This is a genomic window from Candidatus Thiodiazotropha sp. AKAK3 (genome assembly GCF_058244645.1).
This window is the reverse complement of the sequence record NZ_JBSYOQ010000057.1, coordinates 1-56,197: the sequence shown is the minus strand read 5'-3', so window position 1 is coordinate 56,197 and position 56,197 is coordinate 1. Positions and strand designations below refer to the sequence as shown.

Genomic DNA, 56,197 nt, shown 5'->3' with positions numbered 1-56,197 from the left:
CTATATTTAACGTTTAGTTCGAGACTGTTCTGGCTATCGCCCAGACTGTTATTTTATCGGCTCCCGCCCGGTTTAGAGCCATGCTCATCTCTTTGATGGTGGATCCTGTGGTTACCACATCATCCAGTATAGCCACTTTGACTCCCTTTAAGCTGCCATAGACCCGAAAAGCGTTACGCAGGTTTCTTCGCCGTTCAAGTTCGCTCAGATCCGATTGAGCAGAGGTTTCCCTGGTGCGTTTTACCAGTCGACTATCCAGGGGAATGCCATAGTGCTTCGCCACTACCCGCCCGAGTTCCTGGGCCTGATTAAAACCGCGTTCACGCAAGCGACGTGGATGAAGGGGAACCGGCAACAGTAATTCCGGCAGATGGGCAGGCTCAGCCAGTCGATGGATTAATAGTCTCGCCAACGGGGCTGTGAGATGAAGATGTTGTCTAAATTTGAGGTTACTGATCAGGCGGCTCAAAGGGGGTTCATAGAGTACCGCTGTGCTGCATGAGTCGAATGGAAGCTGTTGCTGAATGCAGGCGCCGCAGCGGGTTCCTTTAGCCACACCTGTAGGCAGAGGGAGGGCACAGCAGGGACAGGCATGGTTGTTATAAGGTAGGGATTCATAACAAGTCTGGCAGAAGCGGGTTTCAAAATCAGCGCGAGAGCCGCAGAGAAGGCAGCTCTGGGGGTAGAGATGGAGCTGTATAGATTTTATCCAGTTGTAAACCATGTAAACCTTCCTTGGTTGACTGTTGCTGCTCAATGCTTACCATAGGCAGCCCATGCATAGCAGATTGATATTTTAGCGAGTGATTACCATGACCGAAAGCCAGATACGCCACGATTGGAGTCTGGATGAGATCGAAAAGCTGCTTGATCTGCCATTCAATGACCTGCTATTTCGTGCCCAGTCTATTCACCGCGAGAAATTTGACCCCAATCAGATTCAGATGAGCAGTCTGTTGAGTATCAAGACCGGTGCCTGTGCAGAAGATTGTGGCTACTGCTCTCAGAGTGCAAAAAACGATTCTGGGCTGGAAGCGGAAAAGCTGATGCCATTGGAAGATGTCATCAAGGCAGCAGAGGCTGCCAAAGAGAAGGGTGCCAATCGATTCTGTATGGGGGCAGCCTGGCGCAATCCTACTGATAAAAACCTGGCACGTGTCGTCGAGATGGTCGAAGCGGTCAATGGCCTGGGCATGGAGACCTGTCTGACTCTGGGAATGTTGACTGAGACACAGGCAGAGCGTCTGCGATCCGCAGGTCTCGACTACTACAATCACAACCTGGATACCTCGCCGGAGTTTTATGGGAACGTCATAACCACCCGGACCTTTGACGACCGATTAAAGACCCTCTCACATGTGCGGGATGCAGGCATCAACGTCTGCTCCGGCGGCATTCTTGGTATGGGTGAATCGAGACGGGATCGTGCCAGCATGTTGCGCGAGCTGGTGAACCTTCCCAAGCATCCAGAATCGGTACCGATCAACATGCTGGTCAAGATCGAAGGGACCCCGCTCTCCAAGGTTGAAGATTTGGATCCCCTTGAATTTGTGCGAACCATTGCCGTTGCACGGATTCTGATGCCGAACTCATATGTCAGACTCTCTGCAGGTCGGGGAGAGATGAGTGACGAGATGCAGGCGCTCTGCTTTCTCGCTGGTGCGAATTCGATCTTCTACGGCGAGCGTCTGCTGACAACGGACAATCCAGAAGCGGATCATGATAGGGCATTGTTGCAACGTCTCGGTATGAAGACAGAGACTTTGGTGGAGACTGAGGTCAAAGCTGCCAAAGTGCCCTGCAAGAAAGCTCAGGCAGTTTGAGACTGAATCTCGTCCTTTGGCGAGGCCTGAGTAGAGTGATATGAACAGATTGTCAGAAGAGCTTTCGCGTCGGCGCGATGCCCGACTCTATCGAGAGCGTAAAGTTGTCTCATCGCCTCAGCAGACAGAGATGGTCGTCGACGGTCGACCCATGTTGGTGTTTTGCAGTAACGACTATCTTGGTCTGGCAAACCATCCTGAGTTGATCAGTGCACTACAGCAGGCAGCGAGTGAATATGGTGTTGGTAGTGGTGCTGCCCATTTGATCAACGGTCATACAGCTATCCATCATGCTCTGGAAGAGGAGCTGGCAGAATTTACCGGTCGTCCAAGAGCCTTGCTGTTCTCAACAGGTTATATGGCAAATTTGGGTGTGATCACCGCGCTGTTGGGACGAGGTGATTGTCTTCTGGAGGATCGTCTGAATCACGCCTCTCTGGTGGACGCAGGCCAGCTCAGTCAGGCGAAGGTAAAGCGCTTTCAGCATGCTGATTCCGAGAGTCTTGAACGCCAGATCAAGCTCTGTGAAGCAGAGCATCGACTGATTGCTACAGATGGTGTGTTCAGCATGGATGGGGATCTGGCGCCACTGCCTGAGCTGGCGAGAATTGCCCGGCATCATAATAGCTGGTTGATGGTTGATGATGCCCACGGATTAGGTGTGTTGGGGGAGCAGGGTAGAGGTACCTTGAGTCACTTTGGCCTGAGTATCGACGAAGCACCTATCCTGATGGGGACTCTGGGTAAAGGTTTTGGCACTTTCGGAGCCTTCGTTGCTGGTAGTGATGATTTGATTGAAACACTGATACAACAATCACGCAGCTATATCTATACCACTGCGATGCCGTCGGCCATTGCAGAGGCGACCCGTGTCAGTCTGCGTATCGCCCAACAAGAGAACTGGAGACGCGAGAGACTGGTAAAACTGGTGGCGCGTTTCAGACTGGCAGCCGAGCAGATTGGTTTGCCGCTGATGGCATCGGATACACCGATTCAACCGATCCTGGCTGGTAGTGCAGATCAGGCTTTAAGTTGGAGCATGGCGCTGCAGGAAAAGGGCATTTTAGTCAGTGCAATTCGTCCACCTACTGTACCTGAGGGGCGTGCAAGACTGCGCCTTACTTTCAGTGCCAACCATACTGAGCGTCAGCTCGATAGATTGCTGGATGCCTTGGACAACTTATCGATGAAGCAGAGATGAAGCTGGGGGTAGAAACATTCGGTAGCGGTGATACGCTGGTGATGCTGCATGGGTGGGGTATGAACTCCGTTGTATGGCATGATTTTGCCCGGCATCTGGGCCGTAGTTACCGTGTGACATTGATCGACCTGCCTGGACATGGATTAAGCCCCTATGACGGTCAGCAGAGTATAGATGCCTGGGCGAATGCCTGCCTGGAGGTTGCACCGGACAGGGCTGCCTGGATTGGCTGGTCTCTCGGCTCTATGGTGACTTTGCAGGCGGTTCTTAATGCCCCAGAGAGGGTCAGGGGGGCTGTGCTTATTGCTGGCATGCCGAAATTCGTTAAGAGTGAAGAGTGGCCCCATGCAATGGCACTGAGAACCCTGAATCAATTCATTGAGTTGATGGGGGATGATATGACTCGGGCACTGGAACGTTTTCTGGCCTTGCAAATGTTGGGCAGTGATCTTGCTGTGGAGGTGCTGCGAGGACTCAAGTTGAAATTACAGGAGCGTCCAGATCCCAATCCGCAAGCACTACACGCTGGGCTTGAGTTGCTAAAACAGTGCGATCTTCGACAGCGACTCGTGGAAATTACCTGTCCGATGAGCTGGATCTATGGTGGGAGGGACAGTCTCGCGCCCGCCAAAGCCTCTGAGATCCTGCAGCAATGGCTGCCAAATGCGGCGATACATATTATCGAAAAGGCTGCCCATACACCTTTTCTGTCCCACCCCGGAGAGACAGAAAAACTGGTACTTGATAGCCTGGAGGCTATGGCGTGACCACTGCTGCATCCTCAAGGATAGACAAACGTCAGGCCCGTGCCGCATTCTCCCGTGCCGCTTCACATTATGATGAGGTCGCTGAATTGCAGCGGGAGATTGCCAGCAGAATGATAGAGCGTCTCAGCTATATTCGTCATCAACCTGAGCTGGTTGTTGATGTGGGGGCGGGGACTGGTGATGCAACTCAAGCGCTCGGCAAACACTACAATAAAGCTCAGATCATTGCTCTAGATTTTGCTTTTCCAATGCTGCAGCAGGCGCGCAAACGAGGACGTTGGTTTCGCCGTCCCCGATGTATTTGTGGTGATGCTGAACAGCTACCCCTGGCCAACCAGTCGGTCGATATGATCTTCTCGAATGTCGCCCTGCAATGGTGTAACGATCTACAGGGAACCATGGCGGAGTTTCTGCGCGTGCTACGACCGAACGGGATGTTGCTTTTTTCAACTTTTGGCCCCGGTACGCTGAAAGAGCTGCGGGCGAGTTGGTCTGCCGTAGATGGAAATAGTCATGTTTCACCATTCACAGATATGCATGATGTTGGGGATGCCATGGTTCAGGTAGGCTTTGCGGAACCAGTAGTGGATGTAGATCGAATCTGTCTGAGTTATGATGACGTGCCCTCACTGATGCGCGATCTGAAAACGCTCGGCGCACATAATGTGACTGCTCAACGACCGAAGGGGTTGACTGGTAAGGGTCGTATGCGCGCTATGATCGAGGCTTATGAGAAGCTGCGGGTGGAGAGTAAACTACCTGCCAGCTACGAAGTGGTCTACGGTCATGCCTGGGCTCCGTCACAACCCAGGGTCGATGGGGTGACCGCCATTCCTCTGGATCAAATACAATTAGGGCCTGTTAACAGGTCCTAGGACGCAGTTAAATATGGTCGGTCTATTTATTACCGGTACAGATACCGGGTGCGGAAAAACAGAGGTGACTCTTGGGTTGATGCAAAAGCTTCAGCGACAGGGGAACATTGTATTGGGTATGAAACCAATCGCCTCAGGAGCAGATAAAACCCAGGATGGGTTGCGTAATGAAGATGCCTTGCGAATTCAGGCACAATCAAGTCTCGAGCTACCCTATGAGAGCGTCAATCCCTTTGCATACCAGCCTCCCATAGCCCCCCATCTGGCTGCATCACAAGCGGCAAATCCTATCGATCTCGAAGTGATCCTAGAGGGGTATCGAGCTCTGCAGAATCGGGCTGATCGTGTAGTGGTTGAGGGCGTTGGGGGGTGGCATGTACCCTTAGGGGAGCAGGATACCCTTGCTGACCTTGCCCGGGGGTTGGCGCTACCGGTAGTAATGGTCGTCGGGATGCGTCTGGGGTGTCTTAATCATGCACTGATGACAGCAGAGTGTATGCTCAATGCGGGGGTGACTTTTGCTGGCTGGGTGGCGAATCAAGTTGATCCAGAGATGTCCGCATTGGATGAGAATCTGGCGACGCTGAGAGCCTGGTTACCTGCGCCATGTCTTGGTGAAATTCCCTATCTTTCCAATCCGCAAGCAGAGGCGATAGCCAAGTACCTCAGTGATGATCTGTATGCCATGCCCGGCACCACCACAAACGCACACTTCACTCTGTCCAACTTTTAGGATAATCTTTTGAGGCAGATCACCTGCCGTTGACCTTCTTTAACAGAGTAGCCACTTCATCTGCTGTGACTGGTGGGCTGAAGAGGGTTCCCTGAATCTCATCACATTCGTGTTGTTCCAGAAAATTGCGCTGAGCCTCAGTTTCAACGCCTTCCGCCACTATTTTCAGATCAAGGCTCTTTGCCATTGAAATGATAGCGGCGACTATGGTTTGCGTTTGTTTGTTGGGGAGTGTGTTATTTAGAAAAGTCCGATCGATCTTAATGGTCCTGATCGGAAGATTCTGAAGATAGTTCAATGAAGAGAATCCTTTACCAAAATCATCGAGCGCAAAATTTATACCGGCATCGTGCAGATCGGACATTACGCTCTGGCTGTGTTCAAAGTTCTTTATCAGGGTGCTTTCTGTAATTTCAAGTTCGATTTTTGATGGGGGGATTTTTCGTTTCTCGCAGACCCGCAGAAATTTTTCTGCCAGGGCATCGTCGCGCAGCTGCACGGCGGATAAATTGACGCTGAGAGAGAGATCCTCAAACCCCATTTTGTGCCAGCGACGCATATCGGTACAGGCTTTCTTGAATGCCCAGAGTCCTAATTTGTTGATCCTTCCGGTCTGTTCCGCAATAGGAATAAACTCATCCGGAGGAATGTAACCAACTTTTGGATGGGGCCAGCGGGCGAGAGCCTCAATGCCGACGATGCGTCCAGTAAGTATGTTGATTTTTGGCTGATAGACCAACTCGAACTGCTGATGAAAGATCGCTTTGTTCAGCTGGGTTTCAAGCCAGATGCTATGAAAGGCTTTGCGGTTTATCTCCCTTGAGAAGAAGCGAACAGGGTTGCTACCAGCATCACTTTTGGCTGCACGTCTGGCGGTAGCCGCCTTATGCAGCAATTCATCCGGTGTCTCGTCATCATGAGGATAGAGTGCAACCCCCATACTGAATGAGATGAATAGTTCCTGATCATCTACATGCATTGGTTTTTTGAGCTGGCTCAAGATGCGATGGGCTACCCAGGTAACCGATTTCACATCCTCAACATCACTGAGAACCAGGGCAAACTCATCTTTGTTGATACGAGAAATATTGGGTAAGTCGTACTCACTCTGCTCATCGACCACGGCAATGGTGTCAGTCTTTCTGAGGGAGATAATGAGACGCTCGGCTGTCAGTTTAAGAATCTGATCGCCGGTTGAGACGCCCAGTGCTTCATTGATTCGTGAAAAACTGTCGATATCAATGGATATGATGGCGGTCAACTTGTGGTTACGTTCACTCCGGGCCAGTTCCTGACCTATCCTGTCGTTGAATATGTATCGGTTAGGCAGTCCGGTGAGTTCATCCCTGCCTTCCCTTCGTTTCATCTCCTGCCGGTTAAATTCGAGTTCAGATTCGAGATGGCCTATTACATCCTCAAGTCGAAGTATTTCGGTTCTCAGATGGCGCTCAGATTCATCCATCTCCCGCCATTCGGAGTCGGAAACTATATTGGCTGGGTTATCCTTGCTCTTATGTGCTGAGTGTCTGAGTTCGGGATTCCACTGGATAATACAGTTGCGGCCCTGCTGTTTGGCCTCATAGAGTGCACAATCAGCATTGTTGATCAACAACATGGAGTCCTCTACTTCCTCTTCCAGTCCAGCCAACCCAATACTGGTAGTGACGGTTTGGGGGTTGGTAAACAAGGTGTGGCACTTTTGCTGAATGTCCATTCTCAAACGTTCGGCTATAGCGAGGGCTTCATCCATCAATGCATCTGGGAGGACAAGCGCAAATTCATCTCCACCGTATCGGCCGACAACATCCTCGGGTCGCGAATTTGTACTTAGAATTTCTGAGACGTATTTGATTACTTTATCGCCGTTGGCATGTCCGTAGTGGTCGTTTATGAATTTAAAACGATCAATATCCACCATTATAAAAACGAGGGATCTGTTTTGGGTTTTGGCAATAGAGAAAAGGTGATCGAATTTTTTAAAGAACGCTCTTCTGTTGAGGCAACCTGTGAGAGAGTCTCTGGTCGCCAGAAATTCCAGCTCAACTGTTTTATTTCGCAACGCCTTCTCAGAGACGCGTAGTTTCAAAAGAGCCGACTTGAGTTGCCGATAGGACTTCTCCAACTCAGTCATGTCATCGAAGGTGGTGAGTGCTCCCTTGATCTGTCCATTGTGGTCAAAGATCGGCGCGCTGTTTACTGAAAAAGCTCTTTCGCTTCCGTCATTCAGCGCAAGGCGTATCGGGACCCCTGTGACCCGTTCACAATTATTCAGACTGATATGCCAGGGGAGGTTCCTTGGGTTATCTGTTCCCTCCCTGTGTTTCCATGGCAATAGGTCAGCGTCGATATCAGCCAGGGCTTTTAAATTTCGATCAACTTTTTGGCAGAAAGAGTCGTTGGCAAGAATGATTCTGTGTCGTTCATCAAGAATCAGTAGCCCTTCAGAGAGGGCATTGAAAGCAGCTCGCACCCGTTCAGGGATGATTGATCTTGCTGTGAGTCCCTGCCTTTGGCTTTCGGTGTAAGCGAGCAACAGGATCAGTGAAGCCAGAAGAACCCACAGGCTTAAAATAGATATCTCTATAAACGACCAAGCCTCTTCAGTTGTGCCATCTAAAAACTCTATTGATAGTGTTCCGGCGACTTTGCTACCGAAACCAATCGGCACATGCAGCGCGTGAGATGAATCCGGGATTGAAAAGTCAGGCTGACGATTATGTTTGGGTGCCTTAAACTCAAGCTTCTCTCCAGTTAGGGTTTCTACCGTTGCGGAAATTGCTTGAGGATTATCTGCCAGAGCGTTGCTAAGGATCCTGGTCAGTGTTGAATGGTTATTTGATGATACGGATGGGTATAGTTTGACTGCAAGTGATTCAGAGTAGTGTTGCCACGCTCTCTCCTCTGCAAATTCAGCATCTTCGAACACACCAGACATCTCTGCTATGGTCAATGCAACCAGACAGAACATAACCGAGGCGGTGATCAGTTTTAGCGGGGAATTCAGGTAAGAGAACATAAGTGTAAGGCAAATCCGTATTTTGCTTTCGATTGCTTCTCCTTGGCCAACATGGTTAGCGTATGTGTTGAAAGGTTACAGCAAGGTGGGCTGTGAATCTCGTTCTAATTGTAAACTCTTTAAATTCCATTGCGCCCTGCGTAATTTCCCAGGAATCTATGTCCTGAATGGTCTTCCGGCAGCGGTATTTTATATTGGGAGTTAGCCACCAGACCGTTTAAAAAAGTCAGGGAATTCCATCGGCATTATAGTCAGACAATAGGTAACCCCTGACTGCATATGTCGGCCAGGGGTGAGGTAGCTTTAGAAGTGTGTGGGAATGAGAGGACTTTTATGCAGTCAGTTCAGCTTGAAGAGCTAATTTAACTAGCTTGGCTGGCAAGTTGCAGCTTCAGCTTTTTCATTGCACTTTTCTCTATTTGGCGTATTCGTTCAGCTGAAACCTGAAACTCTTCTGCCAATTCATGCAGAGTCGATTTCTGCTCTCCTAACCATCGTGCCTCTAAAATCTGACGACTTCTCTGATCCAGATCCTGCAACGCTGACATCAGGCTCTTTTTCATCTGAGTCTCACTGTCCGCAGTTTCCAGCACGGATGCTGGTTCCATGCGCATATCGCTAAGATATCCTGCGGGGGCGGGGGTGATCTGTTCTTCGTCGTCCTGGGAGGGGCCGTCGAAAGCGATATCCTGACCTGAAAGTCTTGATTCCATTTCCATGACGGTCTCAGGTTTGACCCCGAGATCCTGGGCGACGTTGTCGACCTCTTCCTTGGAAAACCAACCCAAGCGCTTTTTCGAGCTGCGAAGATTGAAAAAGAGTTTTCGCTGGGCCTTGGTGGTTGCTACTTTGACGATACGCCAGTTCTTCAGGATGTACTCATGAATTTCTGCCTTGATCCAATGTACGGCAAAGGAGACCAGGCGTACGCCCATGTCGGGGTCAAAGCGCTTGACCGCCTTCATCAACCCGACTGTGCCCTCTTGAATCAAGTCGGGCAGAGCCAGTCCGTAGCCACTGTAATTTCTGGCGACACGTACTACAAAGCGAATGTGGGAGGTGATCAGAGCTTGAGCCGCTTTCAGGTCCTTTTGGTCACGCAGTCTTACTGCGAGACTGTGTTCCTCTTCGGCACTCAGCATCGGCAACTGAAAGGCTGCGCTGATATAAGTATCCATACTACCAGTTGGCATGGTGGCCAGTGCGATCTCTTTACTCATGCAAAATTACCCCAGATTTCTTCTATAGTGAATATTAGCACTCTCGTGTGAGGAGTGCCAACTGTAGTTTCTGACCAGTGAGCAGAGGGAAAGTTCAATAGGAAAAAAGTGGTTTATTATTACTGATATCAGTGTGTTAGCTGGGTTCGATTGCGCTCAAATGACGCCCTACAGCTAACCAGGAGCCGGCTAAGCCAAGCAGGGAGCTGCCACTCAAGAGCACGAGCACGGTCATAAAATCCAGCGAACTCAGATCGAACGAACTCTGATAGAGCTGAGCCAGTTTGGCGATTGGGCCACTCAGCAGAATGATTGCCAGGGCCACCAGTATCCAGGCGATCAAACCACCGAACAGTCCATACCAGAACCCGGTATAGAGAAATGGACGACGGATGAAGGCGTTGGTTGCACCAATCAGCTTGGTTATCTCAATCTCGGTTCTACGGTTTTGAATCTCCAGCCGGATGGTATTTCCTACAATCAGCAGCACCGCCATGCTGAGTAGCCCAGCGAGTACAACCACAGCGCGTTGCGCTATGACTGTAATGGCCTGTAACCGCCTAACCCACTGCAGGTCGAGTTGCACTATGTCAGCCTCTGGTAACAAGCGTAGCTCCTGAACCAGTTGTTGTGCGGTCTCTGCTGTGGTGTATTTCGCTTGCGGTTGAATTACCAGCAGATTGGGTAGTGGATTGCTGTCGAGCGCTTCCAACGCGTCTGCATAGCCGCTGAGACTCTGAAACTCTTCCAGTGCAGATCCTCGGCTGATCATTTCAACCTGCTCAATGCGTCCATGCTGGCGAAGTTTCTCAGCCAGTGAAATTGCCTGAGTGTCTGTAATATTTTGTTTCAGAAACAGAGATATGCTTGCTCCGCTATCCCATCCACCACTGATTCCCTGCAGATTACTCAGCATCACATGCAGACCGACAGGCAAGGCGAGCGCAATACCAATAACGGCACAGGTCATCAATGTGGAGACACGGTTAGCGAACAGTCGACCAAGGCTGAATAGGGAGACCTGGGCGTGTCTCTGTAACCAGATTCCAGGGAGTGCGAGCAGTCTGCTAAGTGACATCCCTGAACTCCTGCTTGGTGTCGTTACTCAACGCGCCGTTGGTCAGGGTCAGCATGCGTTTATTCATGCCACTGATCAATGCCAGATCATGAGAGGCGATCAACAGGGTCACACCGACCTGGTTGAATTGCATAAACAGATCCATGATCTCTCTGGAGAGGTCTGGGTCCAGATTACCTGTGGGCTCATCCGCCAACACCAGGGGGGGTTTACTGACTACGGCTCTTGCTATGCCAACACGCTGCTGCTCTCCACCGGAGAGTGTTACAGGGGCATTTTTCTCTTTATGCAGTAAGCCGACCTTATCCAGGGCAGCACGAACCCTCCTGCCGATCTCTTTATGTCCCAAACCAGCAACCACCAGGGGTAGAGCTACATTGTCAAATACAGTACGGTCATGCAGCAGGCGATGATCCTGGAAAATCATCCCCACCTCCCGTCGGTGAAAGGGGATCTGGCGATTCTTGAGTCGGGTCAAATTGCGGCCATTGACATGGACCTGCCCACCACTTGAGCGTTCCAGTAGACCAATCAGTTTCAGTAAGGTGCTTTTACCGGCACCTGAATGTCCAGTCAGAAAGACCACCTCTTCTGCTTCAATACGCAGATTGATATTGCTTAACCCGGTGTGGCCACCAGGGTAGCGCTTGCTGACATTGTCGAAATGGATCAACTTGTAGCGTCTCTCTCAAACAGAGCGTCGACAAACTCCTTTGGCTCAAATTCCCGCAGGTCTTCAATAGACTCGCCGACGCCGATAAACCTTATCGGAACCTTGACCTTATCTGCTATGGCGAAGACCACACCGCCTTTGGCGGTTCCGTCCAGTTTGGTAATGACCAGCCCGGTCAGTCCCACTGATTCATTGAAATGCATCGCCTGATTGACTGCATTTTGTCCTGTGCCGGCATCCACCACAAGCAGTACTTCATGGGGGGCGTCCGGGTCTATTTTCTTCATCACGCGTGTGATTTTAGCCAACTCCTCCATGAGGTTGGCTTTAGTATGCAGGCGACCCGCTGTATCCGCAATCAGCACATCGATTTGTCGTGCAGTGGCTGCCTGTAGGGCATCAAAGACTACCGAGGCGGCATCGGCACCGGTATGTTGGGCGATAACCTGAATCTCATTGCGCTCACCCCAGGTTTGCAACTGTTCCACGGCAGCTGCCCGAAAAGTGTCGCCGGCAGCAAGCATTACGGTCTCCCCGTCGAGTTGGAATTTTCGAGCCAGTTTGCCGATGGTCGTGGTTTTCCCCGCACCGTTAATCCCCACCATGATCATCACCAAAGGCTTGCCATTCTGGTGCTCTTTGACTGGTGTATCGCAACTCTGCAGAATCTCCAGCAGATGTTGTTTGAGGATCTGGGTCAGGGCTTCAGGGTCGTTCAGGGATTTTCGTTTTACCCGATCAGTCAGGTCATCTATGATTCTGCTGGTTGCCTCTACTCCAACGTCGGCGGTAATCAGCAGGGTCTCCAACTCTTCCAGCAATGACTCATCAATGGTCTTGCGACCCATCACCAGATTTGCCAGCCCATCGGTTAAATTGTGACGGGTACGGGTCAGTCTCTCCTGCAGACGGGAGAAGAGGCCACGTTTTTCTTCAACTGCGGGCTTCTCTGCTGGCGCTTCTGACGCTGACTTCTTTCGTTTACCAAAACCGAACATATTGGGGATTACCAAGAGGGTGATTGGAACTCTGCTCTGATCCCAGGTTCATAGTTTTACCTGGAGCTTTTTGGACAATCCTCAGAGCCTCTGAAACAATGCCATCGGATTGTCGCCGGCGCTATTCTACAGCGCCTCTGGGCCATTGATAAAGTGCCAGTATTTCTCGCTCTGTTCCAGTTACGGGATTGAGACAGGAATATGTAAAGCTCCAGCTGAATCGTGAACGATAAAAAAGGAAGATCTTGATGCAAAGATTGATGACGGTAATGACCCTGTTTCTGTTTGCCTTGGGCACTGCCCAGGCCGAAGTTGTGGAACACCAGCTGGAAAATGGAATGAAGGTGATTGTGAAGCAGGATAGACGAGCACCGATTGCGGTATCCCAGGTGTGGTACAAGGTTGGCTCAAGCTATGAGCATGGTGGCATTACCGGCGTCTCGCATGTTCTTGAGCATATGATGTTCAAAGGCACTGAGAATCATCCCCCTGGACAGTTTTCCCGCATCGTTGCAGCGAATGGTGGGGATGAGAATGCCTTTACCGGCAGGGACTACACAGCTTATTACCAGACCATGGCGAGTGATCGGCTGGAAGTCTCCTTCGAGCTGGAGGCCGACCGGATGAGGAACCTGTTACTGCCAGCAGAAGAGTTTAAAAAAGAGGTTGAGGTGGTCAAAGAAGAGCGCCGTATGCGTACTGAAGACAAGCCTCAGTCTCTGACCTACGAACTTTTTCTTACTGGTGCCTACCAGGCATCCCCTTATCGCATCCCAGTAATCGGATGGATGTCTGATCTGGATGCATTGCAGGTGGAAGATCTACAGGTTTGGTACCGTAAATGGTATGCACCCAACAATGCGACACTGGTGGTGGTCGGGGATGTGGATCCCGATCAGGTGATTAAATTGGCTGAGCAATATTTCGGTGTGCTCAAGCCTGAGCCGATCTCCATGACCAAACCACGAGATGAACCAGTCCAGCGAGGGGTAAAACGATTAGCACTGAAGGTGCCAGCCCGACAACCCTATATGGTGATGGGATTTAAAACGCCAGTAATTGGTAAAGCCGAGCAGGAGTGGGAACCCTATGCGCTTGAGATGTTGACCTACATTCTCGATGGTGGAGCCAGCGCACGACTGGCGAGCAATCTGATACGGGGCAGTCAATTGGCGGTCTCGGTGGATACCCGCTACAGCGCTTTTTCGCGACTTCCAAGCATGCTTATCCTTGATGCAGTTCCTAAGACAGGTGTTTCAGTTGAGACGGTTGAAACAGCAATCATCAAAGAGCTTGATCGGTTCAAGAGAGAGTTGGTCACCGAGGAGGAGATGGCCAGAGTGCGCAATCAGATCATAGCCTCCAAGGTTTTCGAGAAGGACTCGGTCTTCTACCAGGCCATGCTGATCGGCCAACTTGAGACTGTCGGGCTTGATTGGCGATTGGCCGATGAGTATGTCGATCATCTGAAGGCTGTAACCGCCGAACAGGTCAAGCAGGTCGCTGAAAAGTATCTGGTTGATGATAATTTAACTGTTGCAGTGCTTGAGCCTCTGCCAATGGATGAGAGTGATATGAAGCAGTCTATAGCAGGAGGCCGCCATGCCCACTAAATCAGTGATTCGTCTTTTTATTCTATCTGCATTGACGCTGTTTTCAGGGCTGCTTGCGGCTTCTCCCAATATCGAGACATGGGAGACCTCGAATGGTGCAAAGGTACTCTATGTTCATGCACCTGAAATACCCATGGTTGATATCAGGGTGGTATTCGATGCCGGCAGCGCAAGAGATGGGGATAAACCGGGAATAACCTCTTTCACCAATACGCTTTTGACAGAAGGAGCAGGAGATTGGAGTGCCCAGCAGATAGCTGAGCGCCTGGAAGGGGTGGGTTCACAACTGGAATCAGGCTCATTAAGGGATATGGCTTGGGTCTCTGTGAGGTCTTTGACTGATCCTGAAGTGCTCGATCTGACCCTCGAAACCCTGTCTGCAATACTGGTCAAACCCCGATTTTCAGCAGATGACATTGCCCGAGAGCGCCAATCAATACTGGCTGGGTTGATCAGGGATGAGCAGTCTCCGGGGAGTATTGGTAAAAAGCAGCTCTACCAGCTGGTGTATGGTGACCACCCCTATGCTGCAGATCCATCGGGCACTAAAGCATCGGTTGAATCGATAACCCGTGAAGATATTCAGCAGACACATCGACGACTCTATGTGGCTCGAAACGGACTGATTGCGATTGTTGGGGCAGTGGAACGGGATCTTGCGGCTGTGCTTGCAGAAGAGGTGATGCGTGGTCTGCCGGCTGGAGAACACACTCCCCCGCTTCCCCCGGTAAAATCAATGGAAAAGGAGATTGTTAAACAGATACCCTTTCCATCTACTCAATCCCACCTCTATCTAGGTCAGCCTGGTTTGAAACGGGGTGATAAGGACTACTTCTCCCTCTATGTCGGTAATCACATTCTCGGCGGCAGCGGTTTGGTCTCACTACTGAGTGAAGAGGTGAGGGAGAAACGTGGGCTGAGCTATAGTGTATACAGCTACTTCCTGCCAATGCGTCAGCTCGGTCTCTTCCAGCTCGGTCTGCAGACGAAAAATGAACAGGCTGAGGAAGCATTGGAAGTGGCGAAAAATACCCTGTCGCGTTATATCTCAGAAGGGCCGACAGAAGAGGAGTTGAAAGCGGCTAAACAGAATATCACCGGTGGATTCCCTTTGCGAATAGCCTCCAACGGAAAGATTGTGGAGTATCTTGCTGTAATCGGTTTCTACGAACTACCTTTGGACTATCTCGATGTTTTTGTTGAACAGATTAGAGCCGTCACCAAAGAACAGATTCGTGATGCCTTCCAACGCCGTGTTGACCCTGAGCGTCTGGTACGGGTGCAGGTGGGTAGATTCTCTAATCCATTGGCTCAGGCTGATGGTAAGCCCTAGCCCGCTCTATTGAGTGTGCTCAACAGTGGTTGAACAAGAAATGATTAGAGAAGAGTAGATGTCCAATCAAGTAGCAAGCCAAGTTCGCATAATCGGTGGTGAACACAGGGGAAGGAGGCTTCCCTTTGCGGATCTTCCTGGTCTTAGGCCGACGGGGGACCGAGTTAGAGAGACGTTGTTCAATTGGCTGCAACCAAGAATCGTGGGATCGAGATGTCTGGATCTGTTTGCCGGAAGTGGTTCCTTGGGAATGGAAGCCGCCTCAAGAGGTGCCAGTCAGGTTGTGATGCTGGATACGGCCTCTGCGGTGGTTAGACAATTGGAGGAGAACCGGCGGAATTTAAAGTTAAATCAAGTCACTGTGGTGAGAGCTGATGCGCTTCAATGGTTGGAACAGGAGCCTGCACCCTTCGATGTGGTTTTTCTTGATCCCCCCTTCTCTGCTAATCTACTTGGTCCCCTGTGTCAGAAACTGGCTCAGGGATGGCTGGCTGCCGATGCCCGGATCTATCTTGAAGACGAGACCTCCAGGACATTACCGGTTCTACCTGAAGGTTGGCAGCTATTGAAGGAAAAGGTGGCAGGGCAAGTCCGATATGGCTTGGCCAGTGCGCCACTGCCTGGATGAGGTTTGCAGTCAGGGTTGATAGGCCCGGTTTAACTGAAACCCCATGGCTGATGTGATAATTGTCATTCAATACTCAAGCTTCTGCTACTATGATAATTCCGTTTAATTGCTAGTGAAATATGATTAAAGCCGTATACCCTGGAACTTTTGACCCCATTACCAACGGACATAGCGACCTTGTAAGAAGGGCGTCGGAACTGTTCGATCATGTCATATTGGCAGTGGCTAAAAATCCGGGGAAAAACCCCGCATTTGATCTGGAACAGCGTCTTGCCCTGGCACAAACTGTACTGGGGGGGATCGAAAATGTTGAGATTCTTGCTTTCGACACGCTGCTGGTGGATTTTGTGCATGAGTGTCAGGCAAACGTAATTCTTAGAGGGTTACGTGCTGTTTCAGACTTCGAGTATGAATTTCAATTGGCAGGTATGAATCGCCGTTTGGCACCGGATATTGAGACTTTATTTCTAACCCCGGCCGAACAATTTGCATTCATATCATCCGGATTGGTCAGAGAGATTGCCGCCTTGGGGGGCGATGTTTCTGAATTTGTGCATGCCAATGTACAAAATGCATTGAGTCAACGCTATAGCTAGCCTAAAATTCGGCGCCGTGACTCTGACAGTGTTATCTAGGACGCTGATTTGGAGTTAACAAGCCTTGGGAAATAGTCTAAACATCCGAACGAGTAGGAGAGAACCGAATGGCATTATTAATCACCGATGAATGCATCAATTGTGATGTCTGTGAACCCGAATGTCCCAATGGGGCGATCACACAGGGTGATGAAATCTATGAAATTGACGCTGACCTTTGCACGGAATGCGTAGGTCATTATGAAACCTCACAATGTGTTGAGGTCTGCCCGGTTGACTGTATTCCTAAAGATCCTGAACATGAGGAGAGTTATGAAGTACTGTATGCCAAATACCTCAAGATCACTGGCGAATCCGAATAAAACGATGGCGCTTGCCACGGGATTGTTTAAGGCTCCTTTGCGGAGCCTTTTTATTTTGCTTTTCTGTATCAATTCGGCATGGGCATTAGAAAACCCCCAAAATGCAGCGATAGCCAGTGCTCATCCTCTCGCGACCGAGGCGGGTCACAAAATCCTTCGCCTGGGTGGCAATGCCTTCGATGCTGCAGTTACAGTGAGTGCGGTGTTGGCTGTAGTCGAACCCTATAGTTCGGGGTTGGGAGGCGGGGGATTCTGGTTACTACATCGCGCAAGCGATGGTTATCAGACCATGATAGATGGTCGGGAAAAAGCGCCATTGGCGGCTCATCGTGATCTCTATCTGGATGAAACGGGTGAAATTGTCACTTCCAAATCGATCGACGGGGCACTCGCTGCAGCTATTCCTGGGGCCCCAGCAGCCCTAGCTCATCTGGCAGAGCACTATGGAAAACTGCCACTAGAAGTTTTACTTCAACCTGCCATCGATATCGCCAGAAAAGGCTTTGAAGTCGATGACTTCTATCGGCAAATGGTGAAGTGGCGTCTGCCTGTACTACAGGCCTATCCTGCCTCCTCTGCACAATTTTTGTCCCAGGGGGAGATACCACCGGCAGGTTACCTGATAAAACAGCCAGAGCTCGCAGATACCCTGCAAAGGCTTGCAGATGAAGGGAGAGATGGTTTTTACCAGGGAGCGATGGCGCGACAGCTGGTAGAGGGGGTTAAAGCGGCAGGTGGAATCTGGAGTCTGGAGGATCTGTCCCAATATCAGGTCATCGAGCGTAAACCGATCACCGGCTCATATCGGGGCTTGAAAATCACCAGTGCTGCACCACCCTCTTCAGGGGGGGTGGCGATCCTGACTATTCTCAATATTCTCGATCAGATGGACTATGCCGCCTTACCGGAGCCGCAAAAAAACCATCTGTTGATTGAGGCGATGCGACGGGCTTATCGCGATAGGGCTGAATATCTGGGAGACACTGACTTTGTTGAAGTACCGGTTGCGACCCTTACCCATCCCCTTTATGCAACGGGATTGAGTCGTGGGATTGATATGCAGCGTGCCACTCCAAGCGTCCTGGGTGAAAAAGCCGCACAGGGGGAGGGTCAGGACACTACCCATTTTTCCATTCTGGATCGGCAAGGGAATCGGGTATCGGCAACATTGAGCATTAATTACCCCTTTGGTTCCGGTGTGGTTGTTCCAGGCACAGGGGTTCTGTTGAATGATGAAATGGACGATTTCTCTGCCAGTCCGGGTGTGCCAAATGTTTATGGTCTTGTCGGCGGCGAGGCAAATGCGATCGAAGGTGGGAAGCGCATGCTCTCAAGCATGAGTCCTAGCTTCGTGGAAGATGACCAGCGAGTGGCCATTTTAGGTACGCCGGGGGGGAGTCGCATCATCACCATGGTGCTGCTTGGGATCCTGGAGATGGCAGAGGGAAAAGGGCCGGATAGCTGGGTCAAACGCCCCCGATTCCATCACCAGTATCTACCTGATCAGGTGCAGTTTGAATCGGATGCCTTCACCGAAGAGCAGCTGAAGCAATTAACTTCCATGGGCCACAGCTTTAAATCCCTGCAGAGAAAGTATGGCAATATGCAGGGGGTTATGTGGAACAAACAAACCGGTGAAGTAGAAGCAGCAAGTGATCCCAGAGGGGTGGGGATGGCGAGAATCGAGTAGATTAACGTTAAAAGTCGGTGATTATTTGCAAAAAAGTTCTAAAAGTTGGAATCTTGCCATTGAATTTGTTTAACTTTTGGATCAAGCTTCCGTGCCAGATGTTACTGCTCTTTACAGTCTGGGATTTGTAGATACTTGTTAAACGGTGGGGAGCCGGATTGCGCAATGTTCTACTCGATCGGGTACGCTCTAATCTTTGTTGGAGTAGACTAATCGGGCATTACAGGGCGAAGCCCTCGTTTTTGGGAGCATCCCAAATAGGCCGTTGATAGTTTTAACCCCAGGGTTGGGGTTTATCGCATGAGATACCTGGAAAGGGTCTATTTGGGAAACTCTGTATCGACAAAAACAGCTGGAAAGGTACGGAGCGTCTGCCACACAATGTAAAACTCACAAGAGAGATCGAGAGTAATTATGAAAACTACCATCAAAACTGCCGCTATGATTCTCAGTCTTGGTCTGTTCGCAGGTTGTGCTACCAATAGCAGCCTGGAAGCTGATGTAGCAAACGCTCAAGCTGCTGCAGACGCTGCCATGAAAGCTGCGAAAGAGGCTCAACTGGACGCTGCCACTGCTCAGGGTACAGCTGATGCTGCCATGAAAGCTGCGAATGCTGCCAAAGATACTGCCGAAGCTTGTAACGAGCGTTGCGGTCGTATGTCTGAGAAAGCGATGGCCAAGTAAAGGTATATCGTTAAGTCGGGCGTTTCTTTTTTGTAACGCATTGGCTATAGAAACCCCCGTTGGAAAATGTTTCCGCGGGGGTTTTTTATTGGAATCAATTGAGAATCAGGCCATTAGAGAAATAGTTTTTCTGATGGCAACGATTTTCAATGGCTATCCGCCACCTCGTTCCCTTGCAAAAGGTAGAGCGGCATAGGTAGACCTGTCTGCTGATCTGCATAGGTTTGCAGCTGTCTCCAGTCTGGGCGACGGTTATCTTCAGTCAGCTTACTGATTACAGCATCGATCAGTTCAGTTTGGTTGTGGCCGTTTTCCGCCACATATTCAACCAGGGGAGGGTGTACCTGTACATAGAGCTCACCCTTCAACCAGCCTGCCTTATAGGGCTTGTCAATGATTCGCACCGGAATACCGGTTTCAACTTCATCGAAGAATTGTTTGATATTTTCCGGATAGAGGCGAATACAGCCGTGGCTGACCCGCATCCCGACCCCAAAAGGCTTATTCGTACCATGCAGTAGATATCCACTCATGCCTAAATAGACAGCATGAGTGCCCAGAGGGTTGTCAGGGCCCGGAGGGACCACTTCCGGCAATGGGTTACCATCCGCTTCATGTTCTTTGAGAATCGACTCAGGAACCGTCCAGCTGGGGCCCTCCTTCTTGCCGATCACCTTCGTCACTCCAGTGGGTGTGCTCCAACCCTCTCGACCGATGCCGATTGGGTAGGTGATTACCACTGGTCTCTCTTTGGGGTAGTAGTAGAGGCGTAACTCGGCCAGATTGATAACAATACCCTCGCGTGGGCCAGGAGGGAGTATATATTGCTGAGGTACGACTATCTCACTGCCCTCACCAGGCAACCAGGCATCGACCTCTGGGTTGGCTGCAACCATTTGGCGATAGCCTATATCATAGACTCGGGCGATATCTGAGAAGGTGTCTTCATAGTGTGTGGTCAGTCTGAAGTGCCGACCCACAATATCGTCTCCCTCAGCAGGCAGGTCAAAAGTGACCGCCATTAAGGGACTGGCGAAAGAGGTCAAAAAAAATAACAGTAGAGGGAGCTTAAAATGCATAACAATCATATAGACAAAACAAACCTAATATAGATGAGTTTACCTCAGATGTCGGCACCATGGCTGAGAAATGTTGGGCACTTCAACAATTGTTTAATTATTAGACAATAAATTTACTGTCATGGTCCTTTTAAAGAATCAGGTGTCAGGGTCGATAGCAAATGTAGGGCCTTGTACTGTTTGATTTTTTTTGGCTCAACTATAAATTGCTGAAGGTCATATGCTGGAAATGACCCGCCAACCAAGCAAATAACTTACAGATGCTATTACCAGAGCCCTCGGCTGTGCATAGACTATTCCGGCAAAGTTATTGGTAGGCGCAATATTCAACCATGAGATATTCCGGATACGATGAAGAACAGGACAAGGCATGAGGCGAATAGCGCTTATTAACCAAAAAGGTGGGGTGGGCAAAACCACCATAACCACCAACCTGGGTCATGCCTTGGCGCTTGCCGGACATAGGGTCATGGTGATTGATCTCGATCCTCAAGGTCAACTGGCATCGAGCTATGGTCTGTTTCGTGCGCCGACCAAAGGGATTGACCGGGTGTTGATGAATGAACTTGATCTCTCTGCTGTCAGGCAGGGAATCCGGGATTTTCTAACCCTGATTCCAGCAGGGGAAAAACTCCAGGAGATAGAATATCTGCAGGATGGTGGGGCAACTCGGGCGCGATTACTGCGAGAGGGACTTGAGGATGTGACTGAGGATCAGGATTTTATCCTGTTTGACTGTCCCCCCTCTTCAGGTTTGCTTGTGGCAAATGCGATTTTTGCCGCTGATGAGGCGTTGATTCCAGTCAGTGCTGATCATATGTCACTGAATGGCCTGGTGATGATGCTGAAAACACTGAAAAAATTCGAGCCCTATCTGAAAAAGCCACTCACTCAATGGATTGCCTTGAATCGGTTTTTTCCACGCAGAAAACTCTGTAAAGAGATCGCAGAAAAATTACAAAACCACTTTGCTGATCAGTTACTGACAACACCTATACGTGAAGCGGCGGCGATTGCTGAATGTCCAGGGGTTGGGCGCACCATTTTTGAGTACAAGCCCTCGAGTCAATCGGCGAAAGAGTTCAAGGCTTTGGCGGATGAGCTATTGAATCGGGTTGACCACCTGCAACAGTAGCTCTGAGAGTTAGCAAATTTGCCCCAGGCCTACCAGGTTTCCCAAGCTGAATTGAAATTCATATGCACCGGCAGAGTACCCTTTATTTGTGTGGTTGATCCCCATCAATCGGGGGGAGAGGGCTTCAGCAAACGTGTTCTGTGTCGATATTAGCTAGTATGAAGCACCTCACTAGTGTTGAGAATATATAAGCCTTGATCAGGAGCACCCATGTCCATAATCAGCGAACTCTCTGACGATGAAAAAACAGTAACTCTGAAAATTGCCGGTCGATTTGATTTTTCCACACATCAAGATTTCATGCAGGCCTACAAAAGCTATCCAAAACGTGAAAAGTTATTCATAGTGGATCTGGCTCAGACTGATTATCTTGATAGTTCAGCAATGGGTATGTTGTTGCAATTGCGTGAGCACAGTGCTGCAGAAGAGAATAATGTCGTGCTGATAAACGGTAATGAAGCGGTGCGGGAGATCCTGCAGATCGCCAATTTCGGAAAGCTCTTTACCATTCAGTAAGCGCTCAATCTGAGTTAATCTTCAGGCCTGATACCTGGTAATGGTGCAAATTATCGGTACTTTCCGGTATGCTGGCACCTTTTTTTTCCAGGGGTAGCATTCATGGGTTTTAAATGCGGTATCGTGGGTTTGCCGAATGTTGGCAAGTCGACACTTTTTAACGCCTTGACCAAGGCGACGATTGCAGCGGAAAACTATCCCTTTTGCACTATCGACCCTAATGTCGGTGTGGTTCCCCTGCCTGATCCCCGACAGGATGTGATCGCTGGGATCGTAAAACCCCAATCGATCATCCCGACCAGTATGCAGTTTGTGGATATTGCCGGTCTGGTGGCCGGGGCCTCCAAAGGCGAAGGGCTGGGTAATAAGTTCCTGGCCAATATTCGCGAAACCGACGCCATTGCTCAGGTAGTGCGCTGCTTCGAAAATGATGATGTTGTGCATGTCTCCGGTCGGGTAGATCCTGCTGGTGATGTGGATGTGATCAACACCGAGTTGGCGCTGGCCGATCTGGAATCGGTGGAGAAGGGGCTGGACAAAACTGCCCGTCAAGCCAAAACCGGTGATAAGAAGATACTTGTGCGTAAAGCATTGCTGGAATCTGTGCGGGACCATTTGAATAGTGGTAAACCGGTTCGCAGTATGGATCTCAGCGAGGAGCAGGTCATTGAGTTACGGGATCTGTTTCTATTGACCATTAAGCCTGTGCTCTATGTTGCTAATGTGGATGAGGGTGGATTTGAAAATAACCCCCATCTCGATACGCTGGTGGCGCTGGCGACAGATGAGGGAGCCGAGGTTGTACCGGTCTGTGCTGCCATCGAAGCCGAAATCGTTGAGTTGGACGAGGAAGAGCGGGGTGAGTTCCTGGCAGACATGGGTCTGGAAGAACCTGGCCTGAATCGGGTTGTTCGTGCCGGCTATCAGTTATTAGGTCTGGAGACCTATTTTACCGCAGGGGAGAAAGAGGTTCGGGCCTGGACAATTCCTGCTGAAGCCACAGCACCCCAGGCTGCGGGGGTCATACATACCGATTTTGAGCGGGGATTTATCCGTGCAGAGGTCATTGCCTATGAGGATTTTGTCGCCTGTAATGGCGAGCAGGGTGCTCGGGAAGCAGGCAAATTGCGCTCTGAGGGCAAGGAGTATGTGGTCAAGGATGGGGATGTTATCCATTTCCGATTTAACGTCTGATATTGACACTTGGGTAAGGCATCAGTATATTCCTCGCCCTTCAACATAGCTTCTGGCAAGGTAGCTCAGTTGGTTAGAGCACAGCACTCATAATGCTGGGGTCGGCAGTTCGAATCTGCCCCTTGCTACCAAATCAAAAAGGCCTGACATTCGTCAGGCCTTTTTTTTCGTTTCAATAACTGCCTTGCCGTGAGCCAGCACACGACGGCTGAGTGTCGTAATACTTATGGTCTGATCAGTAAAGCCGAATTGACGATAGAACTCGGCTGCTTGAGGTATATTAAACCCGTTTTTAGCATGTTTTTTTGTGCAAGCTTGAAAGCTAGACTCCCCCCACTATTTATCAATATTCAATTAATCCACCGAATGCAGAATAGGCATGCATAGCATGGTCCATGTTGACTCTATCTCGTTCCTCTTACTGAACGAGTGGAAGCAGCTTGGCAGCATATGCGAAAAGTGAGAAATATGTTGTTGTTTAATAACTTATCCCCTCATTTGTCGGATATTCACTCTATTCACACCCAATTGGAAAAAATCAATGAGTGCGTTAAGAATTGCAGTATTTTCCACTTTTCTTCTTGCATCACCTGTTAAAGCTGATGACTGGCGAAATGACAGCAGCCCTGAAGAGCAGCTTGAGAATCTGCTCAGATTAGTGCCAGGGACATCCCACTGGATGTTTGAAATCGGTGAGCGCTACAAGAACCTCTACTGGGCTGCAAAACAGGCTAAATGGGAGTTCGCCCAGTACCAGGTTGAGGAGATTGAAAAGTTGATCAAAGTTGTGCAGCTTGCCAGACCGAAGCGTGCAGAGACGGCTGAGGAGTTTTTACAGACTGGATTGCCGGCCATTGCGGAAGGGGTGGCATCAAAAAACTGGGATAGCTTCAAGCAATCATTCACAAAGCTTAATCAGGCTTGTATGACCTGCCATGGCAAGAACGACCACGCCTTTATCTCACTACCACTGGAACCAGCAACGGCTGCCAGCCCTGTGTTAAACCTGCCTCGCCAGTAGACGTTTCTACCACTGGAGTTGCCGGTATATATGGTACGGTTGGCCTGTCCTTTTAATATCAGAATGTTAGGGTTAATAGTGTCAGAGAAAAGGGATTGAAATATGCCTTGGTGGAGAGGCTGAGTAGTAGGGCTGGGTTTTTTCTCTTTCCTCAAAAAACAAAAGGCCTGAACTAGTCAGGCCTTTTGTATATAAAGCTCAGTTTCTGTTTTACTGTTTGGCGGGGTTATCCCACGCAAGGTGGATCAAGGCACTGCGCCTGATCTCAGTGAGGCGGTCAGTGAACTCCTGAATGTTTTCATCAAGTAGTTCCGTCAGCTCCAATTTTGCAACACGTTCAATCATCAACTGATTTCTCTTATCAAACAGCTCTTGAATCAGATGCTTTTCACGAATTCTCGAAAGTGGAATTACCACATTCGTGGTTGGATCTGTAGTTCTGACTGTAAGCGATTTACGTCGTTGCAATAACTCCTGATCCAATTGAAGTATCTCGGCGTCGATGTTGTCGATGACTTCCAATTGCTCATCCAGCAAAGCAAACAGGTTATCCACCCCCTCTTCGACCCAGTTTTGAATCTCCTGGAGATGCTGGGTTTTAAGCAACTGCATAATCTGGATATTGTCGGGCATTGAGAGCAGGTGTTCGAAAACCTCCAGCCAGCCCTCTTCACGATAGTTGAACATCTTATGCATGTAGTGGAGAAGCAGGCCGACAGATTCACTGTAGTCGTAGCTGGTAAAGTTCTGACTGACGGAATTAAGAATATCGGCGAAGTTGACCGCAGTACTGGTGAAGGCTTTGTTGTCCTCAAGGCGTAAGCCGTGAGAATAGATCTTATTCAGGCGCTTGAGCATGCGGCCATAACCATCTGCTCTGATCTGGCTTTTGTTGGAGCGGATAAATCCTGAGACCTCGTTGAGCATTTCACGCAACTGCTCGATATCAACCACACCATCCTCTTGAGTAAGAGTTTCCTCAAGATAGTCAAAGTACTGTTTGATAATTTTGCAGGATTCATCCTGCGCTAGGATGGGTAGCTGCTCAACATTACCGATCCTGAAAGGGATGACCCGATCAGTGGTAGGTTGTGTTGATGTCTGGTTTTTCATCCAATTGTCCGTTTGCGAGCCGAGATTAGCAAAAAAACTTCACTACACGAGACACTATATTAATATTTACTTATATGGTCAAGTGTTTTTGACCATATAGGGTATGATATTGTTCATTCGCCAGCACTCAGTGGGTTTAGCGGCTATCGACCCATATACTTTAGCCGGAATTCGACTGTTTGTGAGCCTAACCTAATGATAACATTAGATTAAAGCGTTTTTTTGTAATAAATCATAAAATTTGTGGTTTTCGGTAATTCTGAGGGGGAATAATGACTCAAAGGGGTAACTATGAATAGTGCGAATACAGCTTGGATTATGACATCCACGGCTTTGGTTTTATTTATGACCCTACCAGGATTGGCCATGTTTTATGGCGGTCTGGTAAGGACAAAGAACGTTCTTTCCGTGTTGATGCAATGTTTTGCCATTGCCGGCATGGTATCAATTTTATGGCTTATCGCTGGTTACAGTCTTGCTTTTGGTGAGGGAAATGCCTGGATAGGGGACCTGAGCCGGGTGCTGATGTCAGGTGTTGGCAAGGATACCTTGTCAGGGGATATCCCTGAATCACTGTTTATGCTGTTTCAGATGACATTTGCGATCATCACCCCGGCGCTGATCGTTGGTGGATTTGCCGAGCGTATGAAGTTTTCCGCGATGCTGCTGTTCAGTGCGATCTGGTTGTTTTTAGTCTACGTGCCGATAACCCATTGGGTATGGGGCGGTGGCTGGTTGGGTAGTATGGGGTTGTATGACTTTGCCGGCGGGACTGTAGTTCATATCACTGCAGGTGTCGCAGCATTGGTAGCGGCTTTGGTCATGGGCCCCAGAAGGGGATTTGGCACCGCATCTATGATGCCCCACAACATGACCATGACAATCACCGGTGCAGGGATGTTGTGGGTTGGTTGGTTTGGCTTCAACGGCGGTAGTGCACTCGCTGCCGATGGGAGCGCATCCATGGCTATGCTGGTGACCCATATTTCTGCTGCTACCGGGGCGATGACCTGGCTGGTTCGTGAATGGATCAAATTTGGAAAACCCAGTGCTCTTGGTGCAGTAACCGGCATGGTTGCAGGCTTAGGTACCATTACCCCTGCTTCGGGTTTTGTTGGTCCTGCCGGTGCGCTGGTGATCGGTCTTTTGGCGGGCATCATCTGTTTTTCCGCAACCAATTATCTTAAACAGATCTTGAAAATCGACGACTCTCTCGATGTTTTTCCGGTTCATGGTGTCGGCGGCATTTTGGGAACTCTGCTTGCCGGGGTTTTCTGTTCAACCTCCTTGGGTGTTTTTTCAGGTTATGGCTTTGCAGATGGCATAGAGTCCATGGGCGCTCAGCTCTGGGTTCAATTAGTCGGTGTGTTGGCGACGATTGTATTTACTGCGGTGGTAACCTTCGGCATCCTCAAGCTGGTAGATATGCTGGTTGGCCTGAGAGTCAACAAGGAAGAGGAGATCGAGGGACTCGATATTGTTCTGCATGACGAGCGTGGTTACAACGAACTCAACTGACTTTAGATAAGGGGACTCTAACCCGCTTCGCCAATCAGGCGGAGCGGATATCCCCCGCACAGGTTGTGTGAGGAGGAGATCGGCTCGCAACAGATGCTGAGGTGTTGCTTAGGCTTTTCGGTAGCTCGCTAAGGCGCTGTCTGTTTCATGGAGAGAGACTTCAACTACGGGAAAGCCGCCGGCTTCAACATAGTCAAAGATCAAACGTGCGATATTTTCCGCAGTCGGGTTTACCGGCATGACATAGACTGGTTCACCCGCTTCCTGTAACAGAGGTAATACCGGATCCTCAGAGTGCAACAACATGTTGTGATCCAGATGTTGATTGATCCACCGCTTGACGTAGTCACCAATCTCCGAAAAATCACAGACCATCCCAAGCTCATCGAGCTGTTTCGATTCCAGGTGAATCACTGCAGTGGCATTATGGCCATGTAGATGACGGCATTTTCCCTTGTGATTCAATAGCCTATGGCCGTAGCAAAAATGGATCTCTTTGGTAACCGTATACATTGTCTGGGTGTCATAGATTTGATCGATCGGCAAGTATACGGGGTGGTGATTGGGTTCGCCAGTAGAGGGATTGTTCGAGCGGCTAAATAGGAGGAATAAAGGATTTAACTGCTGTGCCGTTAATTTAAAAAAGCAGTTATATGTCGGGTTGATATGAGTGATTCAGAAAATTTTGAGTTTTTAGATGCTGCTAGGGACGCTGTGGCACAACTGAAGAAGTTGTCTCGTGATTTCCCTCACCTGGCAACACAACCGGTTCGACACGCTATTGAAAACTGGAATGAGGATCTTTTTCGTCGAGGAGAGCTCATCTGGGAAGAGTATCAGCGTGTCATGGCAGAGAAGAGTGCCGTGGAGATGCGCGTCTTAGAGCTGATTGAAACACATCTTCTTGACGATACGATTGATATTATTACCAGTGAATTCGGTAAGGATTTCAGCTACTACGATCTTATCGATATTGCAGGTAGGGATCGCTATGTCGATGCGCTAACCCGGGAAGCCGCCGAATTGAAAATCAACGCCATCTCACCAGAACAGACTGCAGATCTTTGGAATGGCAGTGGAAGGCCTACACTTGGCGGTGATCGCTGGAATGCAACTGCTGTGTCGGTGCTGGTCGGGTAGATTGAGGGTTACACAGCTGATAAAAAGCATCCAGTGTAGAGGTGGCTTGAGTCAACCAGATAGCGGCCATGGAATTCAAATTCTCTGGGGAACGGGATAGCACACGATTTCGTGGGTATAAATTTAAAGCGCTTATTCTCGGTGTCGATTTCAAGAGAGACTGACTGAAATCCCAAGTGCTGGCCAAGCATCGGGTGGTAACATTTGTAGATACTCTCCTTGGCGCTGAAAATCAGCCTCTCCGGCAGTATCTCGACAGATTTCATGGTTAGGCTATCTTCTGCGGTATGAATATACTGATCGACCCCTTTTGGTAGTGGCTCTAAAGGTTCTACGTCGACTCCGAGGCCAAACATATCCTCTGATTTTGCACAAACAGCTACACAGGCATCACGACAGTGGCTGATACTACCCAGGTAACCTGGAGGCCATATCGGTTGTCGGCTCTTCTCCCGAAGTAGTGGAAGCCATGGCGCATTCAATTGCTCCAGCGCCTGATGAGCTGAATGACGTCCGGCACGAAACTCCTTTTGCCGTTTCTCAACCGCGCCTTCGATTAAGGCCTCCTCTTCTTTGCACAAAGGGGTGTTCCACATCGACGCTTCAGCCTTGACGATAATGGCATTGGGTGGGAACAGCTGTGCAAGATCATCGGTCATGAGAATATCCGGTCTAACCTGTCAGAGTGGTGGATTGTAGCAGTCATCACTATTTTCCATATACCCTTTTCAGAATCGTCAATTAGTATGACGCACCACACTAGCACAGACCATTTACAGAGAATTTATAACTCCCCTTGACCTGAAGCTTCTATCCATGCAATGCTGAGTTCATGATTCAGATCAAACCGACCAACAAGATGGTGACCATGCGCCGACTGTTCCTCTGGGCAGCAGGCGTACCATCTGTGGTTCGAAGATCAGGTTAAACGACAGTTTTTATACCAGGATTTTTTAAAAGGCCGCAGATGGAAACATCTGCGGCCTTTTTCGTTATGGAGGGAAATATCATGTCTGTACCAGCCGCCTATGTTGGGGTGTTGCTGATCTGGGGAACTACACCTTTGGCCATTCAATGGAGTGGTCAAGATGTGGGATATCTGTTTGGCGTCACTGGGCGTATGTTAATCGGTGTGACTGTGGCGTTGTTGGTTTTGCGTCTGTTTGGACTGAGTCTGGTTTGGCATAAACAGGCTCGACGCACCTATCTGGCAGCTGGTTTGGGTATATTTGTGGCGATGACTTCTGTCTATTGGTCTGCTCAGTTTATACCTTCCGGATGGATCTCTGTGATATTTGGTTTATCGCCGATCTTTACAGGATTGATGGCCCGTATATGGTTGAAGGAACAAGGTTTGAACTCGTCAAGACTGATTGCAGTGTTGGTCTCTCTGGTTGGCTTAGTGACAATTTTCACTGTCGGTATGGAAGCTGGTGTTGATTTTGTGTTTGGTCTGGCTGGTATGTTGATATCAGTCACAACCCACTCTGCAAGTGCAGTTTGGGTGAAACGGATAGATGCTCAGTTGCATGGCTTGGTGGTAACCACGGGTGGTTTGCTGGTGGCGGTACCACTATTTCTTCTGAGCTGGTTCCTGCAGGGGGAGAGCTGGCCTCAGGAGATCAGCGACAGAACCTTGTTATCGATTATCTATCTTGGGGTTATCGGTTCTGTGCTTGGGTTTGCACTCTATTTTTATATCCTGCGATATGTAGAGACCACCAAAGTGGCCTTAATTACACTGGTGACTCCGGTAATGGCGCTGTTGGCTGGCCACTGGCTTAATTCAGAACATATCGATGAACGTGTCTGGTTTGGAACCGGAATGATTCTGTTGGGGTTGTTGCTGTTTGAACTGGGTGGAAAACTCTCTGCTCAGTTTCGGTTCAACAGGGCAAGAGAGAGTGAAGGCCAGTAGGTGATGATCAATACCGCGCCAAACAGGAGTAGAAACCAGGGAAGGGTGGCGCGGTATATTTCAGTGATCGGCTTACCAAAGCGGTAGCTGGCGATGAACAGGTTCATTCCCACTGGTGGTGTGAAATAGCCAATCTGCATATTGGCCAGAAAAATAATGCCCAAATGTACTGGGTCAATACCATACTCTATAGCAACTGGCAGCAGCAGTGGCACCATCAGCACCAATGCAGAGAAGATATCCAGCATGGTGCCGAGTATCAAGAGAAAGATATTCAGCAATATAAGGAAGGTGAGTGGGTCATCTACACGCTCGTGCAACCAGCTGAATAACATTCCCGGTACATCACTATCGATCATGTAGTTGGTGGAGGCCAGAGAGAGACCGAGGATGACCAGTATGCCTCCGACCAATAGCATAGCTTCATGCATGATACGGGGGAGCTGTTTAAAAGGTATTTCTCTATGTATGAAGAGTTCCACGAACAATACATAGACCGCAGTGACTGCAGCGGCTTCTGAGATGGCAAAGTATCCACTGTAGATGCCACCCAGTAGTATGACCGGAAGCGGCAGTTCCCAAATAGCATCCCTTAAAGCAGATTTCGCTTCGCTGTAAGAGAAAGGGATGAGTTGTAAATGACGGCCGGAAAAGAGTCCCCAGGCCATCAGTATGAACAACATCAACAGACCAGGAAGAATGCCTGCTAAAAACATATCATCAACTGTAATAGAGCCGCCAATACCCAGCTGTTGTGCAACTACCGCATAAAGTATCAAGGGTAGTGCCGGTGCGAACAGAAGACCCAGACTGCCTGAAGTTGTTACTAATCCAAGACTGAAGTTTTTTCGATAGCCAGCTTCTTTTAGTGCGGGGTAGAGTAAGGCGCCAAGCGCTACGATTGTTACCCCGGAGGCTCCGGTAAATGCAGTAAACAGTGCGCATGCAATAAGTGCAACAAAGGCCATGCCACCTGGCATCCAACCGAGCAGGGCCTGGGTCAACCTTACCAGGCGACGAGGTGCATTGCCTTCACTCAGGAGATATCCTGAAAAGGTAAAAAGAGGGATCGCAAGTAATACCGGGGTTTCGGCCAATCTGAAAAATTCGATTGCCACTACAGAGAGATCAATCTCGGATTGGTAGAAGCCCCAGAGCGCTCCTGCACCAATTACTGCAAACAGTGGCGCACCGCTTAATGCCAGTAGTATCAGTCCAATTGTGACAATCATGCCGGTTTCTTGTCCATGAACTGAAGCGGGATGTTGATGGCGAATCGCAAACACATGGTGCTGAAGCCGATAGGTATGATTATTTCACCCACCCAGGCGGGTAGACTAGAAAATAGTTTCGCCCCATCCTGCCATTCTATGTAGACAAAACGTGTAGAGTGCCAGGCGATGACTCCGCAGATTAAGGCGCTGAAGAGATTATGTATGACTGAAAGCCGCGCCTTGTTGCGATTTGAAAGATAGTTAGAGAGTAGATCAATACGAATGTGCCTGTTTTCACGGGTAGCAGCGATAGCCCCTAATAATGCGACCCAAAGTACCATGATACGTAAGCTGGGGTCTGCCCAGATCAGTCCGGAATCAAACAGGTTTCGTAAAAAAATCTGGCTACCTGCCAACAGAATCATGCCGCCCAGCAAGAGTGCTGTGAGCAGTTCTTCGAACAGGAGAATATTACGTCGAATGGATTGCAGTGTGATGGCCATGAGGATCAATTATAACCGTATATCATTACAGTATATATATATGGGTTCGATCTCTTGTTTATACTCGATGGGTGAATAGTAATCTAAAAAACGGATTACTTTGCTGCAGATGATCGCCCATGAGTTGTTAAGAGTTACCTATGGCACTGAATGGATTCAACGGATATGTACTGTAAGCCATATGCAATGGGGTTGGTGACTGGTGGTTAAAACACGATGCGGGGTATTGGCTGGAATCAGTTCGCAATCACCACGATGCAGGTTGAGGAGCGCGCCGTTCATCTCGAGTTTTGCACTGCCCTGGAGGATGGTTATCCATTCATCATGAGACTGTTGGGTGATTTCGGTGATGGTGTCGGGCGGGCTTAAGATGCGTTCAATAGTGATATTCTTCTGTTGCAACAAGGTTTCCAGCGTTTCGTTTTCTCCATCAGCTATATCTGGTTTAAACAGATTCTTATCTGACATGGCTTGCTTTACCTGTGTTGTGTGTTGATCGCTTGGGGAATGTATTTTACTAACCTGGCCATTGTCGGCGAGCCGCGCCTTGATCTGAGCCACGCTTGTAGCCCTGAGTGTATTAATATCTATGGCCTGGTTAGTAAGCATAGGGGCATCTTCAATGTTCCTTAACCTGATTGTTTGAACATAGATTGCCGGACAGGCCTCCACTATCGCACGAATTGGTGTTCAATTGTAGATGGTTAGAAATAATCCCTAGTGTACCTCGTCATAGATTCTGTACCATTCAGCGAGTCTGGAAGGGGTTAGCCAAAAGGCATGCCTCGCAGGGAATGGCCCCTCCCTGACGAGGTACACTAGTGAACACTATTTGAAGTCCGTTGCAGATTGATCAGATTCTGCATCTCATCAAGCAGCTCGGTGGTGACAATACCATCTTTTTGCATCGTCTTCAGGGTTGAGTTTGCATGTATTTCCCAAGCCTCTTGCTGTTGTGTAGAGGGGCTTACGAACTCTATCCCCTGCTTTTTGAGTGCGGATAATGCGGCAATATTATCGGCACGGTTTTGTCTGTTCAGATTGACAAAGGTTGAACTCAAAGTCTGTTTGACCAACTCCTGGTCAGCAGCGCTGAGTTTACTGAAAGCCTTCTCTTTGATGACAAGAGTGGCATATAGATAGGCAAGAGGCACCTGAGTCAGGTAATTCACCCTGGTGTGCCATTGTAAGGCGATGGCGCCTATTGGTGCGCTGGCAATGGTGTCTATCAACCCAGTCTGTAATCCGGTGAGGACATCTGTCAGGGGCAGAGGAATGGGGGATATGCCCAGTTGACCAAAGATTTTTGCATTGACCTGGTCTCCTTCCGGGATCCAGATTTTCAAACCCTTCATATTGTCTGTGGTCTTGACTGGAGAGTTTGAAAGTAAGTATGCAAAGCCTCCCTCGCTGAGACCGAAACTTATGAAGCCCTCTTTTTTCAATCCATCAATAATCTGCTTGTCCATGACCTGGCGAACGGCATCCACTTCTTCCAGGTTTCGAAATTGAAAGGGGAGTGTATAGATCTGGGCATCAGGGTAAATTGTGCTCAATCCACCACCAGTTATTGCGCCACCTTGCAACTGTCCGACGCGTATTTTTCGTAACACGCTGTTGTCATTGCCCATGACGCCACCTGGGTAGAAGCGGATCTTCACCCGACCTTCTGTCTTTTCATGAATCTGCTTGGCAGCCGAGCGCATCTGCTTCATCCAACTGGTACCGTCTGGTGCCAGAGTGGCAATTTTCAAGGTGGTTTTCGCATAACCCACGGGCGTAAGCAGAAGTGTCATGACTAAAACAGCCAACAAACGGAACATGTTATCTAATCCTCGATGGTGGTATGTAGACCTGTGTGGTGTGCCATCTGAACGTTGCACCACACCAGGTGATCCAAATTACTCTAGAGTTAATACGTTTGATTGAATCAATCGGACGCAATAATTGCATATCTACGGAAATTACATGGGCGGGGCTCAGTACCCAGCAATTTATCCCTCGGATAGCAAATCGGGTGGTTGATACGATTTTGGGGGGTAATGGCAGTTTTCCGGTAGAAGTCGGTTAGTTCCCGCTAACCTATTATAAAAACTCAGTTGTTACAAGTGGTTGCGGTTTGGTTAATATTAAAAATAGTCATCCTGTATCAATAATTTAGCTTGCTGTTGGGCAATGATGTTGCTGAGGGTAAAGCCCTCAGTTACTGGATCGGCCTGCAACACTTCATTCAGTAGCCTATCGTGTAGTGTTTTATCAAAAACCAGGCGTGCATAGTGTCGAGCGTATTCCAGTTTGGCCATCAGATCCCGGTTATCTGAATAGTTGATGGCAGACTCAAAATGTTGTTTTCCGAGTTCAGGTTTGCCACCCAGTGCTGGGGGTATCTGGCTGCGAATCACAGCTAAGTAGAGCTGTGCACGGCCTTTCTCATAGCCAGGATCCTGGTTGACTACCTGGAGCAGCAGTGCTTCAGCTTTAGCCAGGTCTGCAACTGCATTCCAATCGTCACTGTGAGCCTGAATCCATCCTGCCCAGCTGGAACCATAGATGTAGAGACCGCTGAGTTCCTGATCTTTTGCCTGTTCCAGAGCTGCGGAAAACTGTTCAAAAGGCTGGTCTGCTTTTTCACAAATGGCTTGCTGCTCCTGGCAGTAGGCCTGGGTTGCATAGTCCATGGCTTTTTGGGTGAGATTTTTGCGGCGCTCCGGGTCGCTGACCAGCCCCCCCGCATAGGCCCCATACAGTTTAGCTCCGGCATAGAGTAGATCACGGTCATCGGGACTCTCAGCAATAAATGAATCGATTAATAAGAGATAGGCAGGAGCGCCATAGCGGACGATTTCCGGGTCCGTCTGGTTAAGCATGGCGTTGGACAGGTTGGCAGCCAGTCTGCTGGTTGAGAGTGAAGAGCAACCACTATCAAATAGGAGTGCTGCGCCACAAAACAGTGAGATGATAAAAAGGCGATGATAGTTGTTATTCATCCGCCAATTGTGACAGGTTTCAGCGATGTTTTCTGCCGACTTGTTCCATATGATGTAGCCAGCTGGAGAACAGGTTGCCAACAGAACCACTACCCGATCGGCGGCCTTTGAATGTATGGAAACAGCCTTCATCCTCATCATCTAAGCGGGCAGCTCCGATGTTGAGACAGAGATAGATAACAAACAGGTCGAGTATCAGCAGCGCAACTACGATTGGCACATGGATAACCGCATCGGTTTTCATCCAGCTGATGAGGTCTGCATAGTTACTGATCACCAGATAGAGGGTGCCGAACAGAAGTGCTACCGCCAGCAGGGAAAAAAAATCAGCAAAATACTCATTTTTTCGGGAGTACCCTTTCAGGCTTTTACAGAAAGACATGGGTTAATCCCCCGCTATTTGTAGTAGTTATCAGTATGAGACTAGTATTCAACTCAGATAATCTCAAGAAATAATCCTCTCTGATCGGTTTTTACCGTCATCTTGGAGTGTGTATAGTACTTCTGGTTAGTACGAATCAGAAGTACTGCTTAAAGTCCCGCGATATGCTTGGTAATTCCGTTTGGAATTACTGTAAGTGTTTGCCATGCAACAAAAAATACATAAGGGGGTATGGGGTGGATTCAATACAAAATCTGATCGAAGGTCTGAACGGCATTGTCTGGGGGCCGGTGATGCTGGTCCTGATCCTCGGTACAGGCCTGTTCCTGATGCTCGGTTTGAAGCTGATGCCTCTGGCTCGTCTCAAGTATGGATTTAAAATGCTCTGGGCCGGACGAAAGCAGCAGGGTGCTGGTGAAATCAGCCCTTTTAACGCCCTTATGACATCCCTTTCTGCGACGATCGGAACCGGCAATATTGCGGGTGTGGCAACCGCCATTGCTCTGGGTGGTCCCGGGGCCCTGTTCTGGATGTGGTGTACCGCGTTGGTCGGTATGGCGACAAAATATGCAGAGGCTGTGCTGGCTGTGCGTTATCGGGAAGTGGATGAAAATGGTAACCACGTGGGTGGCCCGATGTACTACATCAAGAACGGTCTTGGCAGCAAGTGGACATGGTTGGGTACCCTGTTTGCCATATTTGGTGCACTGGCCGGTTTTGGAATCGGTAATACAGTGCAGGCCAATTCGGTAGCCCAGGCACTATTGAAAAATGAGGATCTTCTTATTGCGCCAGTTGTTACCGGTGTTGTGATGGCTGTTTTGGCTGCGCTTGTGTTGATCGGGGGTATCCGGCGGATTGCTGAAGTTGCCGGTAAGCTGGTTCCAATTATGGCAATTGCCTATTTGTTGGGCGGTGGCGTGATTCTGCTTCTCAACATCACAGAGATCCCTGCAGCGATAGCGGAGATAGTGAAGTATGCTTTTACACCGACAGCGGCAACAGGTGGATTTGCCGGTGCGGCAGTATGGGCGGCGATTCGATTTGGTGTGGCCCGGGGGGTCTTTTCCAATGAGGCGGGTCTTGGCAGTGCGCCTATTGCCCACGCCGCTGCAGCAACTGACAATCCAGTACGTCAGGGTACCGTCGCCATGTTGGGAACCTTTATCGATACCTTGATCGTATGTTCCGTTACCGGCCTGGCGATAGTGGTCACTGGGGTCTGGACGAGTGGTGAAACCGGTGCAGCGCTCTCTTCCAGTGCCTTTGAAATGGCACTACCCGGCTATGGTGGCATGATCGTCAGTATCGGATTGGCTGTTTTTGCCTTCACCACAATTTTGGGTTGGAGTGTCTACAGCGAACGTTGTGTTGAGTACCTGTTTGGTATCAAAGCCATTACCCCGTTTCGTGTGCTTTGGATCATCATGATTCCAGTCGGCGCTATGGCTCAGGATCAACTCAACTTTGTCTGGCTAATTGCAGATACACTGAATGCGCTTATGGCGATTCCAAATCTTGTTGCGTTGCTGATGCTCAGTCCTGTGGTGTTTAAATTGACCAAGGACTACTTTGCTGAAAGTGGGGGTTGATTTCGCCCTGTTTCTAAAAGTACCCCTTTGGATCTGAAGAGATTGAGTATTATCATATATTAATATATTAATTTTGCTAGCATCCCCTGTCCTTTAATCAACCAGCCTGAAAGGGGTTGTCACATGCTCAGCAGTAACGAGTCTTCTTTTAATCCAAACTATTTTCTCTCCGCACTTGGTGCGGGGGGATTAACTATCTCCTTTTTTCTCTATCCGATGTTCATGCTGCCTCATCCGCAGACACCGATGGTCGCATTTGATGCTATTCAGGGTGTGCTGATGGGGGCGAATCCTTTGGCTGCACTGTTGCTGGCCTTGGATCTGCTGGCTGTAGTCGGATTTGCATTTGCCCATTTTCATCTGTTGGCAAAAAGCCTGATTGCATTCAGGCGTTTTCGGCGCACTTCAGCCTATGAAGCGCTACGCAAAGGTAACAGTGAAGTTTCGCTGATGGCGATACCATTGACTATCAGTATGAGTATGAATGTAGTGTTTGTTCTCGGCTCACTTTTCATACCTGGGTTATGGCAGGTGATTGAGTGGATTTTCCCCTTCGCTCTGGCTGCTTTTATCGCTATTGGTATCTATGCTCTGCGGCTCTATGGCAGCTATTTTGTGCGTCTGTTGATCAAAGGGGATTTCGATTTTGACAGCAACAATAATCTGAGCCAGCTAATGGCGATCTTTGCTTTTGCGATGATTGCAACCGGTCTTGCCGGCCCTGGTGCAATGAGTCACACCCAGGCGATTAATGTAATCGGTATTTTCGGTTCCATCTTTTTTCTCTCTTTGTCTATTTTGTTGGCAGTTGTGAAATTGGTGTTGGGAACGAAATCGATGCTGCGTCATGGCATTGCCAGGAAGTCGAGTTATACCCTTTGGATTCTGTTGCCGATTCTTACCCTGATTGGTATCAGTACGATCCGAATTATTATGGGGCTGCATCACGGTCTTGATGCGCCTCTTTCTCACCCTGCTCTTTTCGTCTTTACCTCGGTCATTTTGTCACTTGAGATCATGGTAGGTTTACTGGGGTATAAGGTGATGAAACAGTTAGGATATTTTGACGACTATCTTCGCGGTGATAAGCGGGATGCAAGCAGTTTTGCGCTGGTTTGTCCCGGTGTGGCATTTTTTGTCTTCGGCCTCTTTTTTATTACCTTCGGTCTTGTGAAAAATGGTCTGGTTACGCCGATGTCACCGCTCTATTTTCTGATACTGGCACCTTTTGTCTGGATCCAGGTCAAGACAGTGACTCTCTTTCTGAAGTTGAACTGTCAGGTTATGGGGTATGGGTTTTGCCGCATTGGGCATCAAGTAAAAGCCTGATCTGTATTGTTTCCGGCGAAGGCATTCGCCGGAAAACATCTTTATGATGTTTTAACATTTTGTGACTGCATGAAGTTCTGGTTAGGCGTAGTAGTCTTCAGTAAGGTCTTCTGCAGTCGCAAAATGTTGTCGGAGATAGAGAATAATATCGTCGGATTCATAGAGCCATTCGCTCTTATCCTGATATTGGATTCTCAGGCATGGGGTCTGCATTTTTCCTCCCCCCTGGCGTAGCTCGTTAGCATAAGCTGTTGCGTTTACAGCATCACGCTGTTCAATATTCAGATTCAGTTTGTGAATGACTCTGCTTACTTTGGTGCAGTAGGGGCAAAACGGAAAAATGTAGAGTGTGAGGCTGTCACTCTCTTTGTCGACTTGATCTTGTCTGGCTGGAGATCTTTTTATCGGTTTGGTAATGAGTCTCGATAACCAGTGGAACATTGCTCCTTATCCCTTTTTTGATCCGCCAAGGCACTCTGGTGAGTTGGGCACTGTACCGCCATGATTGAACCAATCTTCAGGTGTTAGGGTATGTAGTGCCAGTGCATGCACACCCCCTTCACTCAACTCTTCAGCAAGTACTTTGTTTACACGGCGGTGACGCTGAATCAGTTTTTCCCCATCGAAGGCTTCACTGACCAGGACAACTTTAAAATGCGATTCAGCACCTTTGGGAACGCTATGGTTGTGGCTCTCATCGATCACTTCCAAATGGAGTGGAGAGAAGTTTTCCTGCAACTTTTTTTCAATGATTTGCTGCGTAGTTATCATTTGGATACCTGTTGATGTCAGTGTAATTAATTGCGGAGTTTCAGGGTTTGATCAGCTTATTGCCTCATAGTTTCAGGGCCTCCCGGACAAAGGGTATCGTCAGTTTACGCTGAGCCGCAAGAGAGGCTTGATCCAGACGGTCGATAAGTATCGTCAGGAAGTGGATGTCCCGGGGGGTTCTCTGAAGTAGGAATCTCGCGGTATCGACACTCATCGACATGCCTCGAGATTCCGCACTGCTGAGCAGAAGTTCCAGGCGCTCTTCATCATTCAATGGAAACAGGTGATAACAAGGGCCCCAGGTCAGCCGGGAGGCCAGGTCAGGTAGTTGTAAGGCCAGTTGTCCTGGAGGGCGGTCACAAGCAATGATCAAATGAGCATGATGCTCTCTCAACTGATTAAAGAGGTTGAATATCGCCACTTCCCACGCTCTGTCTCCTGCAAGCACCTGTAGATCGTCGAGGCAGACCAGGGAGAAGCTCTCAAGTCCTTCCAGCATGGCTGGCTGCAGGCCATGCTCAGACTTGAATGGGAGATAGGCAGGTTGTTGACCATTCGCTTGGGATTGCTGGCAGGCCGCTTGGAGCAGGTGGCTTTTACCGCAACCTGAATCACCCCAAAGATAGATATAGGGGTCGGTTTCGGTGCGCAAACGCGAGACTGCCTCGCCATTTCGGCCTATGACGAAGTGCCTGAAATCGACGCTGGGTCTAATGCTCAAGCCAAGAGGGAGTTGTGTGGGCATAGTCGTTTGACAGGGGTTAGCTTTGTAGTTGCAAGGCAGTTTCGGCCATACGTTTACCCTGGGTGATGCAGATGCGCTTCTCCTCTTCAGTGATGGGAAGTTTGCTCTCTTTTCCGGCCAAATGGCTGGCCCCATAGGGTGTGCCACCACTCTGGGTATGCAGCAGGGCTGTCTCACTGTAAGGAATGCCGACCAGTATCATGCCATGGTGCAGCAATGGCAGCATCATCGATAGCAATGTGCTCTCCTGGCCACCATGAAGGCTGGAGGTGGAGGTAAACACTGAGGCAGGTTTTCCAATCATTGCGCCATTCATCCACAGCGGACTGGTCGAATCGAGGCAATACTTCATCGAGGCAGCCATATTGCCGAAGCGGGTCGGGCTGCCGAGAATCAAGCCGTCACAATCGCGAAAATCTGATTCTGTTATGTAGGGTGCACCACTTTCAGGGATAGTCTCTTTAGTCGCCTCACACACTGTTGATACCTCTGGTACAGTCCGGAGTTTTGCCTGAGCACCAGCTACCTCTTCCACGCCACGGGCTATAATACGGGCCATTTCAGCTGTGGCACCGTGACGGCTATAGTATAAAATCAGGATTTCTGCCATTGGTTTACTTCCGGGTTAGAGGGTATCGCACTTTAAATCAGTTCCAGTACCTTTTCAGGCGGTCGGCCGATTGCTGCCTTGCCATCTTTTATCACGATCGGCCGCTCAATCAACTTTGGGTGAGCAATCATCGCATCGATCAGCTGTTTTCGGGTCAGGCTTGCATCATCGAGATGATTTTCCTTATATTCTGACTCCTTTTTACGCATCAAATCACGAGGTTCCAGGCCGAGCATGTTGAGGATCTTTTCCAGGGTTTTCTTGTCCGGTGGGGTTTTCAGATACTCGACAATATCGGGTTCTAACCCTTGTTCTTGCAGTAGCTGCAGGGTCTGCCTGGATTTGCTGCAGCGTGGGTTATGATAGATCTCAATGCTCATTGTAAGTTATACCTCTTAATGGTTGATGGACATTGTATCCATATGAGATTGACTGCTCCACACTAGGATAGACATCTTGACACCAAGTTACACTCAGAAGGGAAACCGGTGATGAATCTGCAGGGTCTTAATCATAGGTTGTTGTCATATTTACAGCATCTACGTTCGTTTTTCGGATTGCTGATACACCATTTCGTGGCTGATGGTGGGGTACAGCATGTTGCTGCCTTGACCTACACCACACTACTCTCCCTGGTGCCGCTGATGACTGTGGTACTGGCCCTGTTCTCAGTCTTTCCGGCTTCTGAACGGATGTCAGAACAGATTGAGGATTTTCTCTTTCAGAACTTTGTACCGGCAGCGGGTGAAGCTGTGCAACAACATCTGAAGAATTTCAGCCAAAAAGCGGCGCAGCTTACCGGGGTGGGGTTTGTGTTTCTGATTCTGGTCGCTTTACTGCTAATGAGCAATATCGATAAGGCATTCAATACCATCTGGCATGTCAGGAAAAGCCGATCACCATTGGCAAAATTTACAGTTTATTGGGCGATTCTCTCTCTTGGTCCCATACTGATCGTGGTGAGTGTGGGGGTGACTTCCTACCTGGTGTCGATTCCTCTGATCGAGCAGGCACAGGCAGTAGTAATGGTGCGTTCCAAGTTGCTAAGTATCATGCCTGTGGCAATTTCAGCCTTGGCATTCAGTATGTTGTATGCACTGGTGCCAAATCGGTCAGTACCTATGCGCCATGCACTACTGGGTGGTCTGCTTGCGGCATTGCTGTTTGAGTTATCGAAACGGGGTTTTGCCCTCTATGTAACCACCTTTCCAACCTATGAAGCGATCTATGGCGCATTGGCTGTTGTGCCTATCTTTCTGATCTGGATCTATCTCTCCTGGCTGGTAACCATGCTAGGGGCTGAGTTTACCTACTGTCTGGGTATCTATCGGCAAGATTGGAGGGCTCACTACCATCAGCGGGGAGGGGCATTTCTTCTGGCGCTGCGACTACTAGCTCAGCTTAGGAGCTCCCAGCATCAAGGTGTTTCAATGACCACTCGTCAGCTGCTGATGCAGATTCCTGCTGCCACGGAAGAGCAGATCGATGAAACATTGAATAAACTATACAGTGCCCACCTGGTACTAAAAGCGGATGAAAAAGGGTGGGCATTGGCACGAGATCTTAGGCAGGTGAAGCTGAGTGATCTATACCACTCATCGGCTTATGTATTGCCAGAGAGTGGGCAAATGGTGGGTATGCCTGATGCCCTCAGGGATCTAATAGAGGGGGTGAATTTAACGATAGTTCAGACCATGGACAGGTCACTTGAAGAGCTGCTGAACGAACCGCTAGTAGAGAGTGGTGAACAGGAACCGCTTAAACACTTTTGACCCGAAAGCGCTCGAAATGGGCTGTTGTTTCCAGTTGTTGTAGTGGACTGATGCTGGGTGAAGGGATCATCTCTTCAATCCTGTACTCCTGCCCAATCACAAAAAAGTGCTTAGGTACAATCAGTGAACTGCGATTGTTGTGCCCTTGGTCGATAAATATACCCGCATGATCCGGGTTGGGTGACTCTTCTGTCTGGGGTTGAGCAAGACGAATTGTGATGGGGGCAATTTTACCAAGAACAAATTGCACACCTATTTCAAGCTGGTTATTCGCGCTGTTCATAGCGCGCTTGACTACACCCAGTTTCCAGTCGCTGCCGTGGCGTTTCTCATGGTTTGAGATCAGTATCAATTCACCAATAAGCTGGCCGGTGAAAATCTGACGTGGGATACATAAAGCGACTCCCGATCGGCTTTGATTACTGCGCAAAGCAAGAATTTGCTCATCAGCGACAGAGCTTGAGGCGCCAGCTATTCCCACTGACTGAGTCATGGTGATCTCTTGTTCGTCACTTTCAACAGAGCCGCTCTGGTTTGTTAGATAATTGTGTACTTTTTGCACGCCTACCCACATCATCACCTGTCCTGAAGTGTTGTGACGTTCACTATCGCGTTTTAGACGTATATGCCAGGTTTTCAACATTCTCGCGAAGAGATTTTTTACTTCCCTGGTCGTCAACTGATTCAGACTGCTCGGTTTGCTCTGTTCTGATTGCTCCAGGCTGCGTAACTGTTGATGTAAGCTCTTGCTGACAGGGCTGAGGTCAAACAGAGAGAAGCGGGATAGTGTCAGATTTTCGAGACACTCTTCATGAAAAAGATAGGGTGGCACTTCACCCAGGCGATCGATGATGTAGCGCCCGGTTGTCTCATCATCTGCTGTGGGTGTGGATATACGGGCTCCACTGGCGATTGAGTTCAAAAAGTCGAAGCATAGCCACGGCTCGCCCTCTTGCAAGTGGCAGGGGTCAAGAAGCAGCAGTAACATATAGCGGTTGAATTGGTGGGCGATAGTGGCCTGATGCGGTTCGGGCTGATCACTATCCTCCATCTCAACAAACTGGAGATTTTGCTCGCAGGCAAATGTCATCAAACGAGACAATTGGCGGTAGGAAGAGACTGAACGGCAGTCAAACTCTTCGCAGGCAAGAAGATAATCGAGAATGAAATATTTAGTCGCGTAATAGAGTGCATGGCCGAGTCGGGCAATTACCTTCTTATTTGGCTTGCAGGCAATGCACTCATTTGCAATATGGCAATAGCCATAGCCCATCTCCAGCATCACACGACGAATATCGCTGATCGGACCTTGATGCTTTCTTTGTTCCAGACCATGAAGAAGACGCATGGCTGGTGTGACATAGATCTGCATCAAATCTTCACGTTTCTTGACCTGACCCGGAAAACGGTTCAGACGCCCAAGACTGGTAATTACGTTTTCGGCGAGTTGCTGGGGGTTGGCAAATGGCAGGGCAGTAGCCCACAGACCCAGTTGCTGAGGATCAGTCTCGACCAGGGGATTCTCGAAAGGATCAGCTTGTGGCACAAAGAACAGAGGTTGTTTGTTGGTGTGTGTTTTGCTGGTAAAAAAGTCAAACATAGATATTTTCTGTTCAGTCCGTTTCTTTATATTGTGGCGTCCCTAAACAAACTATACCATTTATTATTAACCCTGAAGACAACATACTTAGTCGCCGGGTTAATAGGTTAGCTTAAGCGGTGATATTAACCCAATCATTCAATGCCTAAATTGAGTAAGATCTGTTGGTTGTGTGGTAGAAACTGACTTAGCGTACAAATGCTAGACTCATGCACGATACAGAAGAATTACCAAGCATGGAATATTACTATATTTTAATGGGTTAATGTTGAGGTTTCATGAGAGTCTATCTCCCCTCTCCAAGGCGATCTTCAGTCATGACCAGCGAGTTTGACCACAAATAGGAAATTCCTAATTAAGGTTTTCCTTAGGGCCGATTCGATTAGTGTGAACAGGCCCTAATTGCACTTATCGGAATTTAGCCTGAGAATGGAGGTCTGAAACTTCGGCCATCCAGAAGATTATCGATTCAACGGAGATATTTATGCAGTGCAACAGTCCCCTAAGCCGTATCCTCTTTTTCTGTGGATTGTGGCTGTTTGTTCTCCCGGCAATGGCTGAAGCGGTGGATTTCGAGCTTCCAGGGCTTGATGGCAAGAACTATCGTCTTTCTGACTATCGGGGAAAATGGGTGTTGGTCAACTACTGGGCCACTTGGTGTCCACCGTGCCGGGAAGAGTTACCTGAGCTGGAAGTGTTCCATTCCAATCACAAAGACAAGGATGCTGTGGTATTAGGTATTGCGATGGAGCGAATTGATCCACCTCGCCTCAAGAGTTTTGTTGATGAGCAGTTTCTGAGTTATCCAATTTTATTGACAAAGCCAGCGGCTCGAACCGAATTGGGTCGGGTACCTGGACTACCAACCTCTTTTCTGGTCAACCCTGAGGGTGAGCTTGTTGCCCGTCAGGTAGGCCCTGTAACCCTGGAAGACCTTGAATCTTTCATAAATGAAGAGAGCAATACAAAGGAAGAGACCGAGTGAGGAGGCAATAATGAAAAAATCCATACTCTTCCTGATCCTGGCCAGCCTCTTTTTTGGCGATGCAAACTCTGCTACACGTGATCCTGTGAACTATTTTTTTGATCAGTCACTGGGTGATTTCAGTGAGGAACTGACAGTGGCCAGGGAAGAGGGGAAAAAAGGGGTTTTGATCATGTTTGAAATGGATGAGTGTCCCTTTTGTCATCGGATGAAGAGCAGAGTGCTCAATCAAGTGGAGGTTCAGGACTATTTCAAAGCACATTTCCAGATATATACCGTAGATATTGAGGGGGATGTGGAGATTGCCGATTTCAAAGGGCAACTCATGAAGGAGAAGGATTTCGCCTTTAAGCAGTTCAAGGTGCGCGCAACCCCTGTTTTCGGCTTTTTCGATCTGGATGGTAATTTAATTACCCGTTTTACAGGAGCCGCCAATAGCGCCGAAGAGTTTATGTGGCTCGGTGAATTTGTGGTGGATGAGCACTATAAATCGACAAATTTTTCGCGTTATAAACGGGCTAAAAAAAAGGAACTTAGGACGCAGTGACGAGCATTATAAATATAATCTCCCGGGGTCGCCTGCTGCTGATCTTCTTTTTCATACCATTGGATATTGTTGCACTGGAACCGCTGCCAACCCCGCTCTCTCTGGAATATGCCCTGAGTCTGGCTGATGATGGGCATCCTGAACGGGTTTTGGCAGATGCCGCCTTGGCCCAGTCAGAAGCAGAAAAACTAGAGGCTGATGCAGGAGATGATTTACGCATCGATGTGAGTGCGGAGTTACGCGCTATTGAGCCTTCAGAAATTGCCATATATCAGACCCATAATGACAGTCTGGCCAGACTCAGGATAAGCAAGCAACTCTATGATTTTGGTCGTACCTCTCATGCACTTGAGGCGGCAGACGCTAACTTGGAGTCCCGTCGTTGGCAGCTTGTAGAGGTTCGTCAACAACGCAGATTGGATGTGATGGCCCGATTCTTTAATGTTCTTTTGGCAGATTTAGAGAATGCCAGAGATAATGAGGCCCTCTCGATTGACTACATTCGTTTCGATCGTGCCCGCACCAAGAATGAAATGGGTAAAGTGTCTGACGTAGATATGCTGGAACTGGAGAGCCTCTATCAGCAATCCCGACGCAAGCTGAGAGTCAGCCAGAATCGCCAGCGCATTACCCGCTCCCAGTTGGCAAACAGCCTGAACCGTCCACTCGATCTCCCTGCTGACTTGGAAATACCAAGCTTTGAGCCATTGGCTAAGATGGCTGGAGTGGAGGAGTTAGTGGCACTTGCCATCACGGGTAATCCTGGACTCAGGAAACTGAGGGCTGAGCTGCAAGCGGCACAAAAACAGTTACAGGCAAGTGAATCAGAAGCGAATCCAGTAATTAGCGCTCAACTTGAGGCGGCTACCTATGAGCGGGAGCTTGGGGGACGCAACCCTCTGACAGCAGCTCTGGTGTTTGAACTGCCACTCTATCAAGGTAGTCGGGTCGATGCGGTAAAGGCAAAGCAGCGCGCTTTGATACAACAGAAGCAGGCTGAATTGGCTTCCTATGAGCTTGTTCTCAGGCAGCAGATTCTCGATTATTGGATGGAACTCGACCAATTGCGTATAGAGTCTGAAGAGATTGGTGTAACAGGTGATTTTCGAGATCTCTATCTGGATCGAAGTCGAACACTGTATGACTTGGATCTCTCCTCAGATCTGGGTGATTCCATGACCCAGATCGCAGCAATTCAGTATCAGAGTGCCAAGAATAGCTATCAAATCCAGTTGGTATTGGCTCATCTCAAGGCCTTGACTGGTGGATTGCTGGATCAAGAGGAGAGTGCAGCGGTGCCTTAGGGCCTATTCGATTAGTGTTAACAGGCTCTAGGCCTTTTCATGCCTCGCTGCAGGCAGAATCACCATGGCTGAAAGTAAACTATTTGGTCGCCGGGTCAATAGAAAGTACGATGAGCCACTATCACGAACTTCATGTGGTTTCGTCCGAGTACAAAATAGAACCGAGTGGCGCGGTTGATAATATTAAATAGAAAAGGGGGATAGTGATGAGGGTGCTGATGATTTTCTGTTTACTGATCAGTGGGCAGTCGATGGCTCAGGATTTTGAGGCAGTGACAGATTGGTATCAACGGGTTGAGTTGAGTACCTTTGTGGACGGCATGGTAAGTCGTGTGAATGGGAATGAGGGAGAGGCTGTCAGCCGGGGAACCATTTTAATAGAGCTCGACCAACGAGCCTATAAAAGTGAACTCGCTGCGGCAGAGTCTCGTTTCGAAGCCACGGTTCAGCAAAATGCTGAAGCAAAAAGAGAGTTGGATCGTGCACTTGAGTTATATGACCGCACCCTGTTATCAGATCATGAACGTAAGCAGGCAGAGATAGAGGCAGCTATGTCGGATGCTGCTTACCGGGAGGCGGATGCGCAGTTGATGAAGATACGCTTGCAACGTGAGTACAGTAAGATCACAGCGCCCTTCGACGGTGTTGTAGAGAGAGTATATGTCCAGCCAGGACAAGCAGTTGTGAATCGGGATAAGGCGGTACCATTGCTCCTTTTTTGCGATACCACCCGGATGAAAGCAGTGACTGATATAGATGCTCGAGACGCTGATAAGCTGAAGAGTGGTACTGCCGTGCAGATTGGCGTGAGGGGGAGCTGGTTGAAAGGAGAGATATCCCGGCTCGGTTTAGAGCCTGTTTCAGAAGATGCAAATGGCGCGCGCTACCCATTGGAGGCGACTTTTCAAGTCCCTGAGTCAACATTGATCAGAGCAGGGGAGAAGGCAGTATTGAGGATTGCGGATGAATGATCGGAGTGAAACCGTACCTGTCTGTGTACGCTGTTATGTTGGTGGGCAGGTTCAAGGGGTTTTTTACCGTGCTTCAGCAAGGCATGTTGCTCAGGGTCTAGGCATCAAAGGCTACGCCAAAAACCTGAGTGATGGTCGAGTGGAGGTAGTCGCCTGTGGCGCAGTGGAGGCGATTGACGAACTCAGGAATTGGCTCCGCAAAGGTCCGGCGGATGCGCGAGTCTCTGGGGTCTCCTGCGAGGTCATTGATCAACAGTTATTCAGTGATTTTTCCATTGGCTGAGTGACACTCTGGGCTATCCCAATTTGGTTTTCGCTATAGCGTTTGGTTCAGCGAGCCCCAACCCATGTAGCCGGGACTGATTTATTATTTAAAAACCACCCAAGCAATCTATACCTGGCAGTTGCTGTCGCTCCTATTGAGAGTATCCCGGTTGATCGAGTGGCCTGAACTTCATCGTCGGTTCAAGCTGTTCGGTTGCTTCGTTATATGGGGTGTAGCTGGCCGAGGCACCCTCTGAACTGCTCTGGTAAGCAGGTGGCTGTTGAATGCCTTGCGGAGAGGTGGGGCTATTGTAGTATGCCGATGGTGTCTGGGCTGCGGACGTTGGTGCCTGTTGGTAGGGCGTGTTGAGAGTTTGTGCGGAATTCTGCGCTGCTGCTTGTTGCTCAATGGGGCGAAAGCGGAATTGCTCTTGTGGTGCAGATCCGTATTGCTTTGTCGACCCCGTTGCCGGCGCTGGTTGATATCTTGGGGAGGCCTGCTCTCTATAGCTTGGAGTTGGCAATGGCTGTTGAACGGGTTGTTGGTACCCTGGGTTGGCAGGATACTGGGCAGCAGGTGTGTTATAGCTCGCAGGTGGTTGTGCATATCCACCTGGATATGGTTGCCCCTGAGGATAGCCTGGATATGCCTGAGGTCCATAGTAGGGGGTGTTGTTGTAATTGTTATAACCACCCCGATCCCTGTCGTAACCACCAAACATGTTGCGCATGGGATTCATCATGCCACCCATCATGTTGTTCGGATTGACATTGAAGTGTCTACCAGTCTGCTGGTCTTCGGCTGATAATTCCGAAGCACCCAATACTAATAGGGTAAAAACCGTAAGCCATTTCAAGCGTGTCATTATGTGATACCTCTGATGGGGTGGTCGTTTTCTACTCTTGCGGGTATTTATTTGTTGTCGAAATTTTATACCGCAACTCTCTATTACGGAGATAATACACTAAGCCGTATTGTGATAAACCCAGGACAGCACTTTGTCTTTGCTTACCAGGAGAGTGCCCGATGAGGCTTCCGCCATTAACAAATGGTCATATCATCAAACGCTACAAGCGCTTTTTAGCAGATGTTGAGCTGTCTGATGGAGAGATTCTGACTGTGCACTGCCCGAATACGGGGAGTATGTCCGGGTGCTGGGAGCCTGGGGCTCCGGTACAAATCAGCTTTAGTGATAATCCACGCAGGAAGCTCCCATGGACTCTGGAGCGGGTTGATATGGGGCAGGGTTGGGTTGGTGTCCACACTGGACGAACCAATCCTGTGGTGGAAGAGGCGCTCAAGGCGGGGCTTATTAAATCTGTTGCAGACTACCAGGTGGTCAAAAGGGAGGTGCCCTACGAGAGTCATGGAGAGCGATCCAGGTTTGACTTTATGCTGCCTGGAGATGGCAAAGCTGATGTCTGGATTGAAGTTAAAAACGTAACCCTGTGGCAAGGCGAGGGTCTTGGTTTTCCTGATGCAGTAACCCTGCGTGGACGTAAGCACCTGGAGCAGCTGGCTGAGTTATCAGGGTCTGGTAGCAGAGGGGTGATGATATATGCCCTCAATCGTCCTGAAGGTAACTACTTCTCGCCAGCAGATAAGATTGATCCGGAATATGGTAAAACCTTGCGTAGGGTGGTCGAGAAATCCGGGGTAGAAGTGGTTGCGCTAAGAATCAAGCACACTAAACAGGCCATGAAGGTGGCAGAGCCGGTTGCTGTCAAACTTGACTGATTATTCAGTAGCCGATGGAAGCCAGATCAAGTCCTGAAGGGATCTCAGGAAGAGCACTGATACCGCTTAGGATTTCACCATTCGGTTGCAGACTCAACCAGCGATAGCCTGGCGGCGTTGCGTCGATGGCAAATTCGTCCTCACCGGCGGAGAATTGTACACAGGTGGAGGGGCTGCCGAGGATTTTAAGACCCTTATGAGTGGCCTCGAAGGTCTGGTGGATATGTCCGCAGAGTACGCCTTTTACCTGGGGGTTGCTCAGTATCAGATCGAAAAAGGGTTTCGATCTCTCCAGTACCATCGTATCCATCCAGCGGCTGCCTACAGGCAGTGGGTGGTGATGCATGCTGATCAGGGTGTGTCTCTCCGGATGTGACTCCAGTAACTGTTTCAGTAATGCCAGCTCAGATTCACTGATGGCACCGCCATCACTGCCCGGAATGGTGGAATCAAGGAATATCAAAGACCACTCTTTAGCCTGTACACTGGATATGCAGTGTACGTTCTCCTGGTTGAGTATCTGCTTCATTTTTGCCGGCTGATCATGATTGCCGGGCAGACAGTAGGTTGGGATTTCAGTCAGTTTTAATCTACCTAGCAGGCGCTTATAGCCACTGTCAGAGGCATCATGCACCAGGTCACCCGTGGCCAATATGATATCCGGTCTGCCAGCTTCCTGTAGCGCCTGACCCAATACCTGATCGAATGTCTCTAGGGTGTTGATACCCAATAGACAGCGTGACGGGTCCGCATAGAGATGGCTATCCGTGATTTGCAGTACCTTTAATCCATCATCAGGCAGCTGCCTGAAAATTTCTGGCTTGTGGTCGGGATGGCTACTCATAGAGCGGTTCATCTTTCTGTTTTTAAAGCTGACGAGCAATTTGAATCTCCAGGCCCCAGCAGGATCATCGTTATATTGTCATAATATTAGAACAGGAATGGCCAAAGCAAAAACCGATTTTTTGCTTCAATGTCCTAAACTTAGGAATTATTCCATAATCAGCTTCCATTTTTGCTGAAGCGTTAACATTTTTACATCTATTAATTTTTTCTATAGCCTCGTCTACAATATATATCATGACACTGAATGAACTTAGATACATCGTTGCTGTAGCCCAAAAACGACACTTTGGCCATGCCGCCGAAGCCTGCTATGTCAGCCAGCCAACACTGAGTGTTGCGGTGAAAAAGCTTGAAGAGGAGCTTGGGGTAGGTCTGTTTGAGCGGGGCCAGGGAGAGGTCAGTCTGACATCGGCGGGTGAGCGTATAGTGGCTCAGGCGCAAAGGGTGCTGGAAGAGGCAGGGACAATTCGTCAACTTGCCAGCCAGAGTGTGGATCAGCTGGTAGGCCCCTTGAATGTCGGGGCTATCTATACTGTAGGCCCCTATCTTTTTCCCTATCTGATTCCGACATTGAGTGCTCGGGCTAGTGGTATGAGTCTGATAATCAAAGAGAATTTCACAGCGAATCTGACTGAGCAATTGAAGCAGGGGGAGTTGGACGTGGTGATTGTCTCCCTGCCTTATGATGAACCGGGAATTGCCACAAGGCCTCTATACGAAGAGTCTCTATCCGTTCTGATGCGGGTAAATCACCCACTGGCAGCCTGTGAGGCAATTACTACTGAACAGCTGGAAAAGGAAGATGTGTTGCTATTGGGTGAAGGGCACTGTTTCCGAGAGCAGGTGAAAATGATCTGTCCGAGGTGTTTAAAGACCGCAAACAGTGAAGGAACTCTTCAAAAGAGTCTGGAAGGGGGGTCTCTTGAGACCATTCGCTATATGGTAGCCAGCGGCATCGGTATTTCCATTCTTCCCGATTCTGCCATTGGTGGGGAGTATCTCCCTTGGGATCAAATGACGACCCGTCCATTGGCGCAGGAGTCGCCAAAACGCTGTATTGCCATGGCCTGGCGCAAAAGTTTTCCCCGCCCACAGGCGGTAGAGCTACTTGGTGAATCGATCAGGGCAAGCAAGCTGCGTGGTGTAACTCTGGTGGAAGGCGTTCCTAAAATCGGGTTGGCGGTAGTCTGATCACTACTGCTGTTCAGATGACCCTGTCGTTTCCGCCGTCGATGGGTATCTGTGCACCAGTGGTTTTACTGAAACGCTGGTCACACAGTTCTGCTGTCAGTTCCGCAACATCATGACTGGTGATTTCACACCGCAAAAGATTGCGTTTCTTATACTCCTCCACTGAGAGGTCGTAATGCCTGGCCCGGGTTTCCAGCACTTGGGTTGTCCAGATGCCCGTATCGAAAACCGCATCAGGGTGCAGGCTGTTGATGCGAATGTTGTCGTTTGACCACTCCAGTGCAACGATTCGTGCCAACTGATTGAGTGCTGCCTTGGATGCGGAGTAGGCGGCCGCACCCTGACCAGGGGCGGGCACGTTTTTAGAGCCGATGACCACCACCCGGCCCCCTCTGGCCGCTAATTTCAGATAGGGGTGAGACTCTCGCAATAGAGCCAGATTGGCATCAAGGTTAACCTGCATCACCTGTCGCCAGACAGCATCATCAAGAGAGGCTACGGTACAGCCCGAGGGAAAAATGCCGGCATTGAGCACTAAAATGTCCAAACCGCCAAAGCGTAAGCAGGTTTCAAACAGAGCCTGTTTCAAGGCCAGTGTATCTGTAACATCACACTGAATACCTAAATAGTCCTGATCGGGGAATTGCTGGGTGATTGCCGGGTTACGGTCGAGACCGACAACAGCAGCGCCCCGTTGCAACATTGAATTGACGCTGGCTTTGCCGATACCGGAAGCTGCTCCGGTAATCAGAGCTACCTCGCCCTGAAACGCTGGGCTATTTCCATTTTTTCTCAGTTTGGCCTGCTCCAACTCCCAATACTCGACATCAAAGATCTCCTGGCTGGAGAGCGCCTGCCACTGATCCAGCATCTCTGCGCGCTGAATTATACCCATGGTGTGGCGGTAGATATCTGCGACGATGTTCGCCTGTCGCCCGCTTTTTCCAATGCTGAGCATGCCAAGATCTGGATCGAGCACCACCCTGGGAGCGGGGTCCAACATCTCGACCGGGGTACGAGCATTGAGGGCGTGCATTTCGAAATAGCGTTGATACTCGCCGACATATTCAATGACTTCAGTGCCAATCATCGGTTTCTGTTTAGTGCGAAGTACATGGTCGGGTGTGGCCGGGCCCTGTAGCGCAATCTCTTGCAGATCCTGGCGTTGACAGAATGCGAGTTCGAATGGGCTGCGGTTACTCTGCACAACCATTGGGCAACCGGCTACATCAGATATCTCTTTGCGTAAACTGGCCAGGGTCAGGGGGGGCACATCCCGCTCTTGACTCTGTTCGCTGATCTCCCAGGCGCTGTTTTGCTTGAGATACTGTTCAGCCTCATCCACCAGTTGAATCATGCGTTGATAAGATTGCTGGGCATCATCACCAAAGGTAAAGAGACCGTGGTTCAACAACACCATGCCCAGTGTCTCGGCGTGGGCCTGTTTGGGAAAGTGTTGTGCTACGGTGCGCGCCAGATCGAATCCAGGCATCACATAGGGAATCACTACCACACGATGTTTGTAGAGTTCCCGTATCCGCTGTTCACCCTGAGGTGTATTCGTCAGGGTAATGATCGCGTCGGCGTGGGTATGGTCGACATACTTGTAGGGCAGCAGGGCATGCAGGATTGCCTCTACCGAAGGCGTGGGTGCGCTGGCTCTGGTCTGGTGAGTCTTCAGCTGGTTGACCATCTCACTGTCACTCAGGGAGTCAAGTTCCGCCAAGCGCAGGAGATGTTTCATTCGGACCGGGGTGTAACCAGGCTCTTCAATGGTCGCAAGATCCCATCCACTCCCTTTTACATAGAGTATCTCTTCATCTTCACCGAAGAGATCCTGTTCGAGAATCTTCACGGAGGTATTGCCGCCACCATGTAGAACCAGAGCTGGGTCAGAGCCGAGCAAGCGGGAGCTATAGACTCTAAGGGCTAATTCATTTTGGCATAAACCGGCTTCAGCTTGATTCCAGAGACTTTTCATAATCTGCCTCTCCCGGCTTTTTGATTCTGGTGTAACGGATAGCGGGTTACTCTTCCCTTAGAAATTGTCAGTGGAGGTAAACAGGCCAACCCTGAGGTCTTTGGCTGTGTAGATCTCCCGGCCATCAACTTTCATGACACCGTCGGCAACACCCAGTACCAGTTTGCGGGTGATTACCCGTTTAACATCGATGTGATAGGTGACGGTTTTTGCTGTTGGCAGTACTTGACCGGTGAATTTGACTTCACCCACGCCAAGGGCGCGACCATGTCCAGGGTTACCAATCCAGGCCAGAAAGAATCCCACCAGCTGCCACATGGCATCCAGACCCAGGCAGCCGGGCATCACGGGGTCTCCAGGAAAGTGGCAATCGAAAAACCATAGATCCGGATTGATATCCAGTTCAGCGAGGATCTCTCCCTTGCCGAAAGCGCCCCCCTCATCCGCAATCTTTTTGACGCGGTCCATCATCAGCATGTTAGGGGTGGGCAGTTGTGCATTGCCCGGGCCAAACATTTCACCACTGCCGCAAAGTAATAGCTCGTCGCGGGTAAAAGAACTCTGCTTGGTCATTACGCTCATGCCTCTTAGCTTGCTGTCCACCCAACTGGGGCGGAAAAACCCCGTAGTGTCCTAGCACTGATGGGGGTGTGTCAAATCAAGTGATGATATTTGCTGTTTAATTCATGGACTTTATTAGTAAGCGTTCTTCACTGGCAGGTCTCTGCAGAGACCCGCCAGTAAGGTCTACGCAAGTTGTACGCTAATCCGATCAACGATTTCGGAGATCGGTATGAACTGGTTTTCCGACTCGCTGCGAGCACGATATTCAACCTGATCCTTATCGAGGGATTTATCACCAACAACGATGCGATGGGGGATGCCGATCAGCTCCATATCGGCAAACATGAAACCGGGTCTGACATCCCGGTCATCCAGCAAGACCTCAATGCCTGCTGCAGTCAGATCGGCATAGAGTTTTTCCACCGCTTCTCTGACCCGTTCGGATTTGTTCATTTTCATCGGACAGATGGCCACTTGAAAGGGGGCCAGGGCGTCTGGCCAGATGATGCCACGGTCATCATGATGCTGCTCAATAGCAGCAGCTACAACCCGTGTGACACCGATACCATAACAACCCATGGTCATTACGACAGCCTTGCCGTTTTCGTCCAATACTGTTGCATTCAGTGCTTCGCTGTACTTCTTGCCCAACTGGAAGATGTGACCTACTTCGATACCCCGGGCAATGGTTAGGGTTCCTTTGCCGTCGGGGCTGGGGTCTCCCTCCTGAACATTACGCAGATCGGCAACGATCTCTGGCTCATCCAGATCCCTGCCCCAATTGATGGCAAAAAGATGTTTGCCCTCCTGGTTCGCACCAGCGCTGAAGTCACTCATCTGCGCCACGCTACGGTCAGCAATATAAGGTATAGGGAGGTTTACAGGGCCCAAAGAGCCAGGGCCTGCACCGATAGTAGCGCGAATCTCCTCTTCTGTGGCAAAGCAGAAAGGAGTGGCTACCTCGGGTAACTTTTCAGCTTTGATCTCGTTGAGATCATGGTCACCTCGCAGCAGAAGCGCGATCAGTGGTGTGTCAGAATCTTCCGAAGCTTTTACTACCAGAGTCTTAACTGTCTGCTCAATAGGCTGTTCAAACTGCTCCACCAACTCCTGGATTGTTTTTGCGTTTGGGGTATCAACCAGGGTCATCTCCTTAGTCGCAGCAGTACGTTTCTGCTCGGGAGAGATAGCTTCTGCGAGTTCGATATTGGCGGCATAGTCGCTACCATTTGAAAAGGCAATTGCATCCTCGCCTGATGCAGCCAACACATGAAATTCATGAGAAGCGCTGCCGCCGATGCTTCCCGTGTCGGCTGCCACAGGGCGGAAATCCAATCCACACCGGGAAAAGATGCGTGAGTAGGTCTCATGCATCCGCAGATAGGTATCCTGTAGAGAGTCTTGGTTCAGATGGAAGGAGTAGGCATCCTTCATGAGAAATTCCCGTGCACGCATGACACCAAAACGGGGTCTGACCTCATCACGGAATTTTGTCTGTATCTGATAGAAATTGACCGGAAGCTGTTTATAACTGCGTAACTCATTCCGTGCCAGATCAGTGATGATCTCTTCGTGAGTCGGGCCGTAGCAGAACTCCCGCTGGTGACGGTCACGAAGCCGCAGCAGTTCCGGCCCGTACTGCTCCCAACGACCTGACTCCTGCCATAGTTCCGAAGGCTGAACCGTAGGCATCAACACCTCCAGTGCACCCGCCTGGTTCATCTCGTCACGCACAATCTGTTCAACTTTGCGCAAAACCTTGAGTCCCAGGGGCAACCAGGTATAGAGGCCCGAGGCCAGTTTTCGAATCAGACCAGCTCTCAACATCAGTTGATGACTGGCAATCTCGGCATCAGCCGGGGTCTCCTTGACGGTGTGGAGTGGGAACTGGGAAGTACGCATGAGTAGAGATCAGCCTTAGTATAAAAAGCATGATTCTATCCCGCATTGGCGGATGGGTCACGAAGGATATTTAATGATGTGGTGGAAATGTGGGATTTGAAACGTGTAGCTGAGGTAACGAAAATGGTGATTGTACTGTGCTTAAACAGTAGATAGCACTCCCCGCTGATGCATTGAACTGTAATTTTTCTACAAAATGTAGCCATTCTGTATGAAGTATCTTTGGTTTTCCTCAACTAGAAGCGAATGGAAGACTGGAGAGCATAAGATGGTTAGTAGTTTTAACGCAGTTATATGAAGAGTACTGGTATTGGTTCTCGCCAATAATTCTATTAATTCTTCCTGCGCTGATTCAGAGAAGATATCCAGATGTTTTCTAAGCAATAAAATATTTAAAGAATTAAAGCAAGGTAGCCTGGATGGAGTGCAACGGAATCCGGGAAGATTGGTGCTCCGTTCTCCCGGATTCCGTTGC

At 49.3% G+C, this 56,197-nt stretch carries 56 protein-coding genes and 1 tRNA gene; 30 read left to right on the top strand and 27 right to left on the bottom strand.

Translation table 11 applies throughout. The annotated features are described in order from the left end of the window. Positions 1-13: 13 nt before the first annotated feature. Positions 14-724: a double zinc ribbon domain-containing protein gene (locus AC4IE7_RS14490; RefSeq protein WP_490777562.1), complete on the bottom strand. Its 711-nt coding sequence runs from the start codon at positions 722-724 to the stop codon at positions 14-16. A gap of 88 nt (positions 725-812) precedes the next feature. On the opposite strand from AC4IE7_RS14490, the gene bioB reads away from it, so the two are divergent. From bioB to bioD, 5 genes are read left to right on the top strand one after another with little or no spacing between them, the layout of a single operon-like run. Further along, on the top strand, positions 813-1,823 hold the full coding sequence (gene bioB, locus AC4IE7_RS14485; protein WP_490777561.1) for a biotin synthase BioB: 1,011 nt from the start codon (positions 813-815) through the stop codon (positions 1,821-1,823). A gap of 40 nt (positions 1,824-1,863) precedes the next feature. Then, entirely contained in the window at positions 1,864-3,024 is a 1,161-nt protein-coding gene (gene bioF / locus AC4IE7_RS14480) for an 8-amino-7-oxononanoate synthase (protein ID WP_490777560.1), read from the top strand. Next, positions 3,021-3,791 (top strand): pimeloyl-ACP methyl ester esterase BioH, encoded by a 771-nt coding sequence (bioH, locus tag AC4IE7_RS14475; RefSeq protein ID WP_490777559.1) that lies wholly within the window; start codon positions 3,021-3,023, stop codon positions 3,789-3,791. The genes bioF and bioH overlap by 4 nt, the downstream gene beginning before the upstream one ends. After that, positions 3,788-4,666 (top strand): malonyl-ACP O-methyltransferase BioC, encoded by an 879-nt coding sequence (bioC, locus tag AC4IE7_RS14470; protein WP_490777558.1) that lies wholly within the window; start codon positions 3,788-3,790, stop codon positions 4,664-4,666. The genes bioH and bioC overlap by 4 nt, the downstream gene beginning before the upstream one ends. A 13-nt stretch (positions 4,667-4,679) precedes the next feature. Continuing rightward, a complete protein-coding gene (gene bioD / locus AC4IE7_RS14465) occupies positions 4,680-5,399 on the top strand; it encodes a dethiobiotin synthase (RefSeq protein ID WP_490777557.1) in 720 nt (239 codons plus the stop codon). A gap of 19 nt (positions 5,400-5,418) precedes the next feature. Here bioD and AC4IE7_RS14460 read toward each other — a convergent pair whose 3' ends face one another. The 5 genes from AC4IE7_RS14460 to ftsY all read right to left on the bottom strand — a co-directional run bounded on the left by AC4IE7_RS14460 (position 5,419) and on the right by ftsY (position 12,384). After that, positions 5,419-8,415 carry a bifunctional diguanylate cyclase/phosphodiesterase gene (locus tag AC4IE7_RS14460; protein WP_490777556.1) on the bottom strand — a complete coding sequence of 999 codons (2,997 nt, stop codon included), beginning with the start codon at positions 8,413-8,415 and terminating at the stop codon, positions 5,419-5,421. Positions 8,416-8,777: 362 nt separating this feature from the next. Continuing rightward, positions 8,778-9,635: an RNA polymerase sigma factor RpoH gene (gene rpoH, locus AC4IE7_RS14455; RefSeq protein ID WP_490777555.1), complete on the bottom strand. Its 858-nt coding sequence runs from the start codon at positions 9,633-9,635 to the stop codon at positions 8,778-8,780. Positions 9,636-9,771: 136 nt separating this feature from the next. Continuing rightward, positions 9,772-10,713 carry a permease-like cell division protein FtsX gene (gene ftsX / locus AC4IE7_RS14450; protein ID WP_490777554.1) on the bottom strand — a complete coding sequence of 314 codons (942 nt, stop codon included), beginning with the start codon at positions 10,711-10,713 and terminating at the stop codon, positions 9,772-9,774. Then, positions 10,703-11,386: a cell division ATP-binding protein FtsE gene (gene ftsE / locus AC4IE7_RS14445; protein WP_490777553.1), complete on the bottom strand. Its 684-nt coding sequence runs from the start codon at positions 11,384-11,386 to the stop codon at positions 10,703-10,705. Before ftsE ends, ftsX begins: the two co-directional genes overlap by 11 nt. After that, positions 11,383-12,384 carry a signal recognition particle-docking protein FtsY gene (ftsY, locus tag AC4IE7_RS14440; RefSeq protein WP_490777552.1) on the bottom strand — a complete coding sequence of 334 codons (1,002 nt, stop codon included), beginning with the start codon at positions 12,382-12,384 and terminating at the stop codon, positions 11,383-11,385. Before ftsY ends, ftsE begins: the two co-directional genes overlap by 4 nt. 248 nt (positions 12,385-12,632) lie before the next feature. Here ftsY and AC4IE7_RS14435 point away from each other — a divergent pair, with 248 nt between their 5' ends. The 7 genes from AC4IE7_RS14435 to AC4IE7_RS14405 all read left to right on the top strand — a co-directional run bounded on the left by AC4IE7_RS14435 (position 12,633) and on the right by AC4IE7_RS14405 (position 19,290). Continuing rightward, the gene (locus tag AC4IE7_RS14435; protein WP_490777551.1) at positions 12,633-13,997 is read left to right on the top strand and encodes a M16 family metallopeptidase; all 1,365 of its coding nucleotides are present in this window, start codon (positions 12,633-12,635) and stop codon (positions 13,995-13,997) included. Beyond that, positions 13,987-15,330 (top strand): M16 family metallopeptidase, encoded by a 1,344-nt coding sequence (locus AC4IE7_RS14430; protein WP_490777550.1) that lies wholly within the window; start codon positions 13,987-13,989, stop codon positions 15,328-15,330. Before AC4IE7_RS14435 ends, AC4IE7_RS14430 begins: the two co-directional genes overlap by 11 nt. Positions 15,331-15,388: 58 nt before the next feature. Next, the gene (gene rsmD, locus AC4IE7_RS14425) at positions 15,389-15,958 is read left to right on the top strand and encodes a 16S rRNA (guanine(966)-N(2))-methyltransferase RsmD (protein WP_490777549.1); all 570 of its coding nucleotides are present in this window, start codon (positions 15,389-15,391) and stop codon (positions 15,956-15,958) included. 119 nt (positions 15,959-16,077) lie between these two features. Then, on the top strand, positions 16,078-16,554 hold the full coding sequence (gene coaD / locus AC4IE7_RS14420; protein WP_490777548.1) for a pantetheine-phosphate adenylyltransferase: 477 nt from the start codon (positions 16,078-16,080) through the stop codon (positions 16,552-16,554). A gap of 107 nt (positions 16,555-16,661) precedes the next feature. Then, on the top strand, positions 16,662-16,916 hold the full coding sequence (locus AC4IE7_RS14415; RefSeq protein WP_490777547.1) for a YfhL family 4Fe-4S dicluster ferredoxin: 255 nt from the start codon (positions 16,662-16,664) through the stop codon (positions 16,914-16,916). Positions 16,917-16,920: 4 nt separating this feature from the next. Beyond that, complete coding sequence (gene ggt / locus AC4IE7_RS14410; RefSeq protein ID WP_490777573.1) at positions 16,921-18,606, top strand: gamma-glutamyltransferase; 1,686 nt, start codon at positions 16,921-16,923, stop codon at positions 18,604-18,606. Positions 18,607-19,020: 414 nt separating this feature from the next. Further along, on the top strand, positions 19,021-19,290 hold the full coding sequence (locus tag AC4IE7_RS14405; RefSeq protein WP_490777546.1) for an Lpp/OprI family alanine-zipper lipoprotein: 270 nt from the start codon (positions 19,021-19,023) through the stop codon (positions 19,288-19,290). A gap of 146 nt (positions 19,291-19,436) precedes the next feature. Here AC4IE7_RS14405 and AC4IE7_RS14400 read toward each other — a convergent pair whose 3' ends face one another. Then, positions 19,437-20,312 (bottom strand): L,D-transpeptidase family protein, encoded by an 876-nt coding sequence (locus AC4IE7_RS14400; RefSeq protein ID WP_490777545.1) that lies wholly within the window; start codon positions 20,310-20,312, stop codon positions 19,437-19,439. A 427-nt stretch (positions 20,313-20,739) separates the two neighbouring features. On the opposite strand from AC4IE7_RS14400, the gene AC4IE7_RS14395 reads away from it, so the two are divergent. The 5 genes from AC4IE7_RS14395 to AC4IE7_RS14375 all read left to right on the top strand — a co-directional run bounded on the left by AC4IE7_RS14395 (position 20,740) and on the right by AC4IE7_RS14375 (position 24,235). Further along, positions 20,740-21,504, top strand: a complete 765-nt coding sequence (locus tag AC4IE7_RS14395) for a ParA family protein (protein WP_490777544.1) — start codon at positions 20,740-20,742, stop codon at positions 21,502-21,504. Between the two features lie 210 nt (positions 21,505-21,714). Then, positions 21,715-22,020 carry an STAS domain-containing protein gene (locus AC4IE7_RS14390; protein ID WP_490777543.1) on the top strand — a complete coding sequence of 102 codons (306 nt, stop codon included), beginning with the start codon at positions 21,715-21,717 and terminating at the stop codon, positions 22,018-22,020. A 102-nt stretch (positions 22,021-22,122) separates the two neighbouring features. Beyond that, positions 22,123-23,214, top strand: a complete 1,092-nt coding sequence (gene ychF, locus AC4IE7_RS14385) for a redox-regulated ATPase YchF (RefSeq protein ID WP_490777542.1) — start codon at positions 22,123-22,125, stop codon at positions 23,212-23,214. A gap of 54 nt (positions 23,215-23,268) precedes the next feature. After that, positions 23,269-23,345, top strand: a tRNA-Met gene (locus AC4IE7_RS14380). Between the two features lie 410 nt (positions 23,346-23,755). After that, positions 23,756-24,235 carry a hypothetical protein gene (locus tag AC4IE7_RS14375; protein WP_490777541.1) on the top strand — a complete coding sequence of 160 codons (480 nt, stop codon included), beginning with the start codon at positions 23,756-23,758 and terminating at the stop codon, positions 24,233-24,235. Positions 24,236-24,445: 210 nt separating this feature from the next. Here the strand turns inward: AC4IE7_RS14375 and AC4IE7_RS14370 are convergent, their stop codons facing one another. Continuing rightward, positions 24,446-25,348 (bottom strand): hypothetical protein, encoded by a 903-nt coding sequence (locus AC4IE7_RS14370; RefSeq protein ID WP_490777540.1) that lies wholly within the window; start codon positions 25,346-25,348, stop codon positions 24,446-24,448. A 291-nt stretch (positions 25,349-25,639) separates the two neighbouring features. Between AC4IE7_RS14370 and AC4IE7_RS14365 the strand changes: the two genes are divergently transcribed. Further along, positions 25,640-26,866, top strand: a complete 1,227-nt coding sequence (locus AC4IE7_RS14365) for an ammonium transporter (protein ID WP_490777539.1) — start codon at positions 25,640-25,642, stop codon at positions 26,864-26,866. Positions 26,867-26,974: 108 nt separating this feature from the next. Here the strand turns inward: AC4IE7_RS14365 and AC4IE7_RS14360 are convergent, their stop codons facing one another. Continuing rightward, entirely contained in the window at positions 26,975-27,379 is a 405-nt protein-coding gene (locus tag AC4IE7_RS14360) for a 6-pyruvoyl trahydropterin synthase family protein (protein WP_490777538.1), read from the bottom strand. A 153-nt stretch (positions 27,380-27,532) separates the two neighbouring features. Between AC4IE7_RS14360 and AC4IE7_RS14355 the strand changes: the two genes are divergently transcribed. Further along, on the top strand, positions 27,533-28,006 hold the full coding sequence (locus AC4IE7_RS14355; protein WP_490777537.1) for a hypothetical protein: 474 nt from the start codon (positions 27,533-27,535) through the stop codon (positions 28,004-28,006). A gap of 8 nt (positions 28,007-28,014) precedes the next feature. Here AC4IE7_RS14355 and AC4IE7_RS14350 read toward each other — a convergent pair whose 3' ends face one another. Continuing rightward, complete coding sequence (locus tag AC4IE7_RS14350) at positions 28,015-28,665, bottom strand: 4'-phosphopantetheinyl transferase family protein (RefSeq protein ID WP_490777536.1); 651 nt, start codon at positions 28,663-28,665, stop codon at positions 28,015-28,017. A 350-nt stretch (positions 28,666-29,015) separates the two neighbouring features. Between AC4IE7_RS14350 and AC4IE7_RS14345 the strand changes: the two genes are divergently transcribed. Continuing rightward, positions 29,016-29,924 (top strand): DMT family transporter, encoded by a 909-nt coding sequence (locus AC4IE7_RS14345; RefSeq protein WP_490777535.1) that lies wholly within the window; start codon positions 29,016-29,018, stop codon positions 29,922-29,924. Here the strand turns inward: AC4IE7_RS14345 and AC4IE7_RS14340 are convergent. From AC4IE7_RS14340 to AC4IE7_RS14315, 6 genes are all read right to left on the bottom strand, one after another. After that, positions 29,882-31,156 carry a TRAP transporter large permease gene (locus AC4IE7_RS14340; RefSeq protein ID WP_490777534.1) on the bottom strand — a complete coding sequence of 425 codons (1,275 nt, stop codon included), beginning with the start codon at positions 31,154-31,156 and terminating at the stop codon, positions 29,882-29,884. The two genes, AC4IE7_RS14345 and AC4IE7_RS14340, sit on opposite strands and share 43 nt — an antisense overlap. After that, a complete protein-coding gene (locus AC4IE7_RS14335; protein WP_490777533.1) occupies positions 31,153-31,641 on the bottom strand; it encodes a TRAP transporter small permease in 489 nt (162 codons plus the stop codon). Before AC4IE7_RS14335 ends, AC4IE7_RS14340 begins: the two co-directional genes overlap by 4 nt. Before the next feature lie 156 nt (positions 31,642-31,797). Beyond that, entirely contained in the window at positions 31,798-32,250 is a 453-nt protein-coding gene (locus AC4IE7_RS14330) for a cupin domain-containing protein (RefSeq protein ID WP_490777532.1), read from the bottom strand. A gap of 209 nt (positions 32,251-32,459) precedes the next feature. Further along, positions 32,460-33,464, bottom strand: coding sequence for a TRAP transporter substrate-binding protein (locus tag AC4IE7_RS14325; protein ID WP_490777531.1), 1,005 nt, complete (start codon positions 33,462-33,464; stop codon positions 32,460-32,462). 306 nt (positions 33,465-33,770) lie between these two features. Next, positions 33,771-34,628 (bottom strand): TRAP transporter TatT component family protein, encoded by an 858-nt coding sequence (locus AC4IE7_RS14320; RefSeq protein ID WP_490777530.1) that lies wholly within the window; start codon positions 34,626-34,628, stop codon positions 33,771-33,773. A 19-nt stretch (positions 34,629-34,647) separates the two neighbouring features. Further along, positions 34,648-35,010, bottom strand: coding sequence for a cell division protein BolA (locus AC4IE7_RS14315; RefSeq protein WP_490777529.1), 363 nt, complete (start codon positions 35,008-35,010; stop codon positions 34,648-34,650). Between the two features lie 236 nt (positions 35,011-35,246). Between AC4IE7_RS14315 and AC4IE7_RS14310 the strand changes: the two genes are divergently transcribed. Both AC4IE7_RS14310 and AC4IE7_RS14305 read left to right on the top strand, forming a co-directional pair. Then, the gene (locus AC4IE7_RS14310; RefSeq protein WP_490777528.1) at positions 35,247-36,602 is read left to right on the top strand and encodes an alanine/glycine:cation symporter family protein; all 1,356 of its coding nucleotides are present in this window, start codon (positions 35,247-35,249) and stop codon (positions 36,600-36,602) included. 123 nt (positions 36,603-36,725) lie between these two features. Then, positions 36,726-37,931, top strand: a complete 1,206-nt coding sequence (locus AC4IE7_RS14305; protein WP_490777527.1) for a TsoY family (seleno)protein — start codon at positions 36,726-36,728, stop codon at positions 37,929-37,931. An 81-nt stretch (positions 37,932-38,012) separates the two neighbouring features. Here the strand turns inward: AC4IE7_RS14305 and AC4IE7_RS14300 are convergent, their stop codons facing one another. The 5 genes from AC4IE7_RS14300 to arsC all read right to left on the bottom strand — a co-directional run bounded on the left by AC4IE7_RS14300 (position 38,013) and on the right by arsC (position 40,437). Next, the gene (locus AC4IE7_RS14300) at positions 38,013-38,372 is read right to left on the bottom strand and encodes a glutaredoxin family protein (protein ID WP_490777526.1); all 360 of its coding nucleotides are present in this window, start codon (positions 38,370-38,372) and stop codon (positions 38,013-38,015) included. 6 nt (positions 38,373-38,378) lie between these two features. Next, complete coding sequence (locus AC4IE7_RS14295; RefSeq protein ID WP_490777572.1) at positions 38,379-38,699, bottom strand: BolA family protein; 321 nt, start codon at positions 38,697-38,699, stop codon at positions 38,379-38,381. Between the two features lie 67 nt (positions 38,700-38,766). Further along, a complete protein-coding gene (gene hda / locus AC4IE7_RS14290; RefSeq protein WP_490777525.1) occupies positions 38,767-39,447 on the bottom strand; it encodes a DnaA regulatory inactivator Hda in 681 nt (226 codons plus the stop codon). A 16-nt stretch (positions 39,448-39,463) separates the two neighbouring features. Beyond that, complete coding sequence (gene wrbA / locus AC4IE7_RS14285) at positions 39,464-40,057, bottom strand: NAD(P)H:quinone oxidoreductase (RefSeq protein WP_490777524.1); 594 nt, start codon at positions 40,055-40,057, stop codon at positions 39,464-39,466. 32 nt (positions 40,058-40,089) lie between these two features. After that, positions 40,090-40,437 carry an arsenate reductase (glutaredoxin) gene (arsC, locus tag AC4IE7_RS14280; RefSeq protein ID WP_490777523.1) on the bottom strand — a complete coding sequence of 116 codons (348 nt, stop codon included), beginning with the start codon at positions 40,435-40,437 and terminating at the stop codon, positions 40,090-40,092. Between the two features lie 111 nt (positions 40,438-40,548). Between arsC and AC4IE7_RS14275 the strand changes: the two genes are divergently transcribed. Next, complete coding sequence (locus tag AC4IE7_RS14275) at positions 40,549-41,829, top strand: virulence factor BrkB family protein (RefSeq protein WP_490777522.1); 1,281 nt, start codon at positions 40,549-40,551, stop codon at positions 41,827-41,829. Here the strand turns inward: AC4IE7_RS14275 and AC4IE7_RS14270 are convergent. Then, positions 41,816-43,429, bottom strand: a complete 1,614-nt coding sequence (locus AC4IE7_RS14270; RefSeq protein WP_490777521.1) for a cyclic-di-GMP receptor FimW-related protein — start codon at positions 43,427-43,429, stop codon at positions 41,816-41,818. The two genes, AC4IE7_RS14275 and AC4IE7_RS14270, sit on opposite strands and share 14 nt — an antisense overlap. A 484-nt stretch (positions 43,430-43,913) precedes the next feature. Here AC4IE7_RS14270 and AC4IE7_RS14265 point away from each other — a divergent pair, with 484 nt between their 5' ends. From AC4IE7_RS14265 to AC4IE7_RS14245, 5 genes are all read left to right on the top strand, one after another. Continuing rightward, positions 43,914-44,414 (top strand): peroxiredoxin family protein, encoded by a 501-nt coding sequence (locus AC4IE7_RS14265; protein ID WP_490777520.1) that lies wholly within the window; start codon positions 43,914-43,916, stop codon positions 44,412-44,414. A 7-nt stretch (positions 44,415-44,421) separates the two neighbouring features. After that, entirely contained in the window at positions 44,422-44,961 is a 540-nt protein-coding gene (locus AC4IE7_RS14260; protein ID WP_490777571.1) for a thioredoxin family protein, read from the top strand. Then, entirely contained in the window at positions 44,958-46,265 is a 1,308-nt protein-coding gene (locus AC4IE7_RS14255) for a TolC family protein (RefSeq protein WP_490777519.1), read from the top strand. The genes AC4IE7_RS14260 and AC4IE7_RS14255 overlap by 4 nt, the downstream gene beginning before the upstream one ends. Positions 46,266-46,483: 218 nt before the next feature. Continuing rightward, positions 46,484-47,236 carry an efflux RND transporter periplasmic adaptor subunit gene (locus tag AC4IE7_RS14250; protein WP_490777518.1) on the top strand — a complete coding sequence of 251 codons (753 nt, stop codon included), beginning with the start codon at positions 46,484-46,486 and terminating at the stop codon, positions 47,234-47,236. Beyond that, the gene (locus tag AC4IE7_RS14245) at positions 47,229-47,519 is read left to right on the top strand and encodes an acylphosphatase (RefSeq protein ID WP_490777517.1); all 291 of its coding nucleotides are present in this window, start codon (positions 47,229-47,231) and stop codon (positions 47,517-47,519) included. Before AC4IE7_RS14250 ends, AC4IE7_RS14245 begins: the two co-directional genes overlap by 8 nt. Positions 47,520-47,652: 133 nt before the next feature. On the opposite strand, the gene AC4IE7_RS14240 is transcribed toward AC4IE7_RS14245, so the two are convergent. Next, positions 47,653-48,366: a hypothetical protein gene (locus AC4IE7_RS14240; RefSeq protein ID WP_490777516.1), complete on the bottom strand. Its 714-nt coding sequence runs from the start codon at positions 48,364-48,366 to the stop codon at positions 47,653-47,655. Positions 48,367-48,527: 161 nt separating this feature from the next. On the opposite strand from AC4IE7_RS14240, the gene sfsA reads away from it, so the two are divergent. Then, positions 48,528-49,238 (top strand): DNA/RNA nuclease SfsA, encoded by a 711-nt coding sequence (sfsA, locus tag AC4IE7_RS14235; RefSeq protein WP_490777515.1) that lies wholly within the window; start codon positions 48,528-48,530, stop codon positions 49,236-49,238. Between the two features lie 4 nt (positions 49,239-49,242). On the opposite strand, the gene cpdA is transcribed toward sfsA, so the two are convergent. Then, positions 49,243-50,082 carry a 3',5'-cyclic-AMP phosphodiesterase gene (gene cpdA, locus AC4IE7_RS14230; protein WP_490777514.1) on the bottom strand — a complete coding sequence of 280 codons (840 nt, stop codon included), beginning with the start codon at positions 50,080-50,082 and terminating at the stop codon, positions 49,243-49,245. 236 nt (positions 50,083-50,318) lie between these two features. Here cpdA and AC4IE7_RS14225 point away from each other — a divergent pair, with 236 nt between their 5' ends. Next, positions 50,319-51,275, top strand: coding sequence for a hydrogen peroxide-inducible genes activator (locus AC4IE7_RS14225; RefSeq protein WP_490777513.1), 957 nt, complete (start codon positions 50,319-50,321; stop codon positions 51,273-51,275). Positions 51,276-51,288: 13 nt separating this feature from the next. Here AC4IE7_RS14225 and AC4IE7_RS14220 read toward each other — a convergent pair whose 3' ends face one another. The 3 genes from AC4IE7_RS14220 to AC4IE7_RS14210 form a co-directional block, all read right to left on the bottom strand. Continuing rightward, a complete protein-coding gene (locus AC4IE7_RS14220) occupies positions 51,289-53,256 on the bottom strand; it encodes a bifunctional aldolase/short-chain dehydrogenase (RefSeq protein ID WP_490777512.1) in 1,968 nt (655 codons plus the stop codon). A 57-nt stretch (positions 53,257-53,313) separates the two neighbouring features. Continuing rightward, the gene (gene fabA / locus AC4IE7_RS14215; protein ID WP_490777511.1) at positions 53,314-53,829 is read right to left on the bottom strand and encodes a 3-hydroxyacyl-[acyl-carrier-protein] dehydratase FabA; all 516 of its coding nucleotides are present in this window, start codon (positions 53,827-53,829) and stop codon (positions 53,314-53,316) included. Positions 53,830-54,003: 174 nt separating this feature from the next. Then, positions 54,004-55,722, bottom strand: coding sequence for a proline--tRNA ligase (locus AC4IE7_RS14210; RefSeq protein ID WP_490777510.1), 1,719 nt, complete (start codon positions 55,720-55,722; stop codon positions 54,004-54,006). Positions 55,723-56,197: the final 475 nt, after the last annotated feature.

Excerpts from the sequence above, each read along its gene's own strand:
- AC4IE7_RS14315 (WP_490777529.1), bottom strand. The coding sequence starts at position 35,010 with ATGTCTTTCTGTAAAAGCCTGAAAGGGTACTCCCGAAAAAATGAGTAT.
- AC4IE7_RS14490 (WP_490777562.1), bottom strand. The coding sequence starts at position 724 with ATGGTTTACAACTGGATAAAATCTATACAGCTCCATCTCTACCCCCAG.
- AC4IE7_RS14335 (WP_490777533.1), bottom strand. The coding sequence starts at position 31,641 with ATGGCCATCACACTGCAATCCATTCGACGTAATATTCTCCTGTTCGAA.
- rpoH (WP_490777555.1), bottom strand. The coding sequence starts at position 9,635 with ATGAGTAAAGAGATCGCACTGGCCACCATGCCAACTGGTAGTATGGAT.
- AC4IE7_RS14370 (WP_490777540.1), bottom strand. The coding sequence starts at position 25,348 with ATGAAAAACCAGACATCAACACAACCTACCACTGATCGGGTCATCCCT.
- AC4IE7_RS14340 (WP_490777534.1), bottom strand. The coding sequence starts at position 31,156 with ATGATTGTCACAATTGGACTGATACTACTGGCATTAAGCGGTGCGCCA.
- coaD (WP_490777548.1), top strand. The coding sequence starts at position 16,078 with ATGATTAAAGCCGTATACCCTGGAACTTTTGACCCCATTACCAACGGA.
- bioH (WP_490777559.1), top strand. The coding sequence starts at position 3,021 with ATGAAGCTGGGGGTAGAAACATTCGGTAGCGGTGATACGCTGGTGATG.
- AC4IE7_RS14360 (WP_490777538.1), bottom strand. The coding sequence starts at position 27,379 with ATGTATACGGTTACCAAAGAGATCCATTTTTGCTACGGCCATAGGCTA.
- AC4IE7_RS14390 (WP_490777543.1), top strand. The coding sequence starts at position 21,715 with ATGTCCATAATCAGCGAACTCTCTGACGATGAAAAAACAGTAACTCTG.
- AC4IE7_RS14375 (WP_490777541.1), top strand. The coding sequence starts at position 23,756 with ATGAGTGCGTTAAGAATTGCAGTATTTTCCACTTTTCTTCTTGCATCA.
- bioD (WP_490777557.1), top strand. The coding sequence starts at position 4,680 with ATGGTCGGTCTATTTATTACCGGTACAGATACCGGGTGCGGAAAAACA.
- AC4IE7_RS14305 (WP_490777527.1), top strand. The coding sequence starts at position 36,726 with ATGCTCAGCAGTAACGAGTCTTCTTTTAATCCAAACTATTTTCTCTCC.
- AC4IE7_RS14325 (WP_490777531.1), bottom strand. The coding sequence starts at position 33,464 with ATGTTCCGTTTGTTGGCTGTTTTAGTCATGACACTTCTGCTTACGCCC.
- AC4IE7_RS14225 (WP_490777513.1), top strand. The coding sequence starts at position 50,319 with ATGACACTGAATGAACTTAGATACATCGTTGCTGTAGCCCAAAAACGA.
- AC4IE7_RS14330 (WP_490777532.1), bottom strand. The coding sequence starts at position 32,250 with ATGCTTACTAACCAGGCCATAGATATTAATACACTCAGGGCTACAAGC.
- AC4IE7_RS14300 (WP_490777526.1), bottom strand. The coding sequence starts at position 38,372 with ATGTTCCACTGGTTATCGAGACTCATTACCAAACCGATAAAAAGATCT.
- AC4IE7_RS14270 (WP_490777521.1), bottom strand. The coding sequence starts at position 43,429 with ATGTTTGACTTTTTTACCAGCAAAACACACACCAACAAACAACCTCTG.
- wrbA (WP_490777524.1), bottom strand. The coding sequence starts at position 40,057 with ATGGCAGAAATCCTGATTTTATACTATAGCCGTCACGGTGCCACAGCT.
- AC4IE7_RS14415 (WP_490777547.1), top strand. The coding sequence starts at position 16,662 with ATGGCATTATTAATCACCGATGAATGCATCAATTGTGATGTCTGTGAA.
- AC4IE7_RS14355 (WP_490777537.1), top strand. The coding sequence starts at position 27,533 with ATGAGTGATTCAGAAAATTTTGAGTTTTTAGATGCTGCTAGGGACGCT.
- fabA (WP_490777511.1), bottom strand. The coding sequence starts at position 53,829 with ATGACCAAGCAGAGTTCTTTTACCCGCGACGAGCTATTACTTTGCGGC.
- AC4IE7_RS14345 (WP_490777535.1), top strand. The coding sequence starts at position 29,016 with ATGTCTGTACCAGCCGCCTATGTTGGGGTGTTGCTGATCTGGGGAACT.
- bioB (WP_490777561.1), top strand. The coding sequence starts at position 813 with ATGACCGAAAGCCAGATACGCCACGATTGGAGTCTGGATGAGATCGAA.
- AC4IE7_RS14320 (WP_490777530.1), bottom strand. The coding sequence starts at position 34,628 with ATGAATAACAACTATCATCGCCTTTTTATCATCTCACTGTTTTGTGGC.
- ftsY (WP_490777552.1), bottom strand. The coding sequence starts at position 12,384 with ATGTTCGGTTTTGGTAAACGAAAGAAGTCAGCGTCAGAAGCGCCAGCA.
- AC4IE7_RS14210 (WP_490777510.1), bottom strand. The coding sequence starts at position 55,722 with ATGCGTACTTCCCAGTTCCCACTCCACACCGTCAAGGAGACCCCGGCT.
- arsC (WP_490777523.1), bottom strand. The coding sequence starts at position 40,437 with ATGAGCATTGAGATCTATCATAACCCACGCTGCAGCAAATCCAGGCAG.
- AC4IE7_RS14250 (WP_490777518.1), top strand. The coding sequence starts at position 46,484 with ATGATTTTCTGTTTACTGATCAGTGGGCAGTCGATGGCTCAGGATTTT.
- rsmD (WP_490777549.1), top strand. The coding sequence starts at position 15,389 with ATGTCCAATCAAGTAGCAAGCCAAGTTCGCATAATCGGTGGTGAACAC.
- AC4IE7_RS14265 (WP_490777520.1), top strand. The coding sequence starts at position 43,914 with ATGCAGTGCAACAGTCCCCTAAGCCGTATCCTCTTTTTCTGTGGATTG.
- AC4IE7_RS14245 (WP_490777517.1), top strand. The coding sequence starts at position 47,229 with ATGAATGATCGGAGTGAAACCGTACCTGTCTGTGTACGCTGTTATGTT.
- AC4IE7_RS14400 (WP_490777545.1), bottom strand. The coding sequence starts at position 20,312 with ATGGCGGTCACTTTTGACCTGCCTGCTGAGGGAGACGATATTGTGGGT.
- ftsX (WP_490777554.1), bottom strand. The coding sequence starts at position 10,713 with ATGTCACTTAGCAGACTGCTCGCACTCCCTGGAATCTGGTTACAGAGA.
- AC4IE7_RS14435 (WP_490777551.1), top strand. The coding sequence starts at position 12,633 with ATGCAAAGATTGATGACGGTAATGACCCTGTTTCTGTTTGCCTTGGGC.
- bioF (WP_490777560.1), top strand. The coding sequence starts at position 1,864 with ATGAACAGATTGTCAGAAGAGCTTTCGCGTCGGCGCGATGCCCGACTC.
- AC4IE7_RS14395 (WP_490777544.1), top strand. The coding sequence starts at position 20,740 with ATGAGGCGAATAGCGCTTATTAACCAAAAAGGTGGGGTGGGCAAAACC.
- AC4IE7_RS14460 (WP_490777556.1), bottom strand. The coding sequence starts at position 8,415 with ATGTTCTCTTACCTGAATTCCCCGCTAAAACTGATCACCGCCTCGGTT.
- AC4IE7_RS14220 (WP_490777512.1), bottom strand. The coding sequence starts at position 53,256 with ATGAAAAGTCTCTGGAATCAAGCTGAAGCCGGTTTATGCCAAAATGAA.
- ychF (WP_490777542.1), top strand. The coding sequence starts at position 22,123 with ATGGGTTTTAAATGCGGTATCGTGGGTTTGCCGAATGTTGGCAAGTCG.
- sfsA (WP_490777515.1), top strand. The coding sequence starts at position 48,528 with ATGAGGCTTCCGCCATTAACAAATGGTCATATCATCAAACGCTACAAG.
- ggt (WP_490777573.1), top strand. The coding sequence starts at position 16,921 with ATGGCGCTTGCCACGGGATTGTTTAAGGCTCCTTTGCGGAGCCTTTTT.
- AC4IE7_RS14430 (WP_490777550.1), top strand. The coding sequence starts at position 13,987 with ATGCCCACTAAATCAGTGATTCGTCTTTTTATTCTATCTGCATTGACG.
- AC4IE7_RS14240 (WP_490777516.1), bottom strand. The coding sequence starts at position 48,366 with ATGACACGCTTGAAATGGCTTACGGTTTTTACCCTATTAGTATTGGGT.
- AC4IE7_RS14275 (WP_490777522.1), top strand. The coding sequence starts at position 40,549 with ATGAATCTGCAGGGTCTTAATCATAGGTTGTTGTCATATTTACAGCAT.
- AC4IE7_RS14350 (WP_490777536.1), bottom strand. The coding sequence starts at position 28,665 with ATGACCGATGATCTTGCACAGCTGTTCCCACCCAATGCCATTATCGTC.
- AC4IE7_RS14365 (WP_490777539.1), top strand. The coding sequence starts at position 25,640 with ATGAATAGTGCGAATACAGCTTGGATTATGACATCCACGGCTTTGGTT.
- cpdA (WP_490777514.1), bottom strand. The coding sequence starts at position 50,082 with ATGAGTAGCCATCCCGACCACAAGCCAGAAATTTTCAGGCAGCTGCCT.
- hda (WP_490777525.1), bottom strand. The coding sequence starts at position 39,447 with ATGCCCACACAACTCCCTCTTGGCTTGAGCATTAGACCCAGCGTCGAT.
- AC4IE7_RS14405 (WP_490777546.1), top strand. The coding sequence starts at position 19,021 with ATGAAAACTACCATCAAAACTGCCGCTATGATTCTCAGTCTTGGTCTG.